This window comes from Syntrophorhabdaceae bacterium (assembly GCA_035541755.1).
Taxonomy (GTDB): Bacteria; Desulfobacterota; Syntrophorhabdia; order Syntrophorhabdales; family Syntrophorhabdaceae; genus PNOF01.
Genome location: DATKMQ010000179.1, coordinates 1 through 57,671, shown reverse-complemented (window position 1 = coordinate 57,671; position 57,671 = coordinate 1). Strand labels below are relative to the sequence as shown.

51 protein-coding genes (1 of these 51 running past the window's edge) are annotated in these 57,671 nt (G+C 49.8%); 22 read left to right on the top strand and 29 right to left on the bottom strand.

Going from position 1 to position 57,671, the window contains the following annotated elements; all coding sequences use genetic code 11:
* The 3 genes from VMT62_18110 to VMT62_18100 form a co-directional block, all read right to left on the bottom strand.
* Positions 1–1,411, bottom strand: partial view of a YjbH domain-containing protein gene (locus VMT62_18110; protein ID HVN98347.1) — the 5' portion only. 710 nt of this gene lie to the left of the window's left edge; 1,411 of the gene's 2,121 nt are visible here — the first part of the coding sequence; it begins with the start codon at positions 1,409–1,411; its stop codon lies beyond the left edge, outside the window.
* An 80-nt stretch (positions 1,412–1,491) separates the two neighbouring features.
* The gene (locus VMT62_18105) at positions 1,492–3,906 is read right to left on the bottom strand and encodes an SLBB domain-containing protein (protein HVN98346.1); all 2,415 of its coding nucleotides are present in this window, start codon (positions 3,904–3,906) and stop codon (positions 1,492–1,494) included.
* 10 nt (positions 3,907–3,916) lie between these two features.
* Positions 3,917–5,197 carry a GNVR domain-containing protein gene (locus VMT62_18100; protein ID HVN98345.1) on the bottom strand — a complete coding sequence of 427 codons (1,281 nt, stop codon included), beginning with the start codon at positions 5,195–5,197 and terminating at the stop codon, positions 3,917–3,919.
* A 337-nt stretch (positions 5,198–5,534) separates the two neighbouring features.
* Here VMT62_18100 and VMT62_18095 point away from each other — a divergent pair, with 337 nt between their 5' ends.
* The 7 genes from VMT62_18095 (at position 5,535) to VMT62_18065 (ending at position 12,169) form a co-directional block, all read left to right on the top strand.
* Positions 5,535–5,840, top strand: coding sequence for a hypothetical protein (locus tag VMT62_18095; protein HVN98344.1), 306 nt, complete (start codon positions 5,535–5,537; stop codon positions 5,838–5,840).
* 2 nt (positions 5,841–5,842) lie between these two features.
* Entirely contained in the window at positions 5,843–7,546 is a 1,704-nt protein-coding gene (locus tag VMT62_18090) for an FAD-dependent oxidoreductase (GenBank protein HVN98343.1), read from the top strand.
* Positions 7,543–8,286: a succinate dehydrogenase iron-sulfur subunit gene (gene sdhB / locus VMT62_18085; GenBank protein ID HVN98342.1), complete on the top strand. Its 744-nt coding sequence runs from the start codon at positions 7,543–7,545 to the stop codon at positions 8,284–8,286. Before VMT62_18090 ends, sdhB begins: the two co-directional genes overlap by 4 nt.
* The gene (locus VMT62_18080; protein HVN98341.1) at positions 8,283–8,753 is read left to right on the top strand and encodes a Rieske (2Fe-2S) protein; all 471 of its coding nucleotides are present in this window, start codon (positions 8,283–8,285) and stop codon (positions 8,751–8,753) included. The genes sdhB and VMT62_18080 overlap by 4 nt, the downstream gene beginning before the upstream one ends.
* Positions 8,734–9,798, top strand: a complete 1,065-nt coding sequence (locus VMT62_18075; protein HVN98340.1) for a cytochrome bc complex cytochrome b subunit — start codon at positions 8,734–8,736, stop codon at positions 9,796–9,798. The genes VMT62_18080 and VMT62_18075 overlap by 20 nt, the downstream gene beginning before the upstream one ends.
* Before the next feature lie 8 nt (positions 9,799–9,806).
* Positions 9,807–10,142, top strand: coding sequence for a hypothetical protein (locus VMT62_18070; protein HVN98339.1), 336 nt, complete (start codon positions 9,807–9,809; stop codon positions 10,140–10,142).
* Positions 10,143–10,366: 224 nt separating this feature from the next.
* Entirely contained in the window at positions 10,367–12,169 is a 1,803-nt protein-coding gene (locus VMT62_18065) for a hypothetical protein (protein HVN98338.1), read from the top strand.
* Here the strand turns inward: VMT62_18065 and recO are convergent.
* From recO to VMT62_18025, 8 genes are all read right to left on the bottom strand, one after another.
* Positions 12,164–12,901, bottom strand: a complete 738-nt coding sequence (gene recO, locus VMT62_18060) for a DNA repair protein RecO (GenBank protein ID HVN98337.1) — start codon at positions 12,899–12,901, stop codon at positions 12,164–12,166. The genes VMT62_18065 and recO overlap by 6 nt on opposite strands.
* 102 nt (positions 12,902–13,003) lie before the next feature.
* The gene (mobB, locus tag VMT62_18055) at positions 13,004–13,525 is read right to left on the bottom strand and encodes a molybdopterin-guanine dinucleotide biosynthesis protein B (protein ID HVN98336.1); all 522 of its coding nucleotides are present in this window, start codon (positions 13,523–13,525) and stop codon (positions 13,004–13,006) included.
* Positions 13,522–14,088, bottom strand: coding sequence for an NUDIX hydrolase (locus VMT62_18050; protein ID HVN98335.1), 567 nt, complete (start codon positions 14,086–14,088; stop codon positions 13,522–13,524). The genes mobB and VMT62_18050 overlap by 4 nt, the downstream gene beginning before the upstream one ends.
* Before the next feature lie 730 nt (positions 14,089–14,818).
* Positions 14,819–15,583, bottom strand: a complete 765-nt coding sequence (locus tag VMT62_18045; GenBank protein HVN98334.1) for a TVP38/TMEM64 family protein — start codon at positions 15,581–15,583, stop codon at positions 14,819–14,821.
* Complete coding sequence (locus VMT62_18040; protein HVN98333.1) at positions 15,580–17,580, bottom strand: ATPase, T2SS/T4P/T4SS family; 2,001 nt, start codon at positions 17,578–17,580, stop codon at positions 15,580–15,582. Before VMT62_18040 ends, VMT62_18045 begins: the two co-directional genes overlap by 4 nt.
* 158 nt (positions 17,581–17,738) lie before the next feature.
* Positions 17,739–18,956, bottom strand: coding sequence for a VWA domain-containing protein (locus VMT62_18035; protein HVN98332.1), 1,218 nt, complete (start codon positions 18,954–18,956; stop codon positions 17,739–17,741).
* Positions 18,956–19,810 (bottom strand): MoxR family ATPase, encoded by an 855-nt coding sequence (locus VMT62_18030; protein HVN98331.1) that lies wholly within the window; start codon positions 19,808–19,810, stop codon positions 18,956–18,958. Before VMT62_18030 ends, VMT62_18035 begins: the two co-directional genes overlap by 1 nt.
* An 89-nt stretch (positions 19,811–19,899) precedes the next feature.
* Positions 19,900–20,145 (bottom strand): hypothetical protein, encoded by a 246-nt coding sequence (locus VMT62_18025; GenBank protein HVN98330.1) that lies wholly within the window; start codon positions 20,143–20,145, stop codon positions 19,900–19,902.
* A 38-nt stretch (positions 20,146–20,183) separates the two neighbouring features.
* Here VMT62_18025 and VMT62_18020 point away from each other — a divergent pair, with 38 nt between their 5' ends.
* On the top strand, positions 20,184–21,374 hold the full coding sequence (locus tag VMT62_18020) for a pyridoxal phosphate-dependent aminotransferase (protein HVN98329.1): 1,191 nt from the start codon (positions 20,184–20,186) through the stop codon (positions 21,372–21,374).
* Positions 21,375–21,376: 2 nt separating this feature from the next.
* Positions 21,377–22,546 (top strand): pyridoxal phosphate-dependent aminotransferase, encoded by a 1,170-nt coding sequence (locus tag VMT62_18015; protein HVN98328.1) that lies wholly within the window; start codon positions 21,377–21,379, stop codon positions 22,544–22,546.
* A 54-nt stretch (positions 22,547–22,600) separates the two neighbouring features.
* On the opposite strand, the gene bioD is transcribed toward VMT62_18015, so the two are convergent.
* The 4 genes from bioD to dusB form a co-directional block, all read right to left on the bottom strand.
* Positions 22,601–23,332 carry a dethiobiotin synthase gene (gene bioD, locus VMT62_18010; GenBank protein ID HVN98327.1) on the bottom strand — a complete coding sequence of 244 codons (732 nt, stop codon included), beginning with the start codon at positions 23,330–23,332 and terminating at the stop codon, positions 22,601–22,603.
* Positions 23,332–23,541, bottom strand: a complete 210-nt coding sequence (locus VMT62_18005; protein HVN98326.1) for a DUF350 domain-containing protein — start codon at positions 23,539–23,541, stop codon at positions 23,332–23,334. Before VMT62_18005 ends, bioD begins: the two co-directional genes overlap by 1 nt.
* Before the next feature lie 9 nt (positions 23,542–23,550).
* Positions 23,551–24,192 (bottom strand): redox-sensing transcriptional repressor Rex, encoded by a 642-nt coding sequence (locus VMT62_18000; protein ID HVN98325.1) that lies wholly within the window; start codon positions 24,190–24,192, stop codon positions 23,551–23,553.
* A gap of 181 nt (positions 24,193–24,373) precedes the next feature.
* The gene (gene dusB / locus VMT62_17995) at positions 24,374–25,339 is read right to left on the bottom strand and encodes a tRNA dihydrouridine synthase DusB (GenBank protein ID HVN98324.1); all 966 of its coding nucleotides are present in this window, start codon (positions 25,337–25,339) and stop codon (positions 24,374–24,376) included.
* A gap of 176 nt (positions 25,340–25,515) precedes the next feature.
* Between dusB and VMT62_17990 the strand changes: the two genes are divergently transcribed.
* Positions 25,516–26,385: a nitroreductase family protein gene (locus tag VMT62_17990; GenBank protein ID HVN98323.1), complete on the top strand. Its 870-nt coding sequence runs from the start codon at positions 25,516–25,518 to the stop codon at positions 26,383–26,385.
* Between the two features lie 95 nt (positions 26,386–26,480).
* On the top strand, positions 26,481–27,356 hold the full coding sequence (locus tag VMT62_17985; protein HVN98322.1) for a YihY/virulence factor BrkB family protein: 876 nt from the start codon (positions 26,481–26,483) through the stop codon (positions 27,354–27,356).
* Positions 27,357–27,399: 43 nt separating this feature from the next.
* On the opposite strand, the gene polA is transcribed toward VMT62_17985, so the two are convergent.
* The 12 genes from polA to VMT62_17925 all read right to left on the bottom strand — a co-directional run bounded on the left by polA (position 27,400) and on the right by VMT62_17925 (position 40,105).
* Entirely contained in the window at positions 27,400–30,024 is a 2,625-nt protein-coding gene (polA, locus tag VMT62_17980) for a DNA polymerase I (GenBank protein HVN98321.1), read from the bottom strand.
* A gap of 63 nt (positions 30,025–30,087) precedes the next feature.
* Entirely contained in the window at positions 30,088–30,549 is a 462-nt protein-coding gene (locus VMT62_17975) for an Lrp/AsnC family transcriptional regulator (protein ID HVN98320.1), read from the bottom strand.
* Complete coding sequence (locus tag VMT62_17970; GenBank protein HVN98319.1) at positions 30,533–31,045, bottom strand: ferredoxin-thioredoxin reductase catalytic domain-containing protein; 513 nt, start codon at positions 31,043–31,045, stop codon at positions 30,533–30,535. Before VMT62_17970 ends, VMT62_17975 begins: the two co-directional genes overlap by 17 nt.
* Positions 31,042–31,323, bottom strand: a complete 282-nt coding sequence (locus tag VMT62_17965) for a glutaredoxin family protein (GenBank protein ID HVN98318.1) — start codon at positions 31,321–31,323, stop codon at positions 31,042–31,044. Before VMT62_17965 ends, VMT62_17970 begins: the two co-directional genes overlap by 4 nt.
* A 716-nt stretch (positions 31,324–32,039) precedes the next feature.
* The gene (locus VMT62_17960) at positions 32,040–33,050 is read right to left on the bottom strand and encodes a D-glycerate dehydrogenase (GenBank protein HVN98317.1); all 1,011 of its coding nucleotides are present in this window, start codon (positions 33,048–33,050) and stop codon (positions 32,040–32,042) included.
* Positions 33,051–33,406: 356 nt separating this feature from the next.
* A complete protein-coding gene (locus VMT62_17955; GenBank protein ID HVN98316.1) occupies positions 33,407–34,369 on the bottom strand; it encodes a hypothetical protein in 963 nt (320 codons plus the stop codon).
* Between the two features lie 92 nt (positions 34,370–34,461).
* Positions 34,462–34,794 carry a hypothetical protein gene (locus VMT62_17950; protein ID HVN98315.1) on the bottom strand — a complete coding sequence of 111 codons (333 nt, stop codon included), beginning with the start codon at positions 34,792–34,794 and terminating at the stop codon, positions 34,462–34,464.
* A 429-nt stretch (positions 34,795–35,223) separates the two neighbouring features.
* Positions 35,224–35,949, bottom strand: coding sequence for an SDR family oxidoreductase (locus tag VMT62_17945; protein ID HVN98314.1), 726 nt, complete (start codon positions 35,947–35,949; stop codon positions 35,224–35,226).
* Positions 35,950–36,348: 399 nt separating this feature from the next.
* Complete coding sequence (locus VMT62_17940; protein HVN98313.1) at positions 36,349–37,467, bottom strand: amidohydrolase family protein; 1,119 nt, start codon at positions 37,465–37,467, stop codon at positions 36,349–36,351.
* Between the two features lie 198 nt (positions 37,468–37,665).
* The gene (locus tag VMT62_17935) at positions 37,666–38,265 is read right to left on the bottom strand and encodes a nuclear transport factor 2 family protein (protein HVN98312.1); all 600 of its coding nucleotides are present in this window, start codon (positions 38,263–38,265) and stop codon (positions 37,666–37,668) included.
* Between the two features lie 449 nt (positions 38,266–38,714).
* Positions 38,715–39,254, bottom strand: coding sequence for a hypothetical protein (locus VMT62_17930; GenBank protein ID HVN98311.1), 540 nt, complete (start codon positions 39,252–39,254; stop codon positions 38,715–38,717).
* A gap of 104 nt (positions 39,255–39,358) precedes the next feature.
* The gene (locus tag VMT62_17925; protein HVN98310.1) at positions 39,359–40,105 is read right to left on the bottom strand and encodes an HNH endonuclease signature motif containing protein; all 747 of its coding nucleotides are present in this window, start codon (positions 40,103–40,105) and stop codon (positions 39,359–39,361) included.
* 646 nt (positions 40,106–40,751) lie between these two features.
* Here VMT62_17925 and VMT62_17920 point away from each other — a divergent pair.
* On the top strand, positions 40,752–41,921 hold the full coding sequence (locus tag VMT62_17920; GenBank protein ID HVN98309.1) for an ATP-dependent 6-phosphofructokinase: 1,170 nt from the start codon (positions 40,752–40,754) through the stop codon (positions 41,919–41,921).
* Between the two features lie 72 nt (positions 41,922–41,993).
* Here the strand turns inward: VMT62_17920 and VMT62_17915 are convergent, their stop codons facing one another.
* Complete coding sequence (locus VMT62_17915) at positions 41,994–44,972, bottom strand: DUF748 domain-containing protein (protein HVN98308.1); 2,979 nt, start codon at positions 44,970–44,972, stop codon at positions 41,994–41,996.
* Between the two features lie 484 nt (positions 44,973–45,456).
* Here VMT62_17915 and VMT62_17910 point away from each other — a divergent pair, with 484 nt between their 5' ends.
* From VMT62_17910 to bioB, 10 genes are all read left to right on the top strand, one after another.
* Entirely contained in the window at positions 45,457–46,653 is a 1,197-nt protein-coding gene (locus tag VMT62_17910; protein HVN98307.1) for a Gfo/Idh/MocA family oxidoreductase, read from the top strand.
* Between the two features lie 240 nt (positions 46,654–46,893).
* Positions 46,894–47,181, top strand: coding sequence for a hypothetical protein (locus tag VMT62_17905; protein ID HVN98306.1), 288 nt, complete (start codon positions 46,894–46,896; stop codon positions 47,179–47,181).
* A 149-nt stretch (positions 47,182–47,330) separates the two neighbouring features.
* Positions 47,331–48,302, top strand: a complete 972-nt coding sequence (gene thiL / locus VMT62_17900; GenBank protein ID HVN98305.1) for a thiamine-phosphate kinase — start codon at positions 47,331–47,333, stop codon at positions 48,300–48,302.
* Positions 48,295–49,254 (top strand): HD domain-containing protein, encoded by a 960-nt coding sequence (locus VMT62_17895; GenBank protein ID HVN98304.1) that lies wholly within the window; start codon positions 48,295–48,297, stop codon positions 49,252–49,254. Before thiL ends, VMT62_17895 begins: the two co-directional genes overlap by 8 nt.
* Before the next feature lie 2 nt (positions 49,255–49,256).
* Complete coding sequence (locus VMT62_17890; GenBank protein ID HVN98303.1) at positions 49,257–49,994, top strand: RsmE family RNA methyltransferase; 738 nt, start codon at positions 49,257–49,259, stop codon at positions 49,992–49,994.
* Positions 49,995–50,050: 56 nt separating this feature from the next.
* Positions 50,051–50,698 (top strand): hypothetical protein, encoded by a 648-nt coding sequence (locus tag VMT62_17885; protein HVN98302.1) that lies wholly within the window; start codon positions 50,051–50,053, stop codon positions 50,696–50,698.
* Positions 50,699–50,776: 78 nt separating this feature from the next.
* The gene (gene dprA, locus VMT62_17880; GenBank protein HVN98301.1) at positions 50,777–51,829 is read left to right on the top strand and encodes a DNA-processing protein DprA; all 1,053 of its coding nucleotides are present in this window, start codon (positions 50,777–50,779) and stop codon (positions 51,827–51,829) included.
* Between the two features lie 256 nt (positions 51,830–52,085).
* Entirely contained in the window at positions 52,086–54,293 is a 2,208-nt protein-coding gene (gene topA / locus VMT62_17875; protein ID HVN98300.1) for a type I DNA topoisomerase, read from the top strand.
* Positions 54,278–55,564: a methylenetetrahydrofolate--tRNA-(uracil(54)-C(5))-methyltransferase (FADH(2)-oxidizing) TrmFO gene (gene trmFO / locus VMT62_17870; GenBank protein ID HVN98299.1), complete on the top strand. Its 1,287-nt coding sequence runs from the start codon at positions 54,278–54,280 to the stop codon at positions 55,562–55,564. The genes topA and trmFO overlap by 16 nt, the downstream gene beginning before the upstream one ends.
* A gap of 48 nt (positions 55,565–55,612) precedes the next feature.
* Positions 55,613–56,590: a biotin synthase BioB gene (gene bioB / locus VMT62_17865; GenBank protein HVN98298.1), complete on the top strand. Its 978-nt coding sequence runs from the start codon at positions 55,613–55,615 to the stop codon at positions 56,588–56,590.
* Between the two features lie 48 nt (positions 56,591–56,638).
* Here the strand turns inward: bioB and VMT62_17860 are convergent.
* Positions 56,639–57,671 (bottom strand): type II secretion system F family protein (locus VMT62_17860; protein HVN98297.1); only part of this gene is annotated, 1,033 nt, incomplete at its 5' end.

The following is a 57,671-nucleotide window of genomic DNA, read 5'->3' as shown; positions in this document are numbered from 1 at the left end:
CGAGGCTCGCGACAAAGGTCATACCGTTCCACGGATAGTAGCTCAAGAATCCCTCGGCACCGAGCCTGTACTTGAAAAATCCCGACGGATCGTTCAACAAGGTCTGAAATGCAGGTCGTACGCCGTACCCGAAGATCTTAGAGTGTTGAACCACGGTCTGGGGCCATTCTCGTATGGTCGTGTCCACACCGGAGAGAAAGAGAAATTCGCCGGGGGCGAGTCTGTCCGCGTACCATTCACCGATATCGTATCGCGTCGTTGTGAACTCGAGGACGGGTATGCCGTTTTCTGTAAGGGCTATGTGAATGGTCTGAAAATAAGAGGGCACGATCTCAGCAACAAGGCTGGCGATTACGGCAAGGGCCTTTGTGCTGTAATAGTACCTGTCATTTTTCGCCCCTATCCATAAATCGTTTTTATCTATGAGCACGCCGATATCTCTGAAACCGGATGCGTACAGTGCGTTTACGAGCCTTCTGGAAAGCGGGTTTTGCAGGTCTTGGCTTTTCTCCACGTATGGCCGGTTATATATGGGCACAAGGGGCTCACCTATGTCGAACGCGACGGAAAGATTAATACCCAGTTGGTTTCCTCTCTGGTAGGTCGTGTCAATCTCGGTCCACGAAAATGGCTTCCACCGAAAGCCAAAATTGAACCTGGACGGAGGCTCGCTGGTGAAATACCGGGCCTCAGCCGGATCGCTCGTCTGCAACTCATACCTGATGGGGCTATATTCGGCCATCAAGGCATACTTTTCGGACAGGGCGATTTGAACGCCTCCGAAGAACTGTCCGTCTCTCAACCAGCTTTTGGGATCGGTAAGCATTTCGGCCTTGAAGGTCTCTCCCGATGCGGGTAGCGGTCTCTTCCCAAACCGTCCGTTTGCGAATCCGATGGTAAAATCAAAAGGATAGATCTGTTTGGTTGCGATGAGTGACTGCGATGGATACAGCCTCGTCCCTTGCGGATCCATAATATCGAGGGCGATAGCCGGCGCCCATTTGTCCTCGTGTATGATCTGGAACCTGGCGCCGAAGGATTTGTCCTTTTCATTGCCGTAACCGCTGAATCTCGGGTCCGCAGCGCTCGCGGGCACGCCGAGTATTTCCGTTATCTTTCCGGAGAGCTCGATACCCCTCACGGGACTGAAGGCCACGTAGTAATATCTGTAAGGATCTATCTCACTCACACCGACCCTGTACCGGTTCTCCTTCATGACCCTTGCGGTGGGCACCTCCATGATGCCCGTAAAACCGCCATTTGAGGGATACGTAAACGGTTCATCTCCCGCGATAGCAGGAGAGTAAGAAATGCATATCCAGAATAGGAAGATGAACAACGAAACGAACGGAAAAGACACGATGGAATTGGGTTTAGTATTTTGTACCAGCACTATGGCCTGTATGTGCATGAAGCCATGAATCCTTCGTAAACTTTAACGGCGAGCGTAATCATCGAGACCTGCGTCCGTTATCTTTCCGTTGAACCCTGCTAATAGAGGGCCTTAAATATTCCCGCCGTGAGGGCAACGTTTGCGAGGATCTGCGTAATGTCTTTCACATCTCTCAGCCATGCCACGTGCTCTATCTTTTCCGGCACTACGATCGTGTCGCCCGGCTCGATCTCCTTAACGCCCTGTCCGAATGCGGTCAATTCCCATCGGGACTGAAACGGGTTCCATGAAACGACGCTCCTCGTTTTCATGGCGGAGCCGTCAATTTTCAAGATATAAACGTTGCCCTGATCGGCAAACCGCGAGTAACCGCCCGACAGATCTACATAGTTCTTGTAGCCGAGGTTTTCCGAGTAGACGAAGCTGCCTTGAAACATGACCGCACCGGTTACATTCACCACGTTGTTGATCATCGGTATAAAGAGGCTATCACCGTCTTCCAACTCGATATCGTACTCGCTTCCTTTCAACAACCTGAGGTGGGCGAGCCTGATCGTCAATCGCCCCGTTGCCTTGAGGCCCCTAAGCGACGCGATGAACTTCTGTTTCTGGTCAAATTCTTCTTTTCGTGCTGCCACCTCCTCCTGGGATGTGGCCGTTGAAACCTGACTTATACTGGAGGAAAATATCTCCCTTTCAAGCCGGGAAACCATTTCGTCGAGGTTTTTTTGTTGAAGATCTTTCACCCGTTCCCGGGTGAACACGGCGCCCCGCAGGTACGCCCTGTCCGTGTATCCTCCAGTTCTCTCGATGATGGAAGAAAGCTTTTCACCTTTCTTGAGCACGTAGACCCCGGGCAACTTCACTTCTCCCTGGACATTGATTTTGCCGCTCGCCTGCCACTCCGGTACTGCGTGTATCATAAGGTAATCATTTGCTTCCAGCTTCATGTTATTCGTCGCATCGTTTTCCATGGCCTTCTTTAAATCGATACTAAACCGCTCCGTCATGGGCCCTGTCTCAGTGACCCTTACACGGGTCAGTTCGGCCTGATTGGAGGCATAGTACAGGAGCCCGCCGGAAAGTGATATGATATCCTTTATCGTGGTCAAGCCGGGGGTGATCCCGAAATCGCCGGCGTGGGCCACGGCTCCGGAGAGCGACACGACCTTCTGCACGTCTTTGACGGAGAAGAGCTTGACGAGATCTCCATCCTGGAGCGCGAAGTTCTTGTCCAAATCCTTTCCCATGTCGATGAGGTCACTTTCGAAGATTGTTCTATATGCGTGATTATCGATTCTCTGAACCTGAACTCGACCCTTAAAGGCGGTGGCGGCCAGTCCTCCGGCCATTTTCAGAAGATCGGCAATTCTCAATTCTTCCTTAAACTCGTAGATTGCGGGGTTCTTTACGTTACCCACGATGGCGACGAGGCTCATGACCGGTGGTACGAATATAACATCTTCAGGCATGAGTCGCAGGTCCTTGCTTTTGTCACCCTTAAGCAGAAAATCGTACATATCGAAATGGACCACGGTTTTCCCATTTCTGTTTACCTGGATATCTCTCATGGTGCCATTCTTGCTGGGACCGCCTGCTTCAAAGAGGGCGTTGACAAGGCTCGATAGGGAAGAAATCGTGTAGGCCCCAGGTCTTTGCGCGTTCCCAACAACATAAACCTGGATGGTGCGAAGGGCCCCCATACCCACATTCATTTCGAAGTTGGTAAAGTATTTGGAAAGCTGTTTGTATAATGCTTCCTTAAGTTCTTTGAACGTGAGCCCGGACACTCCCAATATGCCGGCCTTAGGGAGCGCAATATGGCCGTCCTTGTCTACAACCATATTCCATTGCCCCTCGATGTTCCCCCATATGGTAACTCTAATTTCGTCACCCGGGCCGATAACGTACTCAGGACCTACCGGTACCCTGTCTCCCGACACAAATGCCGCCGGTTCTCTGAAGAGTTCATAACCAAATTGTTTTACCGTAGTCGAAATATCGAAACTGGTCGTGATGCCAAAAATACGAAAAGCTGCGGCTAACGCATCTGGTGTTCCTATCATGTACCCGGCATCCATGTCGACGAAAGTTTCATGAGCCCCCTCGGATCTTCCTACGGACCTCACTATCTTCACGGCAACGGCAACCTGGCCCACGTATGAAAGTTTTGAAGAATATGAGAAGGTGATTCCTTCGAATTTTTTTATGGTGGTGAATTGTTGATCGGTGATTTCAAGAGGCTGGTCCGAGATGAGCCTTTCAAAAATAGAGCTTTTCTTCTCACCGGTCTTGCGAGGTGGCTGTGCCTCGCGGTTTTGCCCAGGTTGGATCGGTAATGGCATTTGCGCCGCCTGCGGCGGGGTCTCGCGAATCTGTAGATTCACCTGGGGAGAGGTGGCAGGCGTCTGTCTGGTTGGCTCAAAGGGATCGATCTGCGGCGTTTGAGCACACGCGATCGTTTCAACGAATATGATAATCAGAATGGTAAGAAAAGTCTTTAATGCGCTCATGCCAGATACCTCACTTTTTGTTTCCAGATGACCTCCTTCTTTTGATCCTTCCTGCATATGGTCCATACCACGTTCTATCGAAGCGAAAGTGTTGTCTCAAGGAGCCTATTCTTTCCCGGTTCTCCGGATCGGAGGAAGATCTTTCCCAATACTCCACGAAAAAAGCGATGAATATGGAACAAAAGAACCCAACGACGCCGGCCACGATAACCATCTGCGTTCTCTGTGGTTTTACTCTTCTTTCCGGCGGTTCTGCCCTGTCAACGACCTGAATGATCGCGGCGTCTTTTGCTTCATCGAGCTTTGCTGCTTCGTATTGTTTGAGGAGGAGTTCATAGAGTGTTTCATTGAACTTGAGATCGCGTAGCTTTCGCATGTATTCCGTCCCGACTTCGGGCATTCTCGCCGTTGGCATGAGGGGATCATAACCTGTTCCGCTTTTCGATTCGAGCTTGGTAAGTTCCGTGCGCATCCCCCGTATCGCCTCTTCAGTTCTTTTCACATCGGGGTTTTGTTCTGTGGAATAGGTGCGCATTACGGAGAGCTCTACTTCCTGAGCAGCGATGTGGGCGCGTAGCTGCGCTATACCTTCAATAAGCGTTTTGGCCTGCTCGTCGATTTTCAAAGCGCCTGTTTTTTCCTGAAATCCTTTCATATCTTCTTCGGAGCGTGCCAAAGCCCTCTTTTCATCCTCAAGTTGCTCCTGAAAGAAGAGTCTCCTTTGACCGGCTTCCGTTACCGCGAGCCCTTTGTTGAGACCCTTTAGTTCCTCAATGAGAGCGTTGGTCATCTCTGCCGATTCTTTCGGGTCTTTATCCTCCATACCCACGGTGATAATGCCGCTTCTTTTATCGTCCTGGATCTTCAATTTGTCGAGCAGAAACTTCCGGGCATCGCCTTTCGTAGCGATTCTCCTCGTCTTCAGGAGATTGAACCGTTCTGTGATCCGATCAAGCACTGTGTTGCTCTTAAGAAGAGCGACGAAGAGATCATTGGATGTTTTTATAGCGGATGCCCCTGCGATCACACCTCCCGCTGCTCCCAGTTGATTGAGCAATTGTGTGGCCATGCTTGAGCTTGGCTGCTGGGGCGGAAGTATTTTGGTCTCTGCTCGATAGGTAGGCGAAACCACAAGGCTGTAAACGCCGACGACAAACATGAGTCCAACGGTGATGAGGATGATAAGCTCTTTTCTCTTCGCGAGGACGATAATATAATCAAGCAGATTGATCTCGGGGTCGTCTGCCTCCTGCCGCACGCCTGTCTGTGAACTTTCACTATCATTCGCCAAGAAATAAAACCCCCTTTACTATTTCCTAATTATTCTTTTCCGGCGGGTGAAAGTCAAGTCTTTTCTATTTACTGGGGCTTGCGTCGCCCCCTCCACCAGCAAAGCTGTCGGAGCCTCCCCCTCGCGCTCAAGAATGAGCTAAGGGATTATTTGAAACTGCATAACGTCGCCCCCTCCACCAGCAAAGCTGTCGGAGCCTCCCCCTCGCGCTCAAGAATGAGCTAAGGGCATGGCAAAATAAGGCTCCATGCCTGTCTCGGCCCATGCTCTTTTTGCCCTTGACAGAATACAATCCCTGTGTTGTTATCTTACAGAAAATGTTCCGTAAGGAGGGCGTATGTTCATCTGGCTCTTCCACAGGCTGAGCGGTGTGTCACTCGTTATTCTCTTCGGTGTTAAAATACTCACAAGCTTTTTCCTGTACGCAAAAGACCAAAAGCCTGAATGGGCGCTAAGCCTTCACAGACAACCCGTTATTGATGTGCTCATCCTGATCCTTTTCACCTTTCACAGCATATATGGCATACGGACCATTATCTTGGATTTCGGCTATAAGAAGGAAAAGAGGCTCTTCTGGTTGTCGAGCGGCGCGGCATCGGCCATTTCGGTTTTTCTGCTCTATGTGTACGCCGTCATGTCATAACCATGCTTGAGCACGATGTTCTTATAGTTGGAGGAGGTCTTGCCGGGCTTAGAGCTGCGGTCGGTCTCTCCGAGAAATACGATACGGCGGTTCTGTCAAAGGTCCATCCGGTGCGTTCTCATTCGATCGCTGCGCAGGGAGGGATCAATGCGGCTCTGGCGAATAATCCCGATGGCAAGGATGACACCTGGGAAAAGCATGCGTTTGATACGATAAAGGGAAGCGACTATCTCGCCGACCAGCATGCCGTGGAGATCATGTGCAGAGAGGCGCCGCAAGTTGTCTACGAAATGGAACACTGGGGGTGCCCCTTCAGCCGGTTTCCGGACGGCTCCATCGCGCAGCGGCCCTTCGGTGGAGCCGGGTTCCCGCGCACGTGTTATTCCGCCGACCTCACCGGTCATGTGCTTCTCAACACACTCTACGAAAAAGTGGTGTCCAAGGGCATCAGAGTGTATGAGGAATGGCACGCGACCTCGCTGGTGACAGAGGATGGAGTCTGCCATGGCGTTATTGCATACGATCTTATGAACGGCGAGATAATCCCCATCCGGGCTAGGGCGACGCTTTTCGCAACGGGTGGATATGGGCGGGTCTATTTTTACTCCACGAATGCCCTCATCAATACGGGGAGCGGCATCGGCATAGCCTACGCAGCGCGAGTGCCTTTGAAAGATATGGAATTTGTCCAGTTCCATCCCACAGGTCTTATCGGAACTAATATTCTTATCAGTGAAGCGTGTCGCGGGGAAGGGGGCTTTCTTTTGAACAACAGGGGTGAACGGTTCATGGCGCAATACGCCCCCAAGGCCATGGAACTGGCTCCCCGGGACATTGTCTCGCGGAGCATCCAAACCGAGATAGAAGAGGGAAGATGTTTCGAACATCCGTTAGGCAGATACATCAAACTAGATTTGAGGCATCTCGGCAAGGAAAGGATACAAAACAGGTTGCCCGGTATCAGGAAAATCTGTATTGATTTCATCGGTATCGATCCCGTCTACGAGCCTATTCCGATCATGCCCTGCCAGCACTACTCCATGGGAGGCATTTCTACCAATGAACGGTGTGAAACGAATACAAAAGGGTTCTACGCCGCGGGTGAATGCGCTTGCGTGAGTGTCCATGGGGCTAACAGGCTGGGAGGCAACTCCCTTCTTGAAACAGTGGTCTTCGGGAAATTGGCTGCAGCCGCCATCGATAGGTACCTTACGAATGATGGGGTAAGATCCTGTGAGAAGCTCCTCGAGTCAGCGAAAGATACGATGGAAAGAGCAATCAAGAATCTATCGAATGGCGGAGACGAGAGGCCTTCCGTTCTACAGACCGAGCTTTCCCGGACAATGAGCGAAAATGTGGGTATCTTCAGAACAAAAGACGAGATGAAAAGGGCACTTGAGGATATTTCAACTATTAAAGAACGGTACAAGAGAATACGCCTGTCTTCGGCGGACCGTCACATGAATTATGAGCTGGTAGGCGCCATTGAGCTCAGCCATATGCTGGACGTTGCCCACGCCATCGTTCTCGGGGCCATCTTGCGGGAAGAAAGCCGGGGCGCTCACTATAGGAGGGACTTTAACAAGCGCAACGATACGGAGTGGCTTAAACATAGCATTGCACAAATCGGAACCGAAGGGGAGCCGGTAATTACGTCCCAAGATGTGAGGATTACGCGATACGAACCCCAAGAGAGGACATATTGATCACCGGGAATGCATATACGTTCAAGATTCTCCGCTACGACGCCAAAGAGCCAGAAGTGGCGCCGATCTTTCATTCGTACGAGATCGGCGCGGAGTCCGGTCTTACGGTGCTCGCCGTACTTTTGAAAATCAGGGAGCAACTGGATGGGACTCTTTCGTTTCGCTCATCCTGCCGCTCAGCGGTGTGCGGTTCGTGTGCCATGGTCATTAACGGAAGGATCGATCTTGCCTGCAGAACACAGGCGGCTTCATTTGAATCGAACACGATCATCCTTGAGCCCCTTCCGAACATGGATGTTGTCAAAGACCTGGTGGTTGACATGAAGCCCTTCTGGAGCATGTACGAGAAAGTGCATCCGTATTTGATCAGAAGCAGTCCTCACCCGGACAAAGAGATCAATCAAAGCGAAAAGGAGCGAGCCCGCATCGATCAGTTTGTCAACTGTATTCTCTGCGCGTCTTGTTTCGGAGCATGCCCTGTCATTACGAGGGATCCCGAGTACGTGGGCCCTGCAGCATTTGCCAAACTCGAAAGGTTTATCCTTGATTCTCGCGACGAACGCCCCACGGGTTTTCTTGAAACGTTCAACAACGAAAAGGGGCTGTGGGGATGCGATACGATCCTTCGCTGTATCGACGCCTGCCCCAAGGATGTGCGACCCACCGATTCGATTGTGGGCTTGCGCAAAACCCTCATCAGAGAAAAAGCTAAAAACGTGTTCCGAAAGGGCAAAGTATGAAAATCCCTTATTCTCTTGTGACGAGACGGACCTTTCTTAATACGCTCTTTGGAGGATGGCTTCTCGCCTTCAGCGCAGGGAGCATTTATCCTCTGTTGAAATTTGCCTTTCCGACGCTCTCCAAAGAACCCGATTTTGTGGTGCTCGCGGCGCGGGATTTTCTTTCCATACCGCCCAACTCGATTAGGCCCTTTGCCTGGGGAGGGAAAGTCGGTCTCTTTCTCAAAAAGACAGATGGCGAGGTTTCCGCCCTGAAAGGGGTATGTACGCATATGGAGTGCAATATCACGTATCGAGCGGAGGAAAAGAAATTTTACTGTGCCTGTCATAAAGGATGGTTTGATGATAATGGGAAAAACATACAGGGCCCGCCGCCGAGACCGCTTGAGTTCTTCGACGTAACCGTGTCAGGCGAAAAAATGATTATCGCAAGAAAAGGGGTCAAAGTTGATACGGCAAGAGCTTAGAAACTGGTTCGAAGAACGATATAACGTTGAAGACTTCAGGCGTTTTGCGAGATCAAAACGTGTGCCATCGCACTCGTATGAGATCTGGTATTTTACGGGAGGTGCGACGCTCTTTCTCTTCATCATTCAATTTATCACCGGGGCCGTTCTTGCCCTTTACTACATCCCGCACGCAGAATTTGCCCATAAAAGCATCATCGAGATAGTAACGAAACTTCATATGGGGTGGTTCTTTCGATCGCTTCATCACTGGGGCGCGCAGTTTGCAATCGCACTCGTCCTTGTTCATATGTTCGGCACACTGATGCTCAAATCTTACAGAAAACCCAGGGAGTTGCTCTGGCTGTCCGGCTGCATACTGCTCGGCATTTCGATTTTTTTCGGATTGAGTGGCTACTTTCTCCTCTGGGATGAACGGGCTTTCGCTGCGGTGAGGGTGGCTACGGGCGGAGCGGGCAATTTTCCGATTGTTGGAGGTTTCATCAGGAATTTCTTGCGAGGCGGTATCGATGTGACCGGGGAGACACTCACGAGATTCTACGCATTTCACGTATCGATTCTGCCCCTCGCGGTGATACTTGTTGTTGTAGCGCACCTCTTTCTCGTTCAATATCACGGCATGAGTGTACCAATGTCGCAGGAAAGTAAGCGAGGCCAAGACACTTTCTTCTTCCCCAACATTTTATACAAGGACCTGATCATATGGCTCGTTTTGCTTGGCCTTGTAGTTACATGTGCCGCCCTTGCTCCTCCTGAGATAGGAAGACAGGCAGATCCTCTGGCCCCTGCCCCGGAAAATATAAAGCCCGAGTGGTACTTTCTCTCTCTCTTTCAGACCCTCAAGCTATTCCCGGGTGTCATCCTGGGACTTAACGGAGAAACAATTGCGATCATCATCGTGACGGTCGCCGTTCTTTTCCTGTTTCTTTTTCCCTTTTTCGACAGGAAGTCTCTGCGTCAAGAAAGAAGCCCTGTGTTTACGTGGATCGGATTCATCTACATTATATACTTCATCGTGATGACCGTGATCGGTTATTTCAGTTAGGGGTGTTAATGATCGCAAAACTGATCCTCGGTTGTTTTGGCATGGTCTCTGGGATCGCCAGTGACATTGCGGGAGGGCAAGCCTTGGAGGTCTTTCCGTCATCTCCGTACGACCGGTATATCGTATACGAGACGCTCGTTCTTTTCTGGATCGGGATAATCGGTCTCATAGCTATTATCAGGATGAAACTGAAAGAAATAGAGAGAGGGCAGAACATGGGTCTTAGTTCCAACGGATGGGATCGGGGAATTAAGGTCGGCATGCCTAAACCATATGATATCGGCAAGAGGGATATGACCTCGTTCATAGAGGAGGGATTGAGCCCTGTCAAGAAGCAGAGGTAACATCAAATGCTTCTGGTGTCTCAGTCCGAAAGAGCGGATAGTGTCTTCAGGACACCACCAAAGAGCGGCCCTCCTTGACTAATACCTGTTAACATTCTATTATTATCTTAATTCGGCCTATGCATTCATTTATTAGGAGAAATACACTCCTTTCCACCGCGGGGCTCAACAATATCCTTCTGATGCCGCAAGAAGAGAGCGCATACCTATCGCTTGAGCAAGTGTTGGCGAAGTTTCAGGACATAAAGCAATTCGCGAGCGAAATCCATACAGAGATACATCTCATCAAGCCTGTGCTTAAGCTTCTCGGATATGCATATGAATCCAAACCGAAATTCTTTGAAGAACAGATTAAAGGTCCTGACGCCGCCCTATTTGCCAGTGATGAAGACTATGTGAGAAGTTCATCATTGTGGGGTACCGAAGAGTATTATGCTCATGCGCGGGGGCTACTCGTGCTCAAGAGATACGGAAGAAATCTCGAAGAGGGCATAAGCGGATTCTATCTTGAATTCGAGAACAGAATTCCCATGTTTCAGACTGCCTATCTTTTGAAAAAAACGAGAGTACCCTGGGGAATCCTCACCAACGGACAGCATTGGATGCTCATCAGAAGACCGGTTGCTCATGAAGCGACGCTCATTGACCTGGACCTGGAAAAGGCGCTTTTCGAAAACGGCAAAGAAGCCCTCCATCTCTTTTTTCATATCTTCTCACTGCGCGGTCTTTTAAAGACATTACCGGAAATTCTTGAGCAAGAGCGTACCGATCTCATTGCCCTTCTAAAAGAGAAAAGAACGTTTGCTCGAAATGCTGTGCAAGGTCTGAAGAAGAAACTCGATGTCTACCCGAGAATCGTGAACGTATGCCAGGAAATCTTTTCCGATAAAGAATTTCCCGCTACAGAAACATACCTGCAAGACAACGGCCTGAAATTCGAAAAACAACTCCATGTTCATCGTGACAACATCAGTGATTATAACATATCGGACATTACGGCATATCTCTTTAATAAGAAGAACCACCAGACAAGTATTGACTTTGAGGAAGTCTTCCTTCAAAAAGGCGCTGCAAAGCTCACAAAAGAGCAGTTACTCTCCTTGAAGATTCTCGACATGACGCCGAATTTCGGAACCCTTGCCGCGAAACTTATCGAGGGCATTGCCTATCTGTCATTTATCCTTCCTTATAAAGAACGCAATACCTTTGTCACGGAATGGGAGAACGAAACATCGCTCACGCGATACATTGTGGATCGTCTCCTATTCGGCATCGAAAAATCACATCCCACCTTCGATATATTGCACCATATGATGAAGAGCCGCTTTAGAACAAGGGCAAGTAACTACAAGCTCGGAAATCCTCTCATCGGCATGTCGCTCAGTGAGATTCCGTCGCATTTCGACGCCAGAAACCAGTTGGGGCTTTTCGGCAGAAATCCCGAAGACCTTCTCAAAGAATTCCGAGGAATATTCAGGCGGTATTTTTCCCTGTCGGAAAGGATAAAGGAAGACGTTCAACTCCGGGAGGAGCTTGAAGTCACATTGAAACGTTACTCGAAACGGATCCACGATGTGATGGATGTTATTACCACGACGTACTTCAGCAAGGCTGTAGACCACAAGAAGATTCAGGATATGCTCTCCAACATGGATAGTGATGAGACGGTTTGGAAGAACTTTGAATCGCAGAACTGGTTTGTCGAATCAAAAGATATTGCAAAGAGGAACGGTTTTTTTCATCTCGAAATTGAATTTCCCTTTCTACTCAATGACGCCTTTGATTTCATTTTCATGCAGCCGGCCTTGCAACACATTTGGGAAGATACCCTTCCGTTGATAGAGATAACAAAGGCGTATATCAAGCGCGGCATGCCTTATCTGAAGTCAGAAGGGACTATGGTCCTCGTCATGGACGATTACCCTGAAGAGGTTCTTATTCGGGAACTGTCCCAATCAAAAAGATATGAAATGGAAGTGAGAAAAGGGTTCATCCTTTTGCACAAGAAACAAATCGGACATCTATAAAATAACGCTTTTCAATATTCTATATGACCTGAACTCGACATCGAGATGGAATGACATAAAACCTTCCATGATGTCTCTCGCCTCACGCTCGATGGTAATGTCGGCCAGGGGCTCCTCTCTATTTTTCAACGACATGAGTCCTGGGATAACACCCTCCCCGCAGAGCATATGAGGAATCGATCGAGCGCAGCTTTTGCACAGAACACCTCCCCGTTCCTTTGAGAAGTGCACCTTGATTTCATCTGGAATGAGACTACCGCAATATACGCAGGAATCAAAATTAGGCATATACCCTAGAATATCAAGCATCAAGAACTGATAATAGATGATATCGGAATAGAGGAAATCATGACGCTTCACCGCGAAGATTAAGTCCTTGAGTGCAAAGAAGAGTGATTCATAGACCTGTCGCTCCTTGGTGAGCCGGTCAACAAATTCGGAGAAAAAACTTGCGATGCAAGCTTTCTTGAGGCTTGTTTCAATGCCATGATTTGTCTCCATAATATCGGCATTCTCTAACCGCGCCATGCCTTTGCCATACTTTTCGAAATATTCTATTGCAATATGATTAAAGGGTTCAAGCGTATTCATAAACCTCTTTTGGCTTTTGCTTGCCCCTTTTGCGATAGCAGCCACCTTACCGGAAGCGCGTGTAAAAAGTCGGACGATCTTATCTGATTCGCCATACGCCCTCTTAGAGAGAACGATGGCTTCATCTTTATAGAGCGACATCTTTCAACCCTCTCCCCGCACTGTTCATCTGCATGATTGGTTCATTATAAACAATTTCATGTTGGATTCCTATATCTTCCCGCCTTTGGATCTCGGCCTTAATCACTTTGCACCGAAACCACGTAACTGAAAGAACTCCATGATGAATTTTGCCACACCCTTGATGTCAAGCATAAAGAAGTGAGCAACCTTTGCGTCGATCTTTTCATCGGCAATGACAGCCACAATTTTGTCATCGTGCGGATAAAGAGGGGCGGACCCTGTCGCTCGCCGAAAAACTTCTATCTTGGGGGTACTTTCCTGCTTATATCCTTCGGTAATAACCAGATCTATGTCACCGATATAACCGCTTACAATTTCCTGGAGGGATAATTCTCTTTCAAGATCTCTGACGAGAGCAATCTTGCGAGGCGAAGAAAGAATAACAGCCGATGCGCCAGCCTTCTTATGCCTGTATGTATCCTTTCCGATTGTGTCGATCTCAAAATTGAGATGATGATGCTTGATGACGGCAATCCTTAAACCGGACTCTTTGAGTAATGGTATCAATTTTTCGATGAAAGTGGTCTTTCCGCTTTTTGATGTGCCGACGAAAGAGATGACGGGGGGCTTATGTGCGATCATACATTATTTTTAGCGGGACTTTTCATAAAATAGAAATAGAAACCGATTAGCACAAGCGCATGAGTAATGATTCCCTTTTCTATGAGAGAAGGCACGCTCTGTATCGGAGTGAGAACCACCTCGATGTCTTCCTGTGGATCAAGGTTCTTTTCGGCCACCTTTTTTACGTTCTCGACGAGGTATGTGTGGCAGAGGTTATTGAAAATCGCCGGATTGGGATTGACCGATCCAAGAAGCCGTATGTTCTCTCCCGTGTATCCAGTTTCTTCGAGAAGCTCCCGAAGCGCGGCCTCCTGATGATGTTCGTCATCGACGAGACCTCCGGGGATTTCCAAATTTATTTCCTTGGAGCCGTGACGGTACTGTCTGATCATCACGACTTCGCCGCTTTCCGTCAGAGGAACGATATTCACCCAATCGTTCGTATCGATTGTATAAAATGTGCCGACCTGATTCGTGCGCGGCGACAAAGCCATCTCGGCCTTTATTTTGAATACACGGTAATCCTTATCTACTTTCGATTCTATTAGTTTCCATTTCTTGATCATACTTAACAGTACCACGCTCGCATTATACTTTTCAACCCAAAGGTATCGCAGGCAAGAAATGCTTACGCACGAGAGGACCTTGATTGGGCGAAAGAGAATTAAAGCTAGAGGCTAAGGCGAAGTTTCCGATAATGCATGCCGTGGAGCGACGAGGGTGATGATTGCTGCATCGGGGATGAGACCCTGCGCACGCAAATAAAAAAGGGAAGAACTATGTCTTCCCTTTTTTATTAAAACTTACTTCGCGTACTTATTTCTTCTTTGCTGCTGGTTTCTTTGCTGCTGGTTTCTTTGCTGCCGGTTTTGCTGCTTTCTTTGCTGCTGGTTTTTTTGCTGCCATTTCTTTTCCTCCTTAGTTTTTTTGTACTGCAAAAACTATGTCGTACTATTTTTAATTGTATCCTAATAAAAAATTCTGTCAAGAAAAAACATACAATTTTCCGAAAAAAAGTGAAACTTTTTTGTGAGCAAAGACAAATTATTTCACTTGGGGTCATGCCTTGACGTTTTGGGGCTATTCAAATAGACGTCAATCGAATCTCTGTTTATATACTTTCCACGGCGGTCCGCTGTCTCGGACTCCATGCTGTATTCATCAGGGCAGCATCCAATCGAGTGATGAAAAAAAGAAACGTAACGTAATCCATTCTTTCATTACAACCTTGCATCTCTTCGCCGATTCTGGTGTCCCTGTCGGTAAGGGTGTTCTTAAACGGGCGAGTGGTCCTTCCGTTATGAAAAATGGTTAGCTGTTCTTGTGGCGCTTCGAAGAAGCGCTGTGCAGTCGATGCAGGAAGTGTGAAGCTCGATGAAGAATATGTTCTCGCATAATATAGAGCACCAGGGCTGAAAGCAGGCTGATGATCAGTATGATAAAGAAGGCGAGATAGTTCTCATTCTTCACGGCGCTTCCCTGAAGCGTGAGCATCACCGTGCCAGGCAGACGTCCGATGAGATTCATCAGGAAGAAATCGAGAAACCTCATATGAGTCAGGCCGAGCAGATAGCAGAGGGAGTCTTTGGGAAAACCGGGGATAAGAAACATCAGGAATGATATGTATAGACCCTTGTGAGTAACGAAAGAGTTGAATTTCTCTATATATTCTCGTTTCACTATTTTCTCGACGAATGCCAAACCGAGTACGCGCGCAATGCCGAAGGCGGCACTCGAGCCTAACATAAGACCTATCGTCGAATAGATGGTTCCCCAGGTATTACCGAAAACGTATCCACCGACAAATCCCGTCACTTCACCCGGGATGGGAGCGAAGACGACTTGCAGTGCCTGAATAATCATAAAAACGGGAGCAGCATATGGCCCGAAGGAAGCTATAAATGATCGCAGGTGTCTCTGGTTGATAAAGAATCTATAGTAGTACAATATGTCTCGCCACACTCCTGCGTGGTAGACATAGAATATGACCGTGATCAGCGCAAGGATACACAGGGCAAGAAACAATCGCAACAGATTGGAGGCGGTTTTTGATTTAACGAGCGATGTCCTGATCAAGTTTGGACCACGACCGTTCTGAGAACTTCATCGACTGAGGTCAGGCCTTCCTGAAGAAGAATGAGACAGTAGTCCTTTAACGTCTTCATTCCGTTTTGAATCGCTCCCCGACGAATCACTTGTGTGTCGCTTCCTTCGGCAATGAGATGTCTGAGTTCATCGTTGACCATCAAAACTTCATATACACCAACCCTGCCCTTGTAGCCTGTCTGGCCGCAGTTCTCGCAACCCTTGCCTTTAAAGAGTTGCTTATTCTCGTCCAGCCCGAGGTATTTAAGAACAACCGGATCCGGGGTATACTCTTCTTTGCACTTCGTGCATATCCTTCGGACAAGTCTCTGTGCCACTATCCCGATAACCGAAGTCGAAATCAGAAAAGGCTCGATTCCCATTTCAGAGAGACGCATGAACGTGCTCGGCGCGTCATTGGCATGAAGCGTCGTAAAAACAAGATGTCCGGTGAGAGCCGCCTCCACGGCAATTTTTGCGGTCTCCGTATCTCTGGTCTCGCCGACAAGGATAATATCAGGGTCCTGGCGCAAAAAGGCCCTCAAGACACGGGCAAAATCAAGACCGATATCAGAGTTGACTTGCACTTGATTGATCCCCGCCAGATCGTACTCAATAGGATCTTCGACCGTAGAGATGTTTACATCGATGCTGTTGATCTCGGCCAGGGCGCTGTAAAGGGAAGTACTTTTTCCGGAGCCCGTGGGGCCTGTAACATAGATAATACCGTAAGGTTTCTTAATCATATCCCGCACGATATCAAGGGTGGGTGCGTTCGTAATCAGTTTATCGAGACCGAGGGTGGTGTTGCTTTTATCCAGGATTCTTGTAACGATTTTTTCGCCGAATTTTGTGGGCACCGTACTTACGCGGAAATCAACCGATTTGTTACCGAGCTTCAAGGTAATCCTGCCGTCCTGCGGCAACCTTCTCTCCGTGATGTCCAGTCTTGATATGATCTTGACCCTGCTGACAAGCGGAAGCTGCACCTTTTTCGGCAATACCATCTCTTCGCGCAATACACCGTCAATTCTGTAACGTACGCGCAGCCCTTTTTCCATCGGCTCAATATGGATATCGCTCGCCCCTTTTTTTAACGCCACGGCGATTATATTGTTGGTCAGTCGTATAATGGGCGCTCCTTCGGCTTCGCGAGCGAGATCGGTAACCCCCATATCATCTTCCGCGCCGTCCTCGAACTCAGCGTCTTTCAGAATATCGGACTGAATGTGGTCCATGGAATCGAGGAATTCATCTATGTTTACTTCCGGCTGTTCTTCCTTGACCGGTTTCATGATGGTCCTGTATTCAGTGTCCATGAACTTTTTCAGATCTTCCTGAGAAATGATAACAGGATCTATTGCAACACCCTTGATGAATTTTTTTGCCTCATCCATGGCGAGTAGATCGTGGGGGTTCACCATTGCGAGGGTCAACGTGTTGTTGGAATACGATGTGGGAAGCATCTTATGTTTCAAAACGAGCTGTTCCGGAATCAGGGCCATCACGTCGGGATCAAGGCGGAGCGTGTGCAAAGAAACGACGCCCATACTTTTTTGAGTGCTCATTTCTTCAATGCGTTCGGCCACTATTTTATTAAGCGCCATGGACATGGAGGTGTGCTCCATGAGTAGGGATTCGAAATCCTTCTTTTCGAGGACGAAAACTTCGGTCGGCATTACTGCCATGACGGTAGCCGACCTTGGTTTTCCAGTGAGTAATGCCATTTCACCGAAGCAGGCGCCCACTCCGAGGGTCGCGATGGTGAGATCGACTCCCAGGGTCTGTTCCTTTTTTCTTACCTCGACCTTGCCATTTTTGACGATGAACATCGCATCACCGGATGCCCCCTCCCGCACGATGGCTGTATTCGGAGGATATACCCTTTCCTTAAGCTTGCTGGAAAGCTTTTCCAGGTCCTCGTTCTCCAGGGCCTTAAAAAGCTCTGTATTTTTTAACGAAGATATCCTGTCCATGGCCGCAGTCATTTATCAATCTTCCTTGCTGTCACAAATTGTAGCGGAATTTTCTCTGCCTGACCTTCCCTCTCAGGAAAATCCGCTCCGCAATGTCTTTCCAAGAACACACAAAATTATAAGGTATATTTGGAAAAATAGTAATATTTATTTTTGTCGCCCAGGTAGTGTCAGTTCTGGAGCGTTCTCTTTGTCTTCGACTTTAACGATTTGATCGCATCTTTGAGGCCATCAACCGTGAGTTCGAACATGGGGAATATCTTTCCGATTGTATCCACAGTGTAGTGGCCCCAGTAGCTCTTGTGGGTAGGATTCAGCCATGCGGTGTGTGGGAAATGCTCCTTAACTTTGACGAGCCATTCTATGCCTGGTTTATCATTCGTATAAAAATAGTCTATGTTGCCGTTCACGTCGAACAGTTCCGAATAGGCCATTCTCGCGTCGCCGACGATAATCACTTTGTAGCCTTTATGAAAATTGGAAAAGAGTTTCTCTGTGGGAATTCGTTTGTAGTTTGCCATGTCTTCGTAGATATCCTGGTAAATGCAGTTATGGAAGAAGTAATACTTGAATTCTTTGAAGTGCTCCATCTGTGACGCAGCGGAAAAGAGCTTTTCGCAGAGCTCCACGTAGGGAAGCATGGAGCCGCCGGTGTCCATGAGGAGGATGAGCCGCGTTGAATTCTCTCTGGACCTGCTGAAAACAAGTTCAATTTCGCCGCCTTCCTTGGCCGTCTTGTCAATGGTGAGATCGATATCGAGTTCTTCCTCTGCTCCTTCACGTTTCAGCTCGCGCAATTTCTTCAGTGCCACTTTCGTTTGTCTGACATCGAGAATGATATCGTTACGGTAATTCTTGAACCTTCTCTCTCCCGCCACTTTTGCTGCGGACTGCATCCACGACTCGCCCCCGACCCTGATCCCTCCCGGATGGTGGCCATATGCACCGAAGGGGGATGTCCCGCCGGTGCCGATCCATTTGTGGCCGCCGTCATGTCGTTCGGTCTGTTCTTTCAGTCTCTCTCTGAACTGACGCATCAGCTCGTCCATATCGTGATTCTTTCTGAATTCCTCGATCTGTTTCTGAAACTCAGCCATTTCTTCGGGACTTAGCTTGGGTAGTCTGTTGAGCGGATTCTCGAGCCAGTCGAGGACCTTGTCAAGCTCAAGCCCTTCAGTGCTGATACCCCCGAAGAACTCCTGGAAGGCCAGATCGTACATATCGTAATATGCTTCGCTCTTGACAAGAAATGCCCTGCCTATATAATAGAGGTGGTTGAGGCTCGACTGGAAATATCCATTATAAAGGGCTTCGATGAAGGACATCCATTCTGTTACGGAAACGGGCACGCCTTTTCGTCGCAGCAAATAGAAGAATTGGATGAACATTAAAACCTTCTCTTAAACCCCGCTCCACCCTGTGCGTTGGAAAGCCGGGCGAACCGCTCCGTGTCCTGTTCGTTCTTGAGAAGGGTCCCGAGGAAGGGTAGTTCAGAAGTGAATTTCTCGATATTGACTCCGCCGAGCGTGAGCGCTTTGATCCAATCAAGAAGTTCACTGGTGGAGGGTTTCTTTCGCAGGCCATCCATCTCGCGTATCCAGTAAAAACGTTTGAGCGATTCCTTGACAACCTTGACCTCGATATCCGGATAGTGAACCCTGACAATCTTTTCCATCATATCGTTATCGGGGAATTCGATATAATAGAATATACATCTCCTCAAAAATGCGTCAGGCAATTCTTTCTCCGAATTGCTCGTGATAATCACGATGGGCCTGTGCTTTGCCGTGACCTCTTCGTCAAGTTCGGGGATATGAAAACTCATCTCGTCGAGCTCGTTCAACAGGTCATTCGGAAATTCAACGTCGGCCTTATCGATCTCGTCGATCAACAGGATCACCTGCACATCGCTCATGAAGGCTTGCCCGAGTTTTCCGTGCTTGATGTACTGTCTGATGTCGCTGATGTCTTTATCTTTGAACCGAGCGTCATTAAGCCTCTGAACGGTATCATAGACGTAAAGCCCGTCTTTTGCCTTTGTGGTTGACTTGATGTTCCAGATGAGTAGCTTCTTGTCTAACGCCTCCGCGATGCTGTGAGCAAGAAGCGTCTTGCCCGTTCCCGGCTCGCCCTTTACCACGAGGGGTTTTTTGAGTGCGACGGCAACATTGACGATCTCCATGAGGGGTTTGGATGCTATGTAGTCAGCGCTTCCGGAATAACCCTGCGTTCTGCTTGTCATTATAGAGAGCCTCCTTACGAAAAGTGAAAAATATCACTATATTATAAAGATTTTGGCGATCCTTGTCAATGCGTACGGACCCATTCCGCTTAAGATCTCCCCTTCGGCGCACATTCCGTGTCGCGTGAGCGGTTTCCCCGAAAACGCGCCAGGAGACGATTTTTCTTGACAATGAAGCCATTTTCCTTTTTAATTTCTCTACCATGCAAGCTTTCTTCGCCCGCATCTTTTTTTATTTTTATTACTTTAGACGCTTGCACCCAGGTCTTTGTTGCTTGGAATAAAGCAAAAGCCATGGGTGCAAAGGCCCATGGCTTTTTTAGTTTGCAAGCCATGGGATGAACCCATGGCTTTTTTATTGTAAGGAGGGATCATGATAATCTCGCGTAAGATTCAGAAGCTGATCGCCAATCAGGAAGGTTGGACGCGAAGAATGTTCGAGGAAGGGCTTCGGATCAAGAGGGAATATGGCGAACAGAATGTCTATGATTTTTCACTGGGAAACCCCGACACAGAGCCACCGGAACAGGTCCAAAAAACACTTGTCGAAACGCTTGCCCACCCCTTAAAGGGGATGCACCGATACATGTCCAACAACGGCTATGAAGATGTTCGGAGCGAAATAGCGGCCTATCTTTCCGAACAGCACGGTGTGCCCTTTACGGCGACACATATTTTCATGTCGACCGGCTGCGCCGGAGGACTCAACATCCTTCTCAAGAGCATACTCTCGCCTGGCGATCAGGTGATCGTTCCGTCGCCCTTCTTCTGGGAGTTTAAGAATTACATTGAAAATCATGGTGGTTTGATGCGACTTGTCCAATCGAAAAAGGATTTCCAGCTCGATATGGAGAAGCTGGAAAAGGCGATAAACGTGAAGACCAAGGCAATCCTCATCAATAGCCCGAACAACCCGACCGGCGCAGTGTACACGGAGGAAACCTTAAAGGCGCTCGCGGAACTTCTCAACAGAAGGAGGGCTCAGGGACAGGAGATCTATATTATCTCCGATGATGCCTACAAGAAAATCGTATACGACGGGATTCGCCTCCCCAATCTGTTTCAACTCTATGACCTTGTCTTTGCCGTCACGTCCCATTCAAAGGACCTCGCGCTTCCGGGGGAGAGGATCGGCTATGTTGCCATCTCTCCGCGCATTCCGGAATATGAACTTGTGGTTTCGGCGCTCATGATATCGATGAGGACCCTTGGGTTTGTCAATGCGCCGGCGCTTTTTCAGCGGATCGCCGGTATGTTTCAAAGAACGTCGGTGAATATCGGAGAGTATGAGAAGAAGAGAGATACACTCTACGAAATCCTTATGGAGGGCGGATTCGAATGTGTGAAGCCCCTGGGGGCGTTCTATATGTTCCCCAAGTCGCCCATTGCGGATGAGGTCGAGTTCGTCCGGATGTTGCAGCAGGAAGAAAGGATTATGGTCGTCCCGGGGAGGGGATTCGGAAAGAAAGGGTATTTCAGAATTGCCTATTGTGTACCCATAGAAACAATACAAAAAAGCGCGGAAGGGTTCATCAGGACCGGAAAACGTTATAACTTGAGGTGAGCATGAGCATATCTAAAAGTATCAGCCATTCGATGAAATCATCTTCTTGGATCAGGGCCATGTTCGAAGAAGGGGAAAAACTGAAGAAACAGTATGGGCCGGAGAATATACTCGATTTTACGCTTGGCAACCCCATCACGGAACCGCCAAAAGCTTTGAAGGAAGAGCTCATCAAAATCATTGCCACGGAAAACGGGGGTATGCACCGGTATATGACAAACAGCGGTTACGAATTTGTCCGCGAGGAGATAGCCGGTTATTGCAGGGAAAAAACAAGACTTCCTTTCAGTAGGGATAATATCGTCATGACCGTAGGCGCTGCGGGAGGGCTCAATGTCGTGTTCAAGGCGTTGCTTGACCCCGGCGACGAAGTGATCGTTCCTAACCCGTATTTTGTCGAGTTCATGTTTTATATCGGGAACCATGGCGGCGTGATACGGCCTGTGGACACGAAGGATGATTTCCATTTGGATGTAGGCAGGATGAAAGATGCCATCACCAGAAAGACCAAGGCCATACTCATCAACTCGCCCAACAATCCTACCGGCGTCGTATATAATGAGGAAGAGCTGAAAGAGCTCGCCGGGGTTCTAAAGGAGAGGCGCGACAAGGGACAGCGAATATTCCTCATAGCCGACGAGGCTTACAGAAAGCTGATCTATAATGGAACCGTTCTCCCCGATGTATTCAATATCTACGAGGACACCATTGTTGTGACCTGCCACTCCAAAGACTTAGGTCTTGCAGGAGAGCGGATCGGGTACATTGCAGCTTCGCCGTCAATCAAGAATATCAGGCCCCTCATGGATGCGATGATCTTTTCAAACAGAATCCTCGGTTTCATAAATGCGCCGGCTATCATGCAACGTGTTGTGGGCAAATTTCAGAACGCTAAGATCGATATTACGGAATATCAGCGGAGGCGCGATGCCATTTATGAGATCCTCGTCGAATCGGGCTTTGAGGTGATAAAACCTCTCGGGGCGTTTTACATCTTTCCGAAATCACCGATGCCCGATGACATTCAATTTGTGAGGGAACTTCAGAAACACCATATCCTGGGCGTTCCGGGTATCGGTTTCGGCAGGAGCGGCTACTTCAGACTGGCCTACTGCGTAGATATGGATGTCATCGAGCGGTCGCGAAAGTATTTCATGGAATTCTCAAAATAGTGTGAGGCGAGAAGTGCGGGAGCCAATCCCCGCGCGTTGTCGATGAGGCGCGCCTTAGGGGCTTACGCCCACGATACGCATAACGATCTCAGAGTCGATATGCCGGGCAAAGGTTTGTGCCAGGAACTCTCTGTCGATCGCATGGGCAGCAAACTCTTTTAGATAAGGAAAGATACCGAGCAGTGGCACGTTGAGATATTCTCTGAGTAGCTCGGGATTTGTCTTAACGGCCGGATCTGTTGCGCCATCAGTATCGTTGAGAATCACCCCGCCTACCGAAATGCCCATAGACCGCAACAGCAAAGTTGTCAAAAGTGTATGGTTGATGGTGCCGAGACCAAGCCGTGACACAATAATTGCAGGAATATCCCAGGCCTTGATCAGGTCGGCAAAAAAGAAACCCCTTTTGATGGGAACAAGAACCCCGCCTGCGCCTTCGACAATGAGGACGTCGTGGCGGTTTGCGAGATTGTCAAATTGCCTTGTCAGCACGTCAATGTCAATCACGGTATCTTCCAGCCTCGCCGCTATTTCAGGCGCCAGGGGCGCTTCGAAGGTGTAGGGGTTTATATCGAGGATGGTGTCGGCGCTACCCGAAGCTTTCTTGAGTAATGAGGCGTCTCGCATAGTCTGGCTACTGTCCGTCTTAGGAACGCCGCTCTCGAAAGGCTTCATGACCCCCACATCGAGATGCTCCTCGAGGGATAAGAACGCTGCAAGGCTTGCAGATACGACCGTTTTGCCAATGCCCGTGTCAGTCCCTGTTACGAAGATTGCCTTTATCACTATTTTACGACAGAGGCGACCAGTATGGCGATGCCTATCAACATACAGGCGCAGATAATGGCCAGGGCGATATTGTTCTCTTCGGCGACCTTCTTTTCAAAATCCGTTGTGAATATTGCCCCGATTATCTTTACCGAGACAAGAACGATGATCATATACACGGCAGAGTATACGAACATCTCCACAACATTTCCAAAAACCTTCGTCATAACAACTCCTTAGTTCGTCAAGTAATAGACGAGATTATCGAGCGCGGAGGTAAAGAAAAGGTTTCTCAGCTTCACGTTTTCAGGTGTGCGTACCGGTGCCGGAGAGAGATTCAAAATTCCTTTCACATTTGCAGCTACCAATTGGTCGGCAACCTTTTGTGCCTCCTGAGGGGGTGTGGTGATAATGCCTATCTCGATGTTTCTCGCTTTCACCACTTCATTGAGCATGTCTATATGAAGTATCTCGATGGGCCTGCCAACCCTTTCGGAGATACGCCCGATAACCCTTTCCGGGACGATGTCGAAGGCGGCTACGATTTTGTAGTTCTGTTTCAAAAAGTCTTTGTAAACGAGCAGGGCGCTTCCCATATTCCCGACACCGACCACCGCGATGCGCCATTCGCGGTTGATGCCGAGAATCTCTCTAATATGCCTCTTCAGTTCTTTGACATTATAGCCCATTCCTCTGATGCCGAACTCCCCGAAATAAGCGAAGTCTTTTCTTACCTGCGCCGCGTTCACGTTGCATATGTTGGCGATATGGGCGCTTGAGGCGACCTTTTCATTTTTTGTCTCGAGGTCGGCAAGGCATTTCAGATAATTTGAAAGCCTCCGTATCGTTGCTTCCGGAATCTTTGCGTATTTTGCCATTTTTTCTACCTTTTTGCCTAAATTTCCCTTTTGTTTCCTATATGTATCAGTTCCGGATGGTTTTTGCAAGAGAAAAATTTATCAAGCTCCCCTGAGCATACTGCGGTAGCCAGGTTTTACGGCGCTTTGGCCATGCTTCAGGCGTGAACCAAGGCAGACGAGACAAATAGGAGGAGTCTCTTTATTCGAGGGTTCTAAGTTCCTCGATGACGCTGAGAATCTGGCTTTTTGTCCCGGTACGGAAGGCTTTGTCGCGCAATGGCTTGGTGCCTCTCAATCCCCGGGTATACCAGATGAAGAACTTGTGAAAAATGCCGATGCCGCGCTCTTCGCCGTGATGTTGAATAACAAGATCAAGGTGCCTCACGATCGTGGCGATACGTTCATCCATGGTGGGCTTTACGGGCGGGCTCCCGTTTTGCATGAAGGATAGGGCATCCCTGAATATCCACGGATTTCCAAGACATCCCCTGGCCACTAGTACCCCATCGCAACCCGTCTCGTCAAACATCTTCTTGATGGCGGCTGTCGACGTGTTGTCACCGCTTGCTATGACGGGAATCCTGAGGGCATCCTTGACTTCTCTTATGCGCCGGTAGTCGACGGCTCCGCTATAACCCTGGTCTTTTGTCCTTCCATGTATGAAGAGTGCGCTGATGCCGGCATCCTCGGCATAAAGGGCGACCTCCCTGGCATTGACCGACGATGCATCCCACCCGGTCCTGATCTTAACGGTTACCGGGAGTTTGGACGCGTCGACGATTGCCCTGAGCATGCCGTGTAGGGTCCGGGGTTCTTTGAGGAGCGCGGCGCCTTTACCTTTCCGGATTACTTTGGGTGTGGGGCAGGCAGCGTTGAAGTCGATGAGGTCGAACTCTCCTTCGGCAAGAACTTCGATGGCCTTCATCAGGTACTTCTCGTGGGCGCCGAGAAGCTGCACCCCAAGCGGCCTATCTTCGACCGTGGACGCGAGCATTTTTCGGGTCCTCTTGTCCCGATGGCTTAATGCCCTTGCATCGATCATTTCTGTGAAGGCGAGAGGCGCCCCAAAGGAACGATTGATCAGACGAAAGGGAAGGTCACTCACCCCGCTTAAAGGAGCGAGCATCACGGGGTAGTCGAGTTCAATACCACCAATCTTAAGCACAGTCTCATTCTACCCGTTGGCGCGCAGTGTGTCAAACATACCCCTCAACATAACCTCGTGGGAGAGAAAAGCAGCCGGTCAAAAAGAGACGGTCAAGCCGCACTTGCCTGTGCGTTTCAAATATGTTTTTCTAATGAACAGGTGACTTCACGATAACCAATTTGCGGAGATGACATATGGTATATACTGAGTCTGTAGTCGCGATCATCAAGAAGCGTTTCTCCTGTCGCAGCTATGTCGAAGAAGCCTTACAACCACACGAGAGGGACCTCCTCGCTGAACTCTTGTCTCAATCAACCACAGGACCGCTGGGAACGCGAACGCGGTTTGCGTTGGCAGCGGCCACCGGAGAGGACTGGAGCACGCTCAAAGGCCTCGGGACATACGGGTTTATCAGGGGCGCCGCCGGTTTTATCATTGGCGCCGTGGGCCCCGGCGGGAAGAACATGGAGGATTATGGATACCTGATGGAACGGGCCGTTCTCTTCGCTACCGACATGGGGCTCGGCACATGCTGGTTGGGAGGCACCTTCAGTAAAAGCGGTTTTTCCCGAAAGATTTCTCCTGAGCCGGATGAGCTTATACCGGCTGTGGTGGCGGTAGGCCATATGGCGAACAGGCGACGCTGGTTCGATTCCTTCATCCGTCGGCGGGCGGGGTCTGATAACCGTCTGCCCTGGGCTGCCGTCTTTTTCGACGAGGATTTTCAGACGCCTTTATCACAAGAGGAGGCGGGCGCGTACGCTACGCCGCTGGAAATGGTGCGCCTGGGACCGTCGGCCTCAAATAAACAACCCTGGAGGATTATAAAAAAGGGTCGTGTGTGGCACTTCTATGTGCAGCGATCCAAGGGCTACGGCTATCGGAACATGGCGCTTATGCGTCTCGCCGATTTGCAGCGCCTTGACCTCGGTATCGCCATGTGTCACTTCGAGCTTTCTGTCCTTGAGACGGGCATGTCCGGAGTGTGGTCAGTCCTCGAACCGGGGATCGAGAAACCCGACAACCTGACCGAGTATGTCGTAAGCTGGAATGCGCAAATATGAAGGCGTGCGCGGTGCAAGGCTGGGCGAACTTTTCGTTTTACATTTTACGATTTTCATTTTACATTTAAACAAAATTAGCAAGCAGGGAGTGATGCGTGCCAAAGAAAAAGGCCCTGTCGTTTTTCGGTATCATAAAAGCGCTCTTCAAAAAATATCATAGAGACCATGGCAATATCATGGTTTCATCGATCTCCTTTTACGTACTCCTTACCTTTATACCCTTTACACTCTTTTCCATTTGCGTCGTGGGCTACATAGTGGATCTCAAGAATCCTGCCAGGCAGCTTGAGACATTCGTGCGAAGCGCCATTCCCGCGCCCTATGATACGGTCATCGTAAAGAAAATTCTCAGCGAACTGAATATCATCTCTGTGACAAAGAGGCTCTCCGGTCCTCTTGGCCTGGCCTTCCTTTTCTTCTTTACCACGAGGCTTTTTGCCGTTATTCGCCCCTCATTTCATCTCATATTCGGTCAAAAAACAAAGAGTTTTCTCAAGAGGAAATGGGAGGAGATGCTCATGACACTCCTGTTCACCGCACTTCAGACTTTCCTCTTTTTCGGTTTTGTCGGCTCGGTCATGCTCCAGGCAAAGTTTGTGAAAGCCCTGGGGGGGATTATGACGAGAACGCCGATAGTCCATCTTTTTTCGTTCTTCGTCACCTGTGTTGTTTTTACATTCTTCTACCTGCTCTATTACTTCCTCACGCCCGTACGGGACAAGAAACTGTTGCTCATGTCTACCATCCCCGGCGTGGTCCTCTGGTATGGAGGTAAGTACTTTTTCAAATATTTCATTCTCACCCTTGGAAAGTATACCGCTTTTTTTGGCGCCTACGGCGCCTTTATCGCGTTCCTTCTCTGGGTCTATTTTTCGGCTTTTGTTTTTGTGGTCTGTGCCGAACTGCTCTCGGTTCTGTCCGACTCGCATAATCATGAACGCCCGGCCGGGTACGGATTTTCCGGTAAATAGATATATTCGCGCTTGAGGTAGAAAGAGGCGGACGGACGCGAAACTATTCGTGCGCTTCGGCCCAGTTACGTCCTTTGCCCAGGGAAACCTTGAGGGGCACTTTAAGGGCGACAACCTGTTCCATTTCGCTTTTGACAAGTTCTTCCATTACGCCTATTTCACCATCAGGCACTTCGAAGAGTAGTTCGTCATGAATTGAAAGGATAAGCCGCGATGACAGTCCTTGTTGTTCTATTTTGTCTACGGTATTGATCATGGCCATTTTGATGATGTCAGCCGCGGTTCCCTGTATCGGCATATTCATGGCGGCTCTCTCTCCCAGCTGCCGCACGGCCTGATCCGGATTATTAATCTCAGGTATGAAACGTATCCTTCCGAAAAGGGTCCTTACGAATCCATCGGCGCGGCATTGCTCGACGATCCCTTCCATGTATTCTTTCACGGCCTTGTGCCGTTCAAAGTAATTCTCGATGTATTGCTGCGCCTCCTTCTGTGAAATGCCGAGTTCCTTTGACAGTCCGAAAGCGCTCATTCCGTAAATGATGCCGAAATTAATCACCTTGGCCGTTCGCCGCATGTCCTGGGTAACGTTGTCTTTGCTTGCGCCGAAGATGTTCTGAGCCACGGTCGAATGGATATCCTGATCTTGCAGGAATGTGTCGATCAGGACAGGGTCGCCCGTGATGTGGGCCAGTACCCTGAGCTCGATCTGGGAATAGTCGGAGGAAATGAGGACTGAGCCTTCGGGAGCGGCGAAGGCCTGGCGAATCTTTACCCCGTCTTCTCCCCGAATGGGGATATTCTGCAGATTCGGGTCCGAACTTGAAAGCCTTCCCGTCGACACCGCCATCTGGTTGTACGTTGTGTGTATTCTACCCGTACGAGGATTGATGAGTGTGGGCAGGACATCAATATAGGTGTTCTTTAATTTCGTCAGGGTGCGGTATTCAAGAATCTTTGCGGGGAGAGGGTGCTCGAGAGAAAGCGACTCAAGTACCTCCGTGTCCGTGGAGAAACCCGTTTTGGTCTTCTTGACAGGCGTGAGCTTGAGCGAATCGAAGAGGACCCGCGATAGCTGCTGCGGAGAATTGATATTGAACGGTTCCCCGGAAAAGGCATAAATCTCTTTGATAATCCCCGTGAGTCTTCTGTCGAAATCCTGTGACAATCCCGCCAGTATCTTCCGGTCTACTTTGACTCCGCAGTGTTCCATACGTGCCAGCACATCGATCAAGGGCATTTCGATGTTGGAGAAAAGGCTCGTGAGATCCAGAGATTCCATAGCCCTGATGAGAGTATCCTTGAGATCGAACAGGTAGGGCACGCATTCAGTGAGGGTGGATTGTCCTCCATGCAATGCGAGCGCTATATCGAGATGTTCTTCGAGGATAGCGCCGATCCCGTAGTCCTTTCGCATGGGGTTTGTAAGATAGGAGGCGAGCATGGTATCGAAGATCTGCACTCTTCCGGGTTCCCAATGCGCGATTTTAGATTCGACATTCTGCTCGTTTATCATCGCGGCGAGAAGCGGTTTCAGGTTGTGAGTAACGATCTCTTCTGCGCGGGAGAGAACATACAGGAACTCTCTTTTATCCTGTGAAGAGAAAGTGCCTTCCCCGTCGGACGCGGCGAAGGCCTGAAGCTCAAACGCTGCAGCGTTCTTGCCGTGAAAAGACGCGAGTATTGCCACGCGTTTCGTATCCAATTGCTCGAGCTCCTTGTTGGGCCATTGTCTCCGGGTAGTGTTCTCCCCTTTGATTTCCCTATAGAGAGAAGTGAATTCCAGCTCCCTGTATATCTTTCTTAAGGCCTGTGGATCTTCCTCTTTTGCCATGAGGTCTTCGATGCCGGCATCTATCGGCACATCACACTTGATCGTGGCGAGCGTTTTGCTCATCTCGCCCAGTGGTCTTCCCTGGAGGAGTTTCTCTCTCACTGCCGGTTTCTTGATTTCACCAATGTTCAAGTAAATGTCATCGAAGGAGCCCATGGCGGCGACAAGCTCACGGGCGGTTTTTTCCCCGATACCCGGCACCCCCGGGATATTATCGGAGGTGTCCCCCGCCAGAGCGAGGTAGTCGATCACATGAGCAGGTTTCACCCCGAGCTTATCGAGCACTTCCTTTTCGCCTATCAACCGGTTCTTCATGGTGTCGTAGATAAGGACCCTGTCTGAGACAAGCTGCATCATATCTTTGTCGCTCGTCACGATGTAAGTGGCTATGTCATGATGGGCATTCACGTGCTCGACCACGGTGCCGATGATGTCGTCGGCCTCAAAACCCTCTTTTTCGATAACGGGTAGACCCATAGCCTGCATGATCTTTTTGACGTAGGGTATCTGCGTGGCAAGATTCCCGGGCATGGGCGGCCGCTGCGCTTTATATTCCTTGGAGATTGCCTCGCGAAAAGAAGGCGCTTTTGAATCAAAGATGATGACGAGTATGTCGGGGTTTTCCTCGCTTCTTAGTTTCTTGATCATGCTGATGAAGGCGTAGATTGCGTTGGTGGGCATGCCGCGGGAATTGGAGAGATGCGGCGTGGCATAGAAGGCCCTGTAGAGATAAGAATTACCATCAACGAGAAATACCCTCTTCCGTATGATATGATCGGGGATCTGAGACACGATGTCAGATTGCGGGGTCTGTCCTTCGGAGATATTACTCATGTGTGTCTGCTCTCGTAAGTATTATGTGAGTGGTTTCATTCATTCAAACGGCCTGTGGAAACATCACACCGGAAAAAACGTCTTGATCTTGAATGTTTTCTTCTCGGGGAACTTGTATAATTTGATCGAGAAGGTCTTTTCAAGGCGTGATATGAATTCGTTGATCTGATCGACGGTCCCCATGGTAATAGTAAACCACAGGTTTAGCTCGCCGTCGCGCTCGTAACAGTGCGTCACGCCCGGCTCCCTGTTGATCACTGCCGCGACTTCTTCGATTGCGTCGGGATCGATTCGGGCTGCGCAGAGCAGGCTCTTATAACCGAGTTTCTTGCTTTCCAGTACGAGGCCGACCCTCCGGATATATCCTTCTTGTTTTAACCTTTTGATTCTTTTCAGTGCCTCTTGAGGGCTTATGCCTGTCCGATTTCCGATCGCTTCGAAGGGTTTTTCCGTGAGAGGAAATTCGTCCTGGATCATGTTGAGTATGGCCCGGTCTGTTGCGTCCATCTCAGATGAATTGTTCAAAACGTTCTTTGCCTGCTTTGCAGATGGGACACACTTGAGGCGGCTCTTCTCTGGCGCATAAATAGCCGCAGACCCTGCATCGCCACACGGGATAGGTAAGACCGTCGAGGCGTATGCGTGCCCCGGCGGGCCTGGTTGCGGCCCGTTTTTCCGGCGGTAATCTCCTTTCGGGTACGACAGACAACTTTTTTTCGCCTTTTGCCACTGCTTCTGAAACATAGAGGGCGCAGTAGCAGGCCCCAAACTCTGCGATGTCCGGGTCGCGGTAGTCGCAGGGGCAGACGATGTCGAGGTCTTTGTCCCTGTTTTCAGCGGCGAGTCTGCAGGGGCATGAGCCGTATCCGTAACGTTTCTCGTTCACGATGAGGCCGGCGATGAGCGCCTTGGTGAATTCCGTATCGGGGTTGAGATGGTAACCCGATGCTGAAGCTTGCCTGGTGAGCCTCTCGTAGTAGAGATCAATCTGCCGGAGAAGTTCGCTCTCTTCGTTGCTCATAGACCCAGCACCCCCTTGATTTTTGCCTCATCGTACCCGACGATGCATTGCTTGTCGTTGACCACGAGGGTGGGGAAAGAGCATTGCGGGTTGAAACGTTTGATCTCGGTCAGGGCCGCTTCTCTGTCCTCCTCGGAGGCCGCATCGACTTCCACGAAATCGTAGCCCACGCCGAGGCTGTCGAGAAAGGCCTTGGTTTTTTTGCACCAGATGCAGGTGCTTAAGGTATAGATGAGCAGGTTTCCCTTGTCAGTACCTTCAACGTGGTTTACTTTCATATGGTCCTCCTTTCGGGTTGTGCTGCGCGAGCGGACACCGGTTGTTTCAAGAGATTCTATCATAGAAGCCGGCAGGGTGAAATACAAATTTGGGCGGAGGCAAGTCTCTTCATTGTTCCGTCAATTGGATATAGGCGCGGTCGGCAGGTTTTTGCGAGCCCGTGTGACTTTGTGTTTGGACCACGGCTTGTTCGGGAAAGCGCCTATGCGCGTTCTGCCGCGCCTTGCGCCTTCAGGCGTTTACCACCCACGTGTCAGTCTGGTCGCTCTTCAATCCGGTATCAACGCGTGGGTACCCGGCAAACCTATTCTCAGGATGCGAGCCCGGTCTTCGGCCAGCAAGTCGCGTCAGCCCATCGCATATTCATCTTTCCACTCCAAGCCGTGGTCCATTTCACACCGAAATTTTCAGTAGAGGCCGAAAATTTCGGTATCGTCGCGGAATATACAATTCGTTTTCAGCTACGCTAAGAACCCTGATTATCGAGTTTGTTCGCGGTGCTATGAGGTACTAGCTAGTTCGCAGGATGCCGCCGTTATTTAGCCGGATGAGGCAAACCGAGGAGGCGAAGGGGCTGGCTTCCTTTAATTTACTTGTATATTACTAACCAGACGGTGATGTACTCCAAATTCTCCGAAAGGCGCATTGTTGAACAAGCCGTGGTCCGAGTACAAGACATAACATTTCCGTTCTTTGTGACTACGGACTCGACCGCTTACAGCATCTTTACCTGTGAGAGGGGTCTGACGGCCATGACCTCGGGGTTAAGAAGACGGGGAGGGGTCTCTCCCTTGAGCACCGAGATCAGATTGAGCGCTGCCGTCTCGGCCATCTTTGTCCGCGCTTCAACCGTCGCGCTGCCAATATGGGGAACCAGGACAACATTTTCCAGATCAAGAAGTGGATTGTCATCTGCCACGGGCTCCCGCTCGTATACGTCGAGGGCCGCTCCCGCTATCCATTTCTCTTGAAGTGCCCTCACGAGAGCGGCCTCGTCCACGGTCGCCCCCCTGGACGCGTTAATCAAGATGGCGGACGGTTTCATGAGCTTCAAGCGCTCCTCGTTGATCAGATGGCGCGTCATTTCAGTGACGGGTACGTGCACACTTACGAAATCGGATTCTTTGAGAAGATCGTTGAGAGATTTGAAGCTCACGCCCAATCTATTCTCCTCTTCTATACTCATGCGCACAGGATCCGTATAGAGGATGCGCATATTGAAGCCTTTTGCGCGCGTCATCATGGCCTTGCCGATCTTTCCCATACCGATGATGCCGAGCGTACTCTCCCACACAGCCTTGCCCAAATGGAAGAGCGGCGACCACGATATCTTCCATTTTCGCTGGCGCATGAACTGATCACCCTCGGGTACACGGCGCGCAGCGGCGAGAAGGAGCGAGAAGGCAAGGTCAGCCGTGGCGTCGGTCAGGGCGTCCGGTGCGTAGCCCACATATATACCCTTTGCCGTGGCGTACGCTACATCGATGTGCTCAAAGCCGGCGCTCATGGTGGAGATGACCTTGAGGTTCGGTGCGCTATCTATCGCCTCTTTATCGACGTGATCGGCTACGAGGCAGAGAATGCCGTCTTTGTCGGCTAAATTCTTGAGAAACTCCTCCCGTCCGGGGGATTCTTCGCCTTCGTGGAAAACCACGTCGCAAGAATCGGCGATCGAGTCGATCGCGGGAAAGGGTAATTTCCTGGTTATGTAAATTCTCGGTGTCATCGCTTTTCTTAACATTTCACAGTTAATTTGAAATTGCAACAGGAATTCATACGTTCCAACGGCCCGAGGTATATAGTCTTCGTACGTCGTCATCCCGGGATGGGTTTCACATTACACACGGAAATCATGTCTAAAACTATTTTGAAGCATGGATCTTCCTGAATCCGCTGAAAGAAGTAATATGGAGTCGCAGAATATCGGGGCAGAGCAGCCATTCTATGCGAATGGATCTAATCGCCCAAGATCGTTAATTAGACTGGTTCGATGCGGGCTCTCCTCTCCTTATTGTATGGAGGTGATATTATGGTGTCATCATCACATTGGCGGATTTCTCCACCTCTGTTCCACAAATGTATTCATCTTTTCTCGTCGGGCCATCCGGAAGTCTGAATTTCAGGAGGTAGGGAATCCATAGCTGCAAATATAGCACGAATCCGCCCATTTTCTATTTGGAACAATTCAGTCAAGTATAACCATCTAAAAGGCACGCCATTCTGGGTGGCCCCCGGTACCCGCTTAAATATGACCGTCGCCACCACGATTCCGGCTTCTTCATCGGCGATGGAATAGCGACGATTTATGACAGCTTCTGTTAACTCCATCATTTTCGGAAAACCTGAATTGCATTGACTGTTTGCAAAATATGATGCCGTAACTCCATCTCCTCCCTTTGCTAACGAGGCGTTCACTGGTCCCGTACTGCCAAGGGGATGTCCAGGCGTAGCGCCGACCATCCACGTTCCATTTTCAACGCGATAGCATCCTGGTTGCGCGAGCACAATATTCCCGTCGTGGCCCTGTATCCCGCTGAAATAACTATCAGCCGCGGCAATCATACTTTCGCGTGATGAACGATGTTCAGGACCTGCCGGATCTTTTGGGGGAGGAAACCTTACAATTCCCTGGGGTCTGAAAACTGTTGCACCTTTCCGTGCAATAGTCCATTCTGCTTCACTAATTTTCTGTCCTTCGATCTTTAGCCGCACGGATACCAATGCCGTATTACCGTTTTCATCGATAAGTCCGAAATAGCCAACATTCTTGCTAACCGGATCCGCGTATCGACGCTGCATCTCACCCAAGGCAGTTGCTGTCATCCACATACCCGTACCCGGCTTAACGTCAACTGCGTTTTCCGTAGAACGGTAGTTTGGAGCAAGTGGCGCTTTGGACGGGTCGTGCTTGCAGACTGCGTCCAGGTAATGGTTCATAATTCCAATAAGACAATTGCGGTCACAGATGTCCGCTGCAGATGTGACACATGGTGTTGCTACACACAAGAAAATTACGATGCCTAGTGCCAATCCTAATTGACGCATGACTATCTACCTCCTCTGCATTATGGTAGTTCAAACTAGCGACAGAATACTATTATTCCAGATGAGCGGGCTACTTCCCGTATTTAAATGCGTCATACACATTGACCTGATCTCGGGGCCTGCCAGATTGATTTCATCGAAGATTTCCATGGCGAAATCTTTTCATGATGACTTTCTGGCGCATAAATAACCCTGTAGACCCGTTGCTTGCTATTTGGGAAGAAGCTATTTGTATCTATCACCCTATAATGAATAGTCGAGCCATCTTCAGACACCTGAACATGGTATGCTCCATCGGGCTTCCCGTTGAGGTAGATTTCGTTGCCTTTGACCTCCACGCCGTCCGGAACCTTTGTCACCTCCCCGGTCGTAGCACAGCCGAGAAAAAATGCCAAGGATAGCAATATGGTCAACCCTTTCGTCATTCCTCACTCATTTGTAACAAGAGTATCTAACCAAATTGGTTTTGACACATATTATTATTTCGGGACCGTAAGTGTCAAGGGCATCGTGTTCGGGCTCGTAACCGACTTAAGGTTAGAAATCCTGTACGTTGAGCAAACCGGGCAGATTAAGGACTACAGTCGAAAACAAATATCCTCTTGCTCGCCTGCTCGGGAAGATTCGTCTATGATGCCATCCGAAAGGATAGAGAAAATAGGATGTAACTACCAAATATCATATGGAAAAGCAGAATGTATTACGTATAGCACCTACGAGTCTTGCACTACGCATATTATTAAGGACTGCGGATTGCGGTTTGAAACGCAGCATGCCAACAAAATCAGCGGCCATTGCAGGACGTCACTGGATTACCTTGTTAGGCAAATCATAACCGCTTCGCGAAGAGCACCTCACCCCCTTCCCAAATATGGTTGTTCTCGGGGTAACTGAATGAGCTCCAGAATATTGATATCGGGCGGCTGGCAGGCCATATACACGGCGGTGCTGGCGATTTCTTCGTAAGACATCATGACCCTGGGATTGCGGGGGCTGCCGTCCCGTTCTCGGTCTCCAGTAACGCCGGGGTGCAAACACCCGCAGGTGATGCCGAACTCCCGTCCTTCCAAAGCTGTGGTGTGAGTCAAACCAACCAGGCCAAACTTGGCGCTATTGTAAGGTGCGGTAAACGGACGGACACGCTGGGCCGAGATGCTGCCGATGTTGATGATTCGTCCGCCTCCCTGTTTCTTCATGATACGCATGGCCTCCCGTGTGCAGATAAAGGCTGCTCGGAGTTCAATGTTTATCACCCAGTCCCAGGTCTCGGTGGACATTCGATCAATCGGTTCATTAACAAAAACACCTGCATTGTTGACTAAGATATCCAGTTTTCCAAAACGTTCCAGAGTTTCTTGAAATAAGACCACGATCTGCTGTTCACTGGTAACATCGGTTGGCACTACTTCAGCCATCACCCCATATTGAAGGATATGATTCCGGGTCGCTTCCAGGTCAGACATGCTACGGGCTGCCAGTACCAGGTTGGCTCCTTGTTGCGATAGACCAATCGATATAGCGCGGCCAATTCCCCGGCTGGCGCCGGTAACCAGGGCGACCTTACCTTCCAAGGGCTTCATGAATCACCTCCTGCACTTTAGAAAAAGATTCGCCAGGATTGCCTGACTTTTCCATATGATATCTTTGCTTCGTAAGAAAGGCAATGATCACTGTTAGGAGTGTAGCACTCTGGAACACAAGCAGGACTAAGGAGTACAGGAAGAAGCTGACAGAAATTACCACCTATTGATTTCAGCTCATTTCTGACGAGATTGAACGCCAGCCACACTTGCAGGGCAAGCACCGGGGTCTTCAAAGAAGCTGATGATTATGCATACAGATGTGGCATGATGCGTGGTCCTTGGGGGCTGTCCGATATGGAGTCTGGTTTACACCCAAATCAGCTTAAAGCATAACTCAACATCGGGACCTATTCATGGACGGGGAGAGGAGAGGAGCCAGTCCCTGCTTCACCGTTTTTATGGCAACGAGGGTTTAGATGCATCTTGCGCAAAGAACTGCCCAGAACGAGCAAAGATTTCCGTTGGCGTGCCGAGATAGTGTTTGAGCAGCACGTCCGCATCCCATGGATTCTTTGCTTTGGAAATCTCAATCAATTGCTTCGGAGAAAGTTGCAGACCGTACTGCCACGGGGAAGCGAGGGCGGTATTGATGAGCGGAAAATCCGAGCCATAGAGAAGTCTCTCCTTGAACTCGGGCCGTGTGAGTGCTTCCTTCAGATAATAATGTTTGTTTATCAGGGTTAGTGAGGAAATGTCCGAATACAGGTTCGGATATTCACGCATCAAACGAGCGAGTCGGTCGCTGCTCCGCTCACCGTGATATCTTCCGGTAGATGCTATGTGCGCGGCAATGACCCTCACGCCCAGGCTCAACGGCAGCCGCAGTTTGTCCGGATCGCAGAAACCGTCGGCTGCGGAAGTGAAAGAACGCTCCTGACCGGCATGAGACAGCAACGGAAGATTCAACTCGACGAGCTTGCGATAAAACGGTATTATACGCGGATCGGATGGATCAATTTCCATGATCGAAGGAATCCATTTCACGAGCACTGCACCGTGCGCCTTGGCCCAATCCAGACGCTCCAGGCCGTCTTTGCGATAAGGATTAACCGAAGCGCCGAAGAGCAGATTGTTGTGTCTCGCCACCGCATCAGCAACGAACTCGTTCGGCACGTAAATCTCGGTCCGATTCGTGTCGAGCATTCCATCCTTGCCGACAATCCCGTCCAACGCAAGCAACACGGCTTTTTTGACGAATGTGCTTTGTGAGAGCAATTCTGAAGTTCGGTCCGCTATCAAGCCATCGCCTTTTTCTTCCAACTCACTTTGTGATACACCGAAAGCCCGCAAGTAAATCTTGAATTTCCAACTGCCACGTAGCTTCGATGAAACGAAACATCCACTGTTGCCGGCTCCAATCCCCGCAACGTGACAATGTATGTCCACTATCCCTGGCGGCAGAGGCTCAATTGGGCGGTACGGCCCGGCGAATGATGGCACGTGCACAAATAGAATCAATATAATAAAGAGGAGTATTCGCCATCGCCCCACCATGAATCTTTCTGTTCGTTTCATAGGATAGTGACCCCTATTGCTTTGTGCCGCCCCTGACATATTCGTTGGTTTAAACCACAACCTCTTTCAGCTTTATGGATCAGTCCTAATCTCATTAGACATAGCGATATCTTTAGCGTCAGGAATATCTTAGTTTTAACAAAGCCGGATCTTCCTGTGTAACTGCAACTGATCTTCTCTTTCCGAACTGCACTTAGATCAGCGTGCCTTCAAAAGCCAATTTTTTGCTCTTTCATATAGAGCAATCAGGGATTCTCCGCCACTTAGTCTCGGGACATCTCGATCTACATTATATCCAATTTTTGTTTGGAGATATGCCAAGTACTTATATTCCACCGGAAATTGACCTAATATAGTTTCATCCAGGTTTATTTTTTGATTTATATTTACTGGATCAATCCTATCTTTATCGCAAATTGTTTCGCGGCTTACCAATCCCCACTTGCTCTTCCTTTTCTCCCATAAATCTTGATGTCGTGCATATGTAGTTACATCACATAGTATTCCATCAAGCATAGCTCTTTGTAAAATAACGAACCTTGTCAATGAAGTTGCTCTTCCTTCTTTAACTTCTATGGCTGATCCACCAAGAATATGCATTATATTAAGACCGTGTTTTACTCCTTCTTCAGTTGTCTTTATAAATTCTTCATACGGACCATCAAACCACGTCGCTTTCATCCTGCCATCTTCGTGCCAGATGGTTCTAAATTTATCCCAAAGTAGAGAATCTCGATATACAGCCCATCTTTCAATGAGATCCCTGATAATCATAACATCTTGCATTTGTCTGTCCACAATATTCTCCTAAAAAAAGCTTTTATAAACCCGCCAAACATGTTCTATCCAGTTCTCGCATTCAATCATTCTGTTTTCGCTAATACCATACATCTATTTGCGGGCGAAGCGAATCAGCCTACCATAACATGCCGCCCCCGAACCTGGAAGACGTTGCTCTATATTTTAGCCCGGGTCACAAAAAAAGCAAAATTACGCTCAAAGCGAAGCGGAACGTTAAGAGAAATGTTTGTGTTGTGTTCACAGAAGAATCACCCCATCGATTTCCGTTAGAAAGATTGTATAGATTGCTTCTTTGTGAAGAACATACCTTCAGTCAACAACAAATATCCTCTGCTCGGCTGCTCGGGCGGTGAAGCAGTAACAACAAAACAGCCTAGTGACCTCCCGCGTCAGGTGCAGTGGGTAGTTATGCATTTTGCTTATTCCAATAGGAGAATGTTATCATGTCACTCGGTCCAAGAATGACCCAAGATCAGTGGGATGTTCTCAAAAAACTCGTTTCTACCGAGCTTCCTAATATCGTCGATCTTTTCAGAAGGGATGTTTTGAGTATAAAACTCCTTTCCTTTCTGTGTGAGAACATGGGGATTGTGGACGACATAGTGCATGACAAAAACCTTACGAATAGTTGTGGACATGATACCATTCAATTCGAGACCGATGATAGCGTAGAGCATAAAATATTCTGATAGCTTGGCATCAAATTCGATCGTGCCGTCTGGATCGGGCTCTTGATCAGCATGTTTAAAGAAATTATAAGAAGCTTTCAGGCATCTGCGGAATTCGCTCATGTATTCGTCCTTAATAACAAGGGTATCAAGAAGCAGATCACGACCCTTCCGATGGCTATTGATGTCATGAATTATCTGATAGGCAGAACAGGCCAGAGTATGAACAGAGATAGGATCGCCCTCCTTGAACCAGAGTTCTATTGCCGTATCAAGCTGGCGTTGAGCAGAATCAATCTTTTTTACGGTTTCCTTCATATTGTAGCGCATAACACTCTGGCTTACTGACCCTGCGCCAATGACGCCCGATTTGCAACAAAGACGGTATCGCAGGGTTCGGGTGCAGCCAACTCGTTCAATGTTCATGTCCGCAGATTTGCAAGGGGTTGCATCTGGAGGTCTCTCAGGATCGCATTCATTATGTCTATGGCTTGTTGACGCTCTTCATCCATCCATTGACCAAGACCTAGGTTGGCCCGCAGAACCGCGTCGGGCGGTTTAAAACCCGATCGGCCCTGAAAATGGAGGAGCATTCTGTGTAGTCCCACAGAATCCGCGAATCGTCTGCGAATCTCCTCGACTATGGCTGCGATCTTGTCCAGCTCCTCGCGCCATCGTGGGTTAACTACGCACGACTTGCCTAGTGAACGCTCCAACACAGTTCCGTCCCTTGTCTTCCAATACCCCGTATTCAAAGCGAGGAGGGTGTCTTGCATTGCTTCATCGAAGTCAGCGAAACTCATCTCTTGGTGGAAGTAGGTTCTAAAAGCGGGCCGATCAAGACACTGGGCAAAGAAGGTGACGAGTTTCTTGTCCCTGCGCCACTCGGGACTACCTGGTTTCCATTTCCCTTCCTTCTTGGTGAGATCAATCGTCCGTTTACGGTGCATCTTCAATTCAACTGGTGTATAGACCCTGGTTGTCCGGCCTTGTGAGTAGTCGGTGTGCACCTCATCGTGACAAGGAGGGCAGAGGGGAATGCCATTCTCGATCTTGTCGTCACCTGGAACTATATGATGCACTTGGACGCGGTGGAGATGTCCGCATATGCAACACCGCCTGCCGCAGTCGGCCAGTAGCTGAGCTGCTTCTGTCTTATCGAATGGCATCGCCTCTCCTTTCATTCATCGAACAATTAATATACGGCCATCTAAGCTTTGTTGCCTTTTATTATCTTGAGTCGATGAATGTCAGAGTTGTAGGGTCAGTGACTCGTGCCGGAAAAACGCTGGTAAGTACCCAATTAAATCAAGAATACCACCGTTTTTAAGCAAAGCAAGAAAAATCGTAGTTGTTCTTTGCCCACCTGTCCATCGGAGACACTAAAATTAGGAGCTGCGCTATGCGCTGCGCACAGTCAACGTATATTCAGACGCAGTATCCGCGGACTTAAAGCGTCATAGCTTAAGGGCCGCGGCGTGAGTGGAGACAGGCTTGGAGTGGAAGCTTCAGATGGGACGATATGCCGGGCTCTGCTGGCGCGGACGTGTATATGCATACATGGAGCAGCGCAGAGTCCGGCAGAGCGTTGCAGGTGGAGTTTTCCGAACAACCCTGCCTCCAAACACACACCATACACGCCTTTCGGCCTTAAGCAGTTTCAATCTGGCGGCGCAGAGACGCTCTCCGCGAGAAATAGGCATCAGCTTGCTTGACAATACGATTAGTCGGGGCTATAGCTATCTATATATGTGGAGCGTACCTCTGTAAGTTATGAGCCGAAAGGCCTATTCATAAGGAATAGAGGAGGGGAGGATGTCCAGAAAGAAAAGAGTCGCCATATTAACCGGAGGCGGTGATGTGCCCGGATTGAATGTGGCCATAAAGGCAGTTGTGGAACGCGCCCATTCAAGCGATGTTGAAGTGATGGGGATCCGCAGGGGCTGGATGGGACTTATGTGCATCAACCCCGACGACCGCGTTACCATCGAGAAATTTACCATGCATCTCAATCCGGATAATGTGCGGACCATCGACCGTACGGGAGGAACTATCCTTCACACGTCCCGGACCAATCCGGGAAGCGCCGACCCCAATGAGGTGCCCGGCTTCATCTCCGAGCAGGATCGTGTAATCAGTATGAACGGGAAGGTTGACTGCACACGCCACATCGTACGGGTACTCGATACCCTTTCCATCGATGCGGTCATTCCCATAGGGGGAGACGACACCTTGAGCTATGCATGCCGACTCCACAAGGAAGGGGTGCAGGTCGTTGCCATACCCAAGACAATGGATAACGATGTCTTCGGCACGGACTTTTGTATCGGCTTTTCTACGGCTGTGACCAGATCGGTAGATACAATCAATGCACTGCGCACCACCGCGGGCTCGCACGAGCGGATCTGCGTGGTGGAGCTTTTCGGCAGAAACTCCGGGGAGACATCACTCTTTGCCGCATACCTTGCCGATGTTGACCGGGCGCTCATCTCTGAGGTCCCCTTTGATATGGACAGGCTCATCAGTTTTCTTGTGCATGATCGCTCCGAGAATCCGTCAAACTACGCGATCATGACCATCTCCGAAGGCGCTCATCCAATTGGAGGATCGGCGCTGGAAGAAGGTATGGAAGACGCCTACGGGCACAAGAAACTGGGCGGCATTGGGTATGCGGTCGCACAGGTGATCAAGGAAAGATCGGGCGTGAACACCATATACCAGCAACTTGCCTACATCATGCGTTCGGGAACGCCTGATTCGCTGGACCGTATGGTTGCGGTCTCTTACGGGAGTCTGGCGCTCGACCAGGTGACCATGGGCCACAGCGGACGTATGGTGGCCCTCCAGCAGGCGAGCTACACAACCGTACCTCTTGAAATGGTCATAGCCGCAAAGAAACGGGTCGATGTGACGGCGCTCTATGATATTGAGACGTACAGACCGAAAGTGCGCGACACGCTGGGTAAGCCCATGTTCCTTTATTGAATACGGATCGGCGGGGCGGAGGGCGAGAGGCATCCTCCGGGAAGATAATCTGTTTCTTTACTGCGTTCCCGGTTATTTCAAAGTAAAGTCAACGCGGCTGTCTTTGAGCTTCTCCTTTTTCTCCGGCGCAAGGGATTTGGGTTCTATGATGAATAGTCTCCCCGCGTCAATCTGACCTGCCTTGAGAATCGTCTCCTTGACTTTGGTTGCACGAGCGATGGCCAGTGCCCGTAAGTCTTCATCCTTTACCGGCGTATTGGTCAGCATGAGCTTCTCCATCTCAGGCACAGGTATCGTCTTCTCTAAGCCTATGATGTCGTGAGGTTTGGGGAATTTCTCTGCCTTATAGGCAAGTCTCAAGTATTTTTCGTACTCCTTGGGCTCCACTTTCACGTCGTCAACGGCGATATCAGTGGTGCTCTTTTTCAAGAGTTCTTTGAGCTTCTGGGCCTTCACCTTTTTTTGGAAGAGATACTGTTTGAGACTTTCCCTGTCACGCTCTATATCCACATGGCCGGTGATATCGAGGTTGAGTGAAGGTCTGTCCTGCAACGCCTTGGCCAGGTCGTTGACCTTCTTGAGGCCGGCGTCGGAAAGCGTGGCGCTTCCGGGATCGAATTCCACGTATCCTAAGTCCTCGCCGCCACCGAAGAGAGAGCCGATGAGGGCAAAGGGCGCGGTTGCCGCTTTGGTGAGAAGGTTCATGATGACTTTGAGAACGATTCTCCACACACTGAATTGCGGATCATCGAGGCTCCCTGTGACGGGGATATCAAGCTTGATCTGTCCTCGTCTGTCTTTTAGGAGTGCTATGGCCAGCTTCACGGGAAGCTTGGTCGCGGCGGGACTCTCAATCCTGTTTCCTAACGTGAGCTGGTCCACGAAAATTGTGTTCTTCGAATCGAGCTTTCTTTTTTCGATGAGATACTGTACATCGAATGAGAGTTTGCCTTTCTCCACGGTGTATCCGATATACTTGCCCGAATATGGTGTGGCCGGACTTAGTTCCATGTCCTTGAAGGACGCCTTAAGGTCTACGTAGAGATCGTCACGGAGAGGATTGATCTTTCCCGTGATTTCGAGCGGGGCGAAGCGGTCGTAGAGCGCCCTTAGTTCCATGTCCGCTAAGGTGTCCACCTTTGATGACAGACCCGAGACCCTGCCCCCGATTTCGGTAAGTTGACCCGAAAAATTGGGTGTTACCGTGTGATCGTTGAAATCAACAGCACCTCCCTGAAGGGTTACCGTATCAATTTTTACAGCCATGGGTTGTTCTTTTGGTTTCTCTTTAGTGTCGGGGGAGCCCTTGGGACTTGCCGGCTGTTGGGTGGGCTTGGCTGGGGAAGCCCCGCCGCTGCCATCCTGTTTGACAAATACATCCTGTAAGTTCAACGTGCCGTCAGGGTTCACAGCGATGTGGGCGGCAAAATTGGTGAGGGCCACGCTCTTGATAGTGAGAGAAGCGGACTCGTCCTTGTAATCGATGCCGGTCAGATACAGCGATTCCATGCTGAACATATCTGCGCCGGTCTCTTTATCCACCGCTTTAAAGCCGGTAACAGATGCCCCGCCCGCAAAATGGCTGGTGAGCCCCTGTTTCTCCTTCTGCGACAGGGCAAGGGAGCCGTTTGTATTGACAGCGCCGCTTGTGACAGCGATCTTGACCTTATCCGTGAAGTATGGCTGAAAGGGACGAATATCGATGTTCTTGACGGACAGCTTGGCGTCCACAGTAAGCGGAGTCAAGCCCACTGCTCCGTCCACGCTTATCTGACCTTTCTTGTTGAGTAACAACGAGGTGGAGAACTTACCTTTGCTATCCTTAGCGAGAGACAGTCCTTCGCCCCTGACCGTCAGTTTGTCGATGCCTATGTCCACGGGATTTTTGAGCGACTGGTCGTTGAAGGTCACCTTTCCATCGGTAAGCTCGAAGAGGTCTACGAGTAATTCGAGAGGTAAAGCCTGGTCCTTGGTGGCGGACCGGGCATCTGTTTTGACTACGCGGCCTGCCTCACTCACGTTTTTTTCCTGTTTCTGAGATGCGGGCAGGATATTGAGATCGCCCTTCCTGTCCCTTTTTACAGTGACTTGCGCTGACTGAACGGATACCTTTCCGAGATGCACCTTTTTCGCGAAAGGCTCCACGGGGTTCAGAGAAACGGTAAGCGTAGGCACGCTGACGAGCGGACCACCTTGACTGTCGTTTACGAGAAGTTTCGTAAGGGCCAGATCACCCGTGAGCACCAGGGAAGGCTCCCTGCCCTGAGGGTACTCTATAAAGACAAGGTCCACTTTCACGGTGAGAAGACCGGAGCGGATGGCGTACGGCAGTTTTGCAGGGAGATAAGCAAGGTAATAAGGGAGGTCGATGTCCTTGATATCAATATCGAAGTGTGTTTCGCGCGAATCGATAAACGGTTTTGTCGTGCCCTCAATTACATAAGGGGCGCCATTGATCGTGAGCGAGATCGTGGGGTGTACGTCAGTTTTCACGTCCCGCGGCCGGTTTGACAGACGGGGAACGATGATGTTCAAATCGCGCACCTCATGTTTCTTGTTGAGCGGTTTATCGGTGAAATCCGCGCTGCCATTCTCAATATGAATGTCACTCAATGAAAAAAGAAACGGTTTCGATGGTTTCGCGGGCTTATTCTCTACCTTTTCCTTGGAGGCGAGTCCCTCCAGGATGTCTGAAAAATTATAGGATTTGTCCTCGTTGCGGACAACGCTGATATAGGGGTTTTTGAGGACTATACTGCGAAGGGCGACTGTTCCTTTGAGGATCGAAGGGGCAAACTTTGTCTCCAGCATATCGAAAGAAACAAAAGGGGCGCTTTTGTCTTTTTCCTGAACGGTGAGACCCTTAAGCCTGAACGTCAGGGTAAGAGGGTTGATATAAATCTTCTCAATAGATATGGTCCTGTGGAAAGTCGCAGAAAGCTGCTTTAAGAGTATGGATTTTGCGATGGGAGGAGCGGCGAAAAAGCCAAAGAGCGTGAGCACAACGAACACAAGGGCACACCAGAAGATGATCTTTTTCAATGCCTTCATACGTCCCCCATAAATTTGGAAAACCGCCCGAAAGGTTACGGGCTCTCCCATGAGATTACGAGAAGCCTATCTGTTTCTCAGCCGCTTGATCTTGCCTGCCTCTATAAGTATTCTGCGTCATATCTCCTGCGATTTCAAGCCGAATATTGGCCCGTTGGCGCAGTTTGACTCACCCACCCGCTTACCTACCAAAGCAGAAAGAAAGACCTCGGACACCAAGCTCTGCGAAAGGTGGACTGCGGTATTCTATCCGCATAATGGATCGATATCATTCAGAAAATAGCGGCAAGCCGCCATTTTCTTATAAAGAGTTTACGTGGCGTAAGGCCTTCACGAGCACAGCTGTGCGGGTACCCCGAGGAGGCTTGACTTGGGGGGCGGGAAAGTCATACAATCCGGAAAGTCTCATGGAACGTGCTACACGTAATAGCGTGAGAACGCCCGGGTTCCAGATTCCTCATAGAAACCTTAAGGGAGAATGCACATGAGCACACTCGGCATCGGTATGGTCGGTGCGCGCTACGGCGCGCGGATGCATGTGGCGAATTACGCCAAAATGCCCAGAGATCTCGTTGAGATCCGCGGGGTTTGTTCACGAACAAAAGAAAGCGGTGATGCCCTGGCGCGGGAGGCCCGGATTGCATTTGTCACAAACGACTATGGCTTACTGCTTGCGCGGAATGATATCGACGTAATTGACATCTGCGTGCCGCCCGCGTTGCACCACGAATTTGCTATCCGCGCCGCTCAAGCCGGCAAGCACATCATTATGGAAAAACCACTGACCGGATATTTCGGAATCTCGGGTGATCCCGAACCGATTGGAGCCTGTGTGCGGCGTGCGCGCATGCGGGAGGGAGCGCGCAGCAACGCTCATGCCGTGCGTCAAGTCGTGCGCTCAGCCGGTGTCAGGTTCTGCTACGCCGAGAACTGGGTTTACGCGCCGCCCATCGAAAAAATGCGGCGACTCATCTTAGCCTCCAGGGGATCAATCCTCGAAATTCGCGCTGAGGAGAACCACTCCGGCTCCAACTCGATATTCTCCCGGGACTGGAAATCAACCGGGGGAGGAGCATTGCTGCGTATGGGCGTGCATTCGGTCGGGGCGTGCTTGCACCTCAAACAATGGGAGGGTGAGCTGCGCCAGGGCAAAGGCATCAGGCCCGTTTGGGTGCTTGCCGACACGGCGGATCTGGTCCATAGCGAAGCGTCGCAACGCGCGCGGAAGGCGGATGCCAACCGATGGATCAGTGCGGACCCGGTCGATGTGGAGAACTGGGCAAACGTAGTCATCGGTTTCGAGGACGGCTCACGAGGGACCATTACTGTGAGCGACGTGGGGCTGGGCGGATTGAACACGCGTGTCACAGCCTTTATGACTGACGGTGTGATCAAGGCGAACATGACTGCAAACAATGCAATCGAGACGTATGCCCCGGACGAGTCGATTTTTGACGGGGAATATTTCACAGAAAAACTCGAAACCCGGGCTGGATGGAATCGTCCGAGTTGCGATGAGGACTGGTTTCGAGGTTTCTCTCAGGAGCTTGAAGATTTTGTGGCCGCGATCCGCGATGGAAGAGAAGCACGTTCCGGTATCGATCTTGCGGTAGATTGTGTCAACGTGATATACGCGGCCTATGAGTCTGCCGAGACAGGAATGCGCGTGACTCTCCTGTAAGGGCGAATGTTCACCTGCCACTAACCGACGGGCAAATTCCGGCCGAGGCTTTCCTCTCTCTTTGGGGCCACTGTTACCTTTGAGCTGAGACAGAATTCCCGCTGTGTCGGGCTCGGAAGGTCTTCTCTTTAGCCATTCCTTATCATCCTCCGTGATAAACAGGCTTCTTACAAAAGACTTGATATTTTCAAAAGCTGTGGGATAATGAGAAACAGAGGCAAAAAAAGCCTGGCGGTCTAAATGGAATATATTATCGGTCTCCTTCAATTTCTGTCTGGCAAAGATTTTTCGGTCCCCCTTTGGGAAGTTTTGCTCCTGGTTATGACTACTTCCGCCTGCCTCTTACTCGGTCGACACAAGTTAGGGTTGATCGTCTCTTATCTGTTCGTCTTCTATTGGGGGTTCATATTTAACAGCAAATATTTTCTCGGTATGGTGGGCGAGTCTTCCTGGGGCTTATATATCTATGTTATATGCGGTGTGGTGATGGCCCTGGTTTTTATTGTGGGTTTTTTTGTTCACAAGTAAACTTAAATCGGGCTTAACACGCACCGTATCCTCACACCTTGCGTCTCAAGAATTGAGCCTTGGGGTTGCTAGGACCTCATCAAGGAATCGACAGCTGCAAGGGCGTCGAGTTTGCATAATGTGGCAATAACCTGATATGATTTCCCATAATGGAAATATCTGAAAATGCTCTCATCAAGAAATTGAAGAGGTTTGAAAAGAGGGACCCTCGGGTCATACGCGGCATTGGCGATGACGGTGCTGTGATTGCAATGAGAGGCGGTCAATACGTGCTTGTCCAGGACGCGATGGTGGAGCACGTTCACTTCGAGTTCTCCTTCCTTAATCCCTATTACGTGGGAAAGAAGGCCGTTCAGGTGAATATATCTGATGTCCTCTCCATGGGGGCTATGCCGCTCTATTTCCTTGTCACGATCGGCCTACCCGCCGGGATCAGGTCTCAGGACATTGAAAGACTCTACAGGGGCATGAGGGACGCATCAAAACAGTTGAATATGAACCTCCTCGGCGGTGACACGGTGTCATCGCAGACGTTCTTCATCGATATTTCCATGGTGGGGAAGCTCGTAGCCGGAGCCTATTTCGGACGGGACAAGGCGCGAGACGGAGATCTGATTGGGGTTACGGGATATCTGGGCGAAGCAGCCTACGGACTGCAGCTGCTCGTTGAAAAAGATGCACAAACGAAAGGTGCTGCGCGGTGTATCAAACGATTTATGGACCCCGTTTCGCCCTACACTTTCTGGAAGGAATTGATGAAACATGATATAACAGTTGCCATGATGGATATAAGCGACGGGCTTATCATCGATCTTGAACGAATGATGCTGGAGAGCAACAAGGCTGCAAGGATACACCTCGAAAGCGTGCCCGTCCCGCAACTCCTCCGCAAAAACGGCATGGAGGAGCTTGCCCTTACAGGCGGTGAAGATTATCAGTTCCTCTTCACCTTTTCGCCGACAAAGCTCGCCCGCATGAAAGCACTGAAAGACAAGGGACACATGGTTTCAATTATCGGAGAGGTAACGGGGGGCAGGGGTGTCCGAGTCTTTCGGGAAGGTAAGGAAGTGAGACTTAAGAGAAAGGGATACCAGCACTTCAACGGAACATCTCATGGATAAAAAGATATTCGTCAGAGACATCACTGAAGAGGGGGCCACGGTCAACGACTATTTTGTGGTGTCGAGAAAAGGGACCTATACAACCAAAACCAACGCGAAATACATCAGCCTGAATCTCAAGGACAAAAGCGGCGTTATAGAGGCAAAAGTCTGGGAGAGGGTCGATGAATTGAACAGTCTTTTCGAAAAAAACGACATCGTCTACGTCAAGGGCAGACCAAGGGTCTATCAGGAAAAACTGCAACTCAATATAACGGATATAAAGAGGGTGGACGAAGAACTGCCTTTCGAGCTCATACGCCAGTTCTTCCCTGAAAGTGAGACCAATTGTGATGCCTTAAAGGAAGAATATTTCAAGGTTACGGGAGAATTTAAGAATCGCGCCATAGGCGGACTTTTTACCCTGATAAATGAAAAGAAGGAGATGCTGGAAAAATTCTTCTTCTACCCCGCTTCCATCGGCGTGCACCATACCTACGTCGGAGGCCTTCTCGAACATTCTCTGTCCATGACGCGAATGGCCCGTACGGCCGCTGAAGCCTTAAGGGGAGATCTCGATATTATCCTTGCCGGGTGTTTGCTCCACGATATCGGCAAGATCGAAGAGATCGACGTGAAGAGGGGATTCAGGTACACGGACCGAGGAAGACTGATGGGGCATATCGCGCTAGGCGTGACCATCCTAAGCGACCTTATCCGTGAAACAAAAGACTTTCCCGATCACCTTGCCGATGCCCTCTACCATATTATTGTAAGCCACCATGGTGTTGAAGAATGGGGATCTCCGAAGAAACCGATGTTTATTGAAGCGCTTGTGGTCCACTACCTCGATAACCTCGACGCCAAAGTTATGGGCGTTAAGGAACACATGAAGGAAAACATGGAAGACGAAAGGTGGACCGAATATCACAGGCTATACGAATCTCGATTCTACAAAATTCCGGAAGAATGATCATGGAAGTAAGAAGGGTATTTGTTGACAAACTGAAGATGAAGAACGGCATGGCCCTGGTGACCGGGCCCATGCATAAATATGTGGTTTCCGTTCTCAGAAAAACGTTGGGAGACAGGATCGACCTCATTGACGGAAAAGGGTATCTCTACCGGTGTGTCATACACAGCATCAAGAGCAGGGAACTTTATGTGCAGATCCTCGATGTAGTTCACAAGCCGGATGAGAAAAGACCCAAAGTGACGCTCTGCGTGAGCCCCATTAAGGGCCCCCGGATGGACTGGCTGATCGAAAAGGCCACGGAACTGGGCGTAGAGAAAATCGTGCCGACGATTTTCAAAAGAACTGTCGTGAAGTTCGAAGAGAAAGAAAAAGGCAAGCTCGAACGATGGAAAAGGATCGCCGCTGAAGCCTCCCGGCAATCCGGACGATTTACCGTCCCCGAGATCGGGGCGTCTACACCGCTGAGGGGCGTGGCCCCCATGATCATTTCCGTCAAAAACCGTATCGTGCTCTACGAGAAAGAAAAACAGAACACGCTGAAGGGACTTTTCTCATCATCGCTCAAGGGCGAGATGTGTGTGGTAATCGGACCTGAAGGAGGGATCGACGAATCTGAAATCGACTGGCTCAAGGAAAACGGTTTTACTTCGTACACCCTGGGAGAAAGCATATTCAGAACTGAAACGACCCCGCTCGTGATCCTCTCCATCATTCTTTACGAGTACGGCAAAAAATAAAGAGCGGGAAAGGGTAGTTCAAGGACATGGCGGGCACGTATGCAAAGGGAGGGATAATGGGGAATCAAGGAAAGTCAGGTTGTGGATGTCTTGTATTCATCCTTGTGATCTGTATGGTGCTTGTGGGTGTGCTTATTCACCCCTTCAGCCTGAGACTCATGGCGAAACAAATGAGATACGAGGATAAAATAGTTCCCAGCGACAGTGTCTTTGTGCCCAGGTTCGTGGAGGACAGAAATGGCGAGCTTTATACCGAAGCTTTCAGGGAATACTGGGCCGGGAACTGTAAAGCGATCTACGTTGAAGAGGACAGGATTTTCGGCATAGGCATAGCCGATCTGGTTGCAAAGATGGCTCAGACCAAGGGTATCAAGGAGAATATCGTAAAGCCCGTAAGTGCTGAGGGTGAGGAAGATGCCAGGCTCACCACGATAAAGGAGAAATTTCAGGCCATGGGAGTCAAGAAGGTCATCATCCTCGTTCCTGAATATGCTTCGAGGAGATTTCATGACATCTTTGATTCCTCGCGGGGCCAGGCCAAGACCTTGTTCATGATAAAGCCCGTAGAGGTTTCCTATTTTAAGAAAGACAGATGGTGGAAAGACGGCACGTCGCGCATAGTTTTCGTAAAGGAAGTCTATGAACTCGGATCGTACTATTTTTCAGGATTCAAAACCGGACAAAAGCGAAAGATAGACCAGTGAAACGTTGGAATGGCCGGCATCGAGACCACCCGGGGTCAGGCTAACCCTCATAAGATGTGCTGAAAGGTTCTTCACTGTATGGATGAACGAGTCGCACTCATCGCCCTTTCACGGTTGAGGCGTGTGAGCAACATAGTGAAAAGGGACATTGCTCTCAGCTTTGACAATATTGGTGACCTTTTTGAAAAGAAGGTGGGCTGCTTAGATGGCGCCGTGCGAAGCGCCGCCTCTTCTTTTAAAGGCTGGGGAAAGATCGAAAGCGATCTGAAAGTACTCGATTCCATGGGTGGGCGGATCGCGACCATACGGGATGCGGAATATCCGCCGCTTCTCAAACATATTCCTGACGCGCCGGTCGTGCTCTACAAGAAGGGTTCCCTCGACGCCGGCTGCAATATGCTGGCAATAGTCGGCTCACGGAGGGCCACTTTTGAGGGTATGAATCTTGCCGAGAAGATAGCTGAGACGCTCTCCTCCGTGGGAATAACCGTTGTGAGCGGTTTTGCCAGGGGCATCGATTCATCGGCTCACAAGGGCGCTGTTAAAGGAAACGGAGGCACCGTTGCCGTATTCGGCTGCGGTGTCGATGTGTGCTATCCACCGGAGAATAGACAACTCTACGGGCATATTGCGGAAAAGGGTCTTCTGATCAGTGAGTACGGCCCGCAGGAAGAGCCGCTTCCATTCCACTTTCCCGAGCGGAACAGGATCATAGCAGGGTTATCCAAGGGTATTCTCGTGATCGAAGCATCAAAGAAGAGCGGCTCGCTGATCACGGCGCGGCTTGGTCTCGAATACGGCAGGGAAGTCATGGCGATTCCCGGCAGCGTCTTTCGTGACGAATATAGAGGAGCCAATGCCCTGATCAAGCAGGGGGCCAAGCTCGTTGAAAATATCGACGACATTGTATCAACCTGTTTTCCCGGTCTTGTGTTGAAACCCAAAGAGCCTGCTAACATCAACAGGGAGGAAGAGCGCATCTTTTCGATCATCGGTGCCCTGAAAATTCACGTGGATGAAGTCATCGAAAAGAGCGGCATGGCGGCAAAGCAAGTCATGGCTATCCTTACGAAACTTGAAATGAAGGAACTCATCCGCGAAACGCCGGGCGGGTTCTATATGAAAAGGTAATCAAAGATCGGTACTTCCGATAAAAAAAGAGATGGATTTGATTTTCGGGTTATTTTCGATTAGGATACCTGAGCACGAAATTCCGTTCTCGTGAAGGATGGGGCGGTCTCTTTCCTTCACGGCGCGGCCGAGAAGAGAAGGGAGAGGCGCTTTAGTGGCTGTCACCGCACATAACAAATTGAAAATCTCGCGCAGGTTCACTGACGGTGATTCCTGGAGGAAGACCGATACCGAACCCCCGCAGAGGAGAACATAGATGGGAAAATCACTTTTAGTTGTTGAGTCGCCCACCAAGATGAAGACGCTTTCCAAGTACCTTGGCAAAGGTTTTACGATTAAGGCGACTTACGGACATATCAAGGACTTGCCGAAAAGCAAACTCGGTGTCGATATTGAGAAAGATTTTACGCCTCATTTCATGACGGTCAAGGGTAAATCAAAAGTCGTTGAGGAGTTGAAAAAGGCAGGGAAAGAGGCCGACAAAATATACATAGGTTCAGACCCCGACCGGGAGGGAGAAGCCATTGCCTTCCACGTAGCCGAGGTGATCGGGAAGAAAAAAGAAATAGAACGGGTCCTTTTTCACGAGATCACGAAGAAGGGTGTACTTGACGCCCTGAAGGCGCCGACTCACCTGGACGAGGCGAAATACAACGCGCAAAAGGCGCGACGCATCCTGGACAGACTCGTGGGCTATAAGATCAGTCCATTGCTGTGGGAGAAGCTGAGCTATGGGCTTTCCGCGGGGAGGGTCCAATCGGTGGCGCTCAGGCTCGTGTGTGACCGGGAAGAAGAAATAGAAAATTTCCAGAAAGAAGAATACTGGATCATAGAGGTCGAGCTCAAGCTCCCGACAGGGGAAGAAATCACAGCTACCCTCGAAAGAAAGGGAGGGGAAAAGATCAGGGTGCCCTCGGAAAAAGAAGCCGAGGAGATAAAAAGACAGATAGCCGGTAAGCCGTTTACCATTGCCGATATCGAAACGAAAGAGAAAGACCTGGTGCCGCAGCCGGCATTTATCACGAGCAGGCTTCAACAGGAGGCGTCACGGGTGCTTCGCTTTTCGCCCAAAAGAACGATGATGCTGGCGCAAAAGCTCTATGAAGGCGTGGAGATCGGAAAGGAAGGCCAGGTAGGTCTCATCACTTACATGAGAACGGATTCAGTGAGGGTATCGATGGAAGCGATCACCGAAGCGAGGAGTTACATCGAGAATAGCTTCGGAAAAACATACGTACCTCAAAAACCAAATTTCTTCAAGAACAAGAAAAGCGCTCAAGATGCCCATGAGGCCATACGTCCAACGTCGGTGTCACTTACACCCGACAAGGTAAAGCAGTTCGTTGATAAAGACCTCTTCGCCCTCTATAATCTCATATGGAAACGGTTTGTGGCGTCCCAGATGGCCCATGAAAAGGTCGAAATTACAACGGCAAATATAGTAACCGGAGACTTTCTCTTCGTCGCAAAAGGGGAGCGGGTGCTCTTTGACGGCTTCGCAAGAATTTACGAGGAGAAGTCAGACGAGGAAGAACAAGGATCACAGCTTCCCCCCATGGCAAAAGGCGGAACGCTCTCGCACGTCGATACCATTTTGAAACAACGCTTTACAAATCCTCCGCCCCGTTATTCGGAAGCATCGCTCATCAGAGCCCTTGAGATGAAAGGTATCGGAAGACCGTCCACCTATGCGACTATTGTGAGCACGGTGGAAGACAGAGATTACGTAAAGAAGGAGAAAGGAAGGCTCGCACCCACACCCCTCGGAAGAACCGTCAACAAGGTCCTGGTTGAGTTCTTTCCTGTGATCGTTGACGTCGGTTTCACGGCGAGAGTGGAAGAAAGGCTCGATCTTATTGAGGATGGACAGAAAGATTGGGTCAAAACCCTGCAAAGGTTCAATTCCGCTTTCCAAAAGGAACTGGACAAAGCAAAAGAGACCATGAAAAGTCTGAAGAAGGAAGAGAAGAAGACCGATATAATTTGTGATCAGTGCGGCAAGCACATGCTTCTCAGATGGGGAAAGAACGGCGAGTACCTTGTCTGCTCGGGAAAGCCAGAATGTAAGAACAAGAAGAATGTCAGGGTTGGTGAGGACGGAACTATCAGCGTTGTGGAACAGGAGATCAAAGGGACCTGCCCGAAATGCGGTGGAAACCTCATTGAGAAGAGAGGCCGGTTCGGCAGATTTCTTGCCTGCAGCAATTATCCGGATTGCAAACATACTGAGGCGTACTCCCTCGGTTTTCACTGCCCCGAGGAAGGGTGCACAGGAAAACTCGTTGAGAAGACCTCCAAAAAGAAGAAGAGGTTTATCAGTTGCTCGCAGTATCCGAAATGTTCTTTTGCTACAAATAAGGAGCCGGCGGAAGGACCCTGTCCGGTTTGTGGCGCTCCCACGCTCTTTTCCTTTAGAAGAAGTCCGCTCTGTCTTCGTAAGGGTTGTGGATGGAAATCAAAGTAATCGGCGGAGGGCTTGCCGGTACTGAGGCTGCATACCAGATCGCAAGAAGAGGCAGCGCGGTAGCCCTCTATGAAATGAGGCCTGAAGCTTCTACCCCGGCACACAAAACCGAATACCTTGCGGAGCTTGTCTGCAGTAACTCTCTCAAATCAAAGGACCTGGGCAATGCCCACGGGCTTATCAAAGAGGAGTTGAAAAGACTTGACTCTCTTATCATCGAAACTGCGGAAGAGTCTGCCATTCCAGGCGGCAAGGCGCTTGTTGTGGATCGAGAGAAATTTGCACAAAGAGTGACGAGAAGGATCGAGGACCATGCTCTGATCCGTATCGTCCGGGAAGAAGTGAAGGACGTGCCACCCGGGGTTGTGATTATCGCAACGGGGCCGCTGACAAGCCCAGATCTTACTGAGAAGATACGCTCACTCACCGGGGAAGAAAATCTCTGGTTCTTCGACGCAATTTCCCCCATTGTCGATGGCGGCTCGGTCGATATGGAACATGCGTTCTATGCATCGAGGTATATTAAGGAGGAAAGCCACGACTATTTGAACTGTCCGCTCACGGAAAGGGAGTACGATTTATTCTACGAGGAGCTGATAAGAGCCCAAAGGGTGGACCTCAGAGAATTTGAAAAGACCTCCTATTTCGAAGGCTGTTTGCCCATCGAGGTCATGGCCGAGCGTGGCAGGCAGACGCTCTTGTATGGGCCCATGAAACCTGTGGGCCTTACCGACAAACGAACCGGAAAGCGGCCTTTCGCCGTGGTACAGTTAAGACGGGAAAACGCGGCAGGCACTATGTTTAATATGGTCGGATATCAGACAAAATTGAAATACCAGGAACAGGAAAGGGTGTTCAGGTTGATCCCCGCCCTTAAAAACGCGCTTTTTCTGAGGCACGGGAGCATTCACAGGAATACATATATTCATTCCCCGGTTGCGCTCAAGAGCACATTGCAACTCAAGGGACATGGTGATATTTTTTTTGCAGGGCAGATAACCGGTGTCGAGGGGTATGTCGAAGCGACGGCCATGGGATTACTTGCGGGTATTTCGGCGCATTTGTATGCGCACGGGAAGACATTCACTCCACCGCCAGGACACACGTGCATAGGTGCCCTGCTGCAATACATAACTACTGAGACAAGAGATTTCCAGCCAATGAATGTCAACTTTGGACTTCTTCAGGGCTATGGGAAGAGGGAGAAAGAAAAAGCTGTTGAAAAGGCGCTTAATTCCATCGAGCTGTGGATAAAGGACATAGATGAATAGTGCGGGTGGCGGCCGAAAAGTGGTTCCGCGATCGGGTCTGGAGGAGAGATGAATCCGGGTATTGTAAAATTCAAGGAGAAAGCAATTGAGAAGGGAATAGACCTTACAGATGCGTCAGATATATATGCAATCGGACAAAAAGAGCCGTTTCTCGTTTTGGCCTACGCATCGGAGATACGAGAGCATTTTAAGGGAAGAAAGATTAGCCTTTGCGGCATCGTTAATGCCAAATCGGGCATATGTCCTGAGAATTGTAAGTTTTGCGCACAGTCGGCTCACTATCAGACGACGGCACCGGTCTATCCGCTGATATCGGCCAGGGAGATTGTGGAGAAAGGGGAGGCGGCCCTTAAAGCGGGCGCGGGCTATTTCGGCATTGTCACGAGCGGTACCCGTATCGACGACCAAGACGAATGGCAAGAAATATATGAGGCAATTGCAGGTCTCAAGCGGATGGGAATAAAGCCTTGCGCGTCACTTGGTATGCTTGATAGTGAAAGAGCCGCCGGTCTTGCGAGTGCGGGCTTGTTCCGATACCACCACAACCTCGAGACATCGAGGAGTTTCTTCGACAACATCTGTTCGACCCATGCCTATGACGAGGACATCCACACTGTTGCCGTAGCCCGAAGGGCCGGGCTCTCCGTATGCTCAGGTGGGATCATCGGCCTCGGAGAGAAGATGGAGCACCGTATAGAGCTTGCCCTGACCCTCAAGGAACTCAATGTGGACTCGGTGCCCATAAATATCCTGAACCCCATTGCGGGAACCCCCCTCGAGGGCGTAACACCCCTGACACCCATGGAGATTCTTTTGACGGTTGCGCTCTTTCGATTCATTCTGCCCGACAAGGATATCAAATTGTGCGGCGGAAAGGAAAAGAATCTGAGGCAGCTGCTGCCGCTGGCGATTGTAGCCGGATCGAACTCCCTGATGACGGGCAATTATCTCACGACAACGGGACGAGACAGCCGGGACGATGTGGAGATGATAGAAGACCTGGGATGTGGAATAAGTATGTTCTGACCGTTTAAAAGCGACCGAGTCGGCTTTCTGCGAGCCGGTCCAGGTTTCTTAGCCGACCGCTGAGCCGAGTTTGAATATGGGGAGATACATGGCGATGATGAGGCCGCCTAAGACCACACCGAGAAACATCATGATCATCGGCTCCATCATGGCCGTCAGGTTGCCGACGAGATTGTCCACGTCCTCATCGTAGAAGTCCGCAATCTTACCGAGCATACTGTCGAGGGCGCCTGTTGATTCCCCTACTTGGACCATCTGGACTACCATGGGCGGGAATATGCCGGCCTGTTCCAGCGGTTCCGACATGGTCTTGCCCTCACTGATGCGACTTCTTGCCACCAACAATGCGTCTTCTATCACCTTGTTACCGGCGACTTTGGCACAAATGATAAGGCTTTCAAGGATCGCCACACCACTTGTAAGGAGCGTGGAAAGGGTCCTCGTAATCCTTGCCACGGAGGCCTTGAGGGTGAGTACACCAAAAAGTGGAAGCTTGAGGATGATGCCGTCGATGTTCCGTCTGCCGCCCTCGGTCTTGTAATAGCGGAGGAATGCGATGACGACCCCTACGAAAATGAAAAGAGCAACAAGACCGTATATGGATGCGATGAGGTGGCTCAAGTTTATGACGAACTGGGTCGGGGCCGGCAGCTCGGCGCCCATCTCTTTAAACATCTTTTCAAATACGGGGATAACAAACAGCAAAAGGACCATGACCACGCCGATTGCTACGGTGATGATGGCCACAGGATATATCATTGCCGATTTGACCTTTTTCTTAAGCTTCTCAGATTTCTCCATATAGGTTGCCAATCGCTGGAGTACGTTGTCGAGAAGACCGCCCTCTTCGCCTGCAACAACAAGGTTGACGTAGAGTTCGTCAAAACACTGAGGAAAGTCGTGCAAGGCATCTGCAAATCGGGAACCTCCCTCTATCTTAGTTTTTATCTCACGGACGATACCCCTGAAATTGAGGTCTTCGATCTGGTTCGCCAGGATCTCAAGCGATTGCACGAGAGGTAATCCGGATGTGATCATTGTGGACAACTGCCTCGTGAAGAGGACGATATGAAGTCTCTTG

Excerpts from the sequence above, each read along its gene's own strand:
- VMT62_18105 (HVN98346.1), bottom strand. The coding sequence starts at position 3,906 with ATGAGCGCATTAAAGACTTTTCTTACCATTCTGATTATCATATTCGTT.
- VMT62_18095 (HVN98344.1), top strand. The coding sequence starts at position 5,535 with ATGTTCATCTGGCTCTTCCACAGGCTGAGCGGTGTGTCACTCGTTATT.
- VMT62_18090 (HVN98343.1), top strand. The coding sequence starts at position 5,843 with ATGCTTGAGCACGATGTTCTTATAGTTGGAGGAGGTCTTGCCGGGCTT.
- VMT62_18080 (HVN98341.1), top strand. The coding sequence starts at position 8,283 with ATGAAAATCCCTTATTCTCTTGTGACGAGACGGACCTTTCTTAATACG.
- VMT62_18070 (HVN98339.1), top strand. The coding sequence starts at position 9,807 with ATGATCGCAAAACTGATCCTCGGTTGTTTTGGCATGGTCTCTGGGATC.
- recO (HVN98337.1), bottom strand. The coding sequence starts at position 12,901 with ATGTCGCTCTATAAAGATGAAGCCATCGTTCTCTCTAAGAGGGCGTAT.
- mobB (HVN98336.1), bottom strand. The coding sequence starts at position 13,525 with ATGATCGCACATAAGCCCCCCGTCATCTCTTTCGTCGGCACATCAAAA.
- VMT62_18040 (HVN98333.1), bottom strand. The coding sequence starts at position 17,580 with ATGACTGCGGCCATGGACAGGATATCTTCGTTAAAAAATACAGAGCTT.
- VMT62_18035 (HVN98332.1), bottom strand. The coding sequence starts at position 18,956 with ATGTTCATCCAATTCTTCTATTTGCTGCGACGAAAAGGCGTGCCCGTT.
- VMT62_18030 (HVN98331.1), bottom strand. The coding sequence starts at position 19,810 with ATGACAAGCAGAACGCAGGGTTATTCCGGAAGCGCTGACTACATAGCA.
- VMT62_18025 (HVN98330.1), bottom strand. The coding sequence starts at position 20,145 with ATGGCTTGCAAACTAAAAAAGCCATGGGCCTTTGCACCCATGGCTTTT.
- VMT62_18020 (HVN98329.1), top strand. The coding sequence starts at position 20,184 with ATGATAATCTCGCGTAAGATTCAGAAGCTGATCGCCAATCAGGAAGGT.
- VMT62_18015 (HVN98328.1), top strand. The coding sequence starts at position 21,377 with ATGAGCATATCTAAAAGTATCAGCCATTCGATGAAATCATCTTCTTGG.
- VMT62_18005 (HVN98326.1), bottom strand. The coding sequence starts at position 23,541 with ATGACGAAGGTTTTTGGAAATGTTGTGGAGATGTTCGTATACTCTGCC.
- VMT62_18000 (HVN98325.1), bottom strand. The coding sequence starts at position 24,192 with ATGGCAAAATACGCAAAGATTCCGGAAGCAACGATACGGAGGCTTTCA.
- VMT62_17990 (HVN98323.1), top strand. The coding sequence starts at position 25,516 with ATGGTATATACTGAGTCTGTAGTCGCGATCATCAAGAAGCGTTTCTCC.
- polA (HVN98321.1), bottom strand. The coding sequence starts at position 30,024 with ATGAGTAATATCTCCGAAGGACAGACCCCGCAATCTGACATCGTGTCT.
- VMT62_17970 (HVN98319.1), bottom strand. The coding sequence starts at position 31,045 with ATGAGCAACGAAGAGAGCGAACTTCTCCGGCAGATTGATCTCTACTAC.
- VMT62_17965 (HVN98318.1), bottom strand. The coding sequence starts at position 31,323 with ATGAAAGTAAACCACGTTGAAGGTACTGACAAGGGAAACCTGCTCATC.
- VMT62_17960 (HVN98317.1), bottom strand. The coding sequence starts at position 33,050 with ATGACACCGAGAATTTACATAACCAGGAAATTACCCTTTCCCGCGATC.
- VMT62_17955 (HVN98316.1), bottom strand. The coding sequence starts at position 34,369 with ATGCGTCAATTAGGATTGGCACTAGGCATCGTAATTTTCTTGTGTGTA.
- VMT62_17950 (HVN98315.1), bottom strand. The coding sequence starts at position 34,794 with ATGACGAAAGGGTTGACCATATTGCTATCCTTGGCATTTTTTCTCGGC.
- VMT62_17945 (HVN98314.1), bottom strand. The coding sequence starts at position 35,949 with ATGAAGCCCTTGGAAGGTAAGGTCGCCCTGGTTACCGGCGCCAGCCGG.
- VMT62_17940 (HVN98313.1), bottom strand. The coding sequence starts at position 37,467 with ATGAAACGAACAGAAAGATTCATGGTGGGGCGATGGCGAATACTCCTC.
- VMT62_17930 (HVN98311.1), bottom strand. The coding sequence starts at position 39,254 with ATGAAGGAAACCGTAAAAAAGATTGATTCTGCTCAACGCCAGCTTGAT.
- VMT62_17925 (HVN98310.1), bottom strand. The coding sequence starts at position 40,105 with ATGCCATTCGATAAGACAGAAGCAGCTCAGCTACTGGCCGACTGCGGC.
- VMT62_17920 (HVN98309.1), top strand. The coding sequence starts at position 40,752 with ATGTCCAGAAAGAAAAGAGTCGCCATATTAACCGGAGGCGGTGATGTG.
- VMT62_17915 (HVN98308.1), bottom strand. The coding sequence starts at position 44,972 with ATGAAGGCATTGAAAAAGATCATCTTCTGGTGTGCCCTTGTGTTCGTT.
- VMT62_17910 (HVN98307.1), top strand. The coding sequence starts at position 45,457 with ATGAGCACACTCGGCATCGGTATGGTCGGTGCGCGCTACGGCGCGCGG.
- VMT62_17905 (HVN98306.1), top strand. The coding sequence starts at position 46,894 with ATGGAATATATTATCGGTCTCCTTCAATTTCTGTCTGGCAAAGATTTT.
- thiL (HVN98305.1), top strand. The coding sequence starts at position 47,331 with ATGGAAATATCTGAAAATGCTCTCATCAAGAAATTGAAGAGGTTTGAA.
- VMT62_17895 (HVN98304.1), top strand. The coding sequence starts at position 48,295 with ATGGATAAAAAGATATTCGTCAGAGACATCACTGAAGAGGGGGCCACG.
- VMT62_17890 (HVN98303.1), top strand. The coding sequence starts at position 49,257 with ATGGAAGTAAGAAGGGTATTTGTTGACAAACTGAAGATGAAGAACGGC.
- VMT62_17885 (HVN98302.1), top strand. The coding sequence starts at position 50,051 with ATGGGGAATCAAGGAAAGTCAGGTTGTGGATGTCTTGTATTCATCCTT.
- dprA (HVN98301.1), top strand. The coding sequence starts at position 50,777 with ATGGATGAACGAGTCGCACTCATCGCCCTTTCACGGTTGAGGCGTGTG.
- topA (HVN98300.1), top strand. The coding sequence starts at position 52,086 with ATGGGAAAATCACTTTTAGTTGTTGAGTCGCCCACCAAGATGAAGACG.
- trmFO (HVN98299.1), top strand. The coding sequence starts at position 54,278 with ATGGAAATCAAAGTAATCGGCGGAGGGCTTGCCGGTACTGAGGCTGCA.
- bioB (HVN98298.1), top strand. The coding sequence starts at position 55,613 with ATGAATCCGGGTATTGTAAAATTCAAGGAGAAAGCAATTGAGAAGGGA.